Below are 53,476 nucleotides of genomic sequence, written 5' to 3'. Positions count from 1 at the left end.
CTGCTCGAAGAGGTGGGGGGCGAGCCGGTGCCGTTCAGCAGCACGGAAGCCCTCCTCGACCTCCTGCGTTCCGCCGCCGGGCTGGGCATAGAGCATTCCTGAACCTCGCGCGAACCTCCGTGACGACGATGGGTGTCGAGAGGAGGCGCGATGAGCGAGCAGGGGAGCGGTTGGCCGTTCGTCGGGCGAGGGGGGCCGCTCACGATCGTGCGGGCGGCGCTGCGGTCGGGAGCGGGCGTGATGATCGCCGGTGAGGCCGGGGTCGGGAAGAGCAGACTGGCGGCGGAGGCGCTGGCCGGATTACCGGGGTACGCGGTGGTGCGCGCGCTCGGCACGGAGACCGCGTCGATGATCCCGTTCGGGGCGTTCGCGCACGTGCTGACGGGCCCGCCGGCGGGCGGCGAGAACCTGCTGAGCTGGGCCGCCCGCCACCTGCGCGAGCGCGCGCCGCGCGGCGAGCTGCTGATCAGCGTGGACGACGCGCACCGGCTGGACCCGGCCTCGGCGGCGCTGGTGCACTACCTGGCGGACAGCGGCACGGCGCGCGTCCTGGTGACGGTGCGGTCCGGGGAGCCGCAGCCGGCGCCGGTGGCCGCGCTGTGGAAGGACGAGCTGCTCGACAGGATCGAGCTGCCGCCGCTGACGAGGGCCGAGGTCGGGCAGGTGCTCGCGGGCGCGCTCGGCGGTGAGGTGGCCGCGGAGACCGTACGGCACCTCGCGCGGGTCAGCGAGGGGAACGTGCTCTACCTGCGCGAGGTCGTGCAGGCGGGGCGCAACGCGGGCTGCCTGACCGAGCGGGACGGGCAGTGGCGCTGGCGGGGCGAGCTGTCCATGACGACCAGGCTGCGCGAGCTGGTGGGCGACCGGATCGGCCACCTCGACGAGGACGAGCGCGAGGTGCTGGAGCTGGTGGCGTTCGGGGAGCCGCTGGGCACGGAGCTGCTGGTCTCGCTGACCTCGGCCCGGGCGGTCGAGCGGGTCGAGGACCGCGGCCTGGTCGTGGCCGTCAACGAGGGCAGGCGGGAGCAGCTGCGGCTCGGCCACCCTCTCTACGGCGAGGTCGTCCGCGGCGGCTGCGGCACGCTGCGGACGCGGCGGCGGCTGCGGATGCTGGCCGACGCGCTGGAGGCCAGCGGGCTGCGGCGGCGCGAGGACGAGCTGCGCGCGGCCGTGTGGCGGCTGGACTCCGGCTCGGTCGCGGCCCCCGAGATGCTGGTGTCGGCCGCCCGGCTGGCCTGGGGCAGGCAGGATCCCCACCTGGCCGAACGCCTGGCCAAGGCCGCGATCGACGCGGGTGGGGGCGTGGCCGCGGTCGCGGTGCTCGGCGAGGTGCTCATGGTGCTGGGCGACGCGGACGCGGCGCTGGCGGCGCTGCGGCGGGCGGCGCGCGACGCGGTCACCGAGGCCGACCGCGCCCAGCACGCCTTCAGCCTGGGGATCAACCTGGCGTGGGCGGGCGCGGACGCCGAGGCGTGCGAGGTGCTCGACCTGGCCGCCGTGACGCTGACCGAGCCCGTCTGGCTGCAGGAGGCGCACATCTACCGCGCGGTGACGGACTGCTTCGCCGGGCGGCTGACCGGGGCGGCGCGCTCGCTGGCGCGGTCCCGTTCGTACGGGCCGATGTCGCGGCGTGCCGACGCGCACGCGGCGGCCATGGAGGCGTGGGCCGCGGCGTACTCGGGGCGTACCGGGGAGAGCCTCGCCATCGCCGCGCGAACGCTGGAGAGCGTGGACAGCTGGCGAGACGAGGCGCCGCACGCGCTGCCGAGCTTCCTGGACGCGCTCTGCGCCGCCCAGACGTTCGCGGGCCTGCTGGAGGCGGCGGACCGGTCGGCGGAGCAGGGGATGGAGCTGCCGGCCGCCGAGCTGTCGGTGTCGGGGTTCGCGGCCTACCGGGCGATGGTCGGCCGGTTGCGCGGGGACGTCGCGGGGGCGCTGCGCTGGTGCCGGGACGACCTGGCCAGGATGCCCGGGCGGGAGCCCTACCTGGGGCGGGTGCTGGCCGAACAGGCGCACGCGCTGGCGCTGCTGGGCCGTACGGAGCAGGCTCGGGAGGTGCTGGCGGAGGCCGGCGCGACGGCGTCCAGGTGGGCTTTCACCCGGCAGCACGTGCTGCAGGCCGAGGTGTGGGTGGCGGCTTCCGGCGGCGAGCTCGACGAGGCGGTACGGCTGTGCCTCGCGGCGGCCGACCACGCCGAGCGGCACGAGCTGCACGCCGGCCTGATGTTCGCGCTGCACGACCTGGTACGGCTCGGCGCCCCGGACCAGTCCGCCAGGCTGGCCGGTCGGGTGGACGGCCTCCTGGCCGCGCTCCTGGCCAGGCACGCCCGCGCGATCGGCGACCCGGTCGAGCTCCGGGCGGTGGCCGGGGAGTTCGAACGGCTCGGGATGCTCCTGTACGCGGCCGAGGCCACAGCCCAGGAGGCGGCGGCGTACCGGGACGCGGGCCGCGGCACGCTGGCCAAGGGCGCGCAGACCAGGGCGTGGGCGCTGGCCAGGCGCTGCCCGGGCGTGTCGACCCCAGCGCTGGTGGAGCTGGCCACGCCCGAGCTGACGCCGCGCCAGCGGGAGATCCTCCAGCTCGCGGCCGCCGGGCTGACGAACCGGCAGATCGCCGACCGGCTCACGCTGTCCACGCGTACGGCCGCCAATCACCTGCAGGCGGCCTACGAGAAGCTCGGCGTGAACGACCGCACCCAGGTGGGCCGCCTGCTGGCGGCGCTTTAGATCAGTTTCAGCAGGCCGTCGTACAGCGCCCGCCGCTCGTCCTCGGCCAGCACCTGGTACGGCCGCGCGGCCCGCAGGTTGGTCTCCGCCTCGATCCGCGCACGGATGGGCCCGTCCCGCAGGCCGACGATCTCGGCCGCGGACAGGCCCTCCGCCTGCCAGGCCCGGGCGTGGGCGTCGGCGCGGTGGTAGCGGAGGACGGCGAGCCGGTTGAACAGGAGCAGGCCCGGCCCGCTCCCCTCGGGTTCGTAGGGAGGTGCGACGAGTTCGAGCGCGCCGCCCGGCAGCTGCTCGGCCCCGTCGAGCACCCTGCCGGCCAGGTGGGCCAGCCGGGGCAGGTCCTGGCCTGCCCAGCTCCGCCCGGCGGCGGCGCCGTGCGCCTCGTACAGCTTCCGGATGAACGCCAGCCCCGAGGCCGTCGCCCTCAGCACCCCGTCGCCGTCCTCGGCCAGGGTGCCCTCGCTCAGGTGCTCCCGGATCCCGGCCTCTCGCTCGGCCGCGTCGCGGTAGCGGTAGACGGCGCTCAGGCCGGCCCGGGTCAGCGGGCGCAGCGGCAGCACGAACCTGAGGTCGTACAGCAGTCCTGTGCTCACGCCGGTGGTCTCGGCCAGTGCGGTGATCGCTCTGCGGGCGGAGGCGTGCACGTTGACCTGGGCCGCGTCGATGACGGGCGCGATCGCCGCCGCATACTCAGATATTTCCCGAATTTCCGGCATTGTCCGCCATTATGCCCGCGTTCGTCGTGTTGCAGAATGATCGGGTGACGGAGGCTATCCAGGTCGAGCCCATGCCGGCCGCCGTGCGGGCCGCCAGGTTGATCATGATCCTCGACGTGGCCCTCGGCCTGTTGGGGATCGTCATCATGATCGACATCGGGGCCGCCATCTTCAGCCCTGCGTACGTACTGCAGCTTCTGTATGCCGTCTTGACCACCGCGCTCATGGGCTGGCTGGTCTTCCGCTGGTCGTCGCGGAGGAAGGCGGTGCGCTGGGTCGCCGTCGCCCTCGAGGCGGTCCTTGGCGGTGGCAGTTTGATCGTCAGAGCGGCCGACGGCGACCTCACGTGGACCACACTGGCCGGGCTTCTCATCCCGCTGGCGGTGGTCGTCCTGCTGCTGACCCCGGCGGCGGGCCGCTGGTTCGATCGCTGAGGCCGGTGTCGCGCGTTCCGGCGATCAGACGAGTGTGTTCGCTGATCGCCGGTGCACGGCACCACGATCCGGGTCTTAGCCCTTGCTCCAGATCGCCGCGATGGTGCTGCCCTCGGTGTCCAGGACCTCGGGACGGTAGCCCAGCGCCTTCAGCTCGGTGGCCTTGAGCGTGTAGGTCAGCTTGGACAGGTTCAGGTACTCCTTCAGGCCGGTCGCGCTGCCCTTGCTCCACACGGTCGTGTAGAGCTTGCCGGGCTCGACGGCCATGAGGACGGGACGCAGCCCGGCCTTGGTCTTGGCAAGGAGCTCCTGGCCGCGCTGCGTGACCGTCTGGCCGGTGGTCACCTGCACGGCGCCGGTCGCGGCCCCGGCGACCCAGACGGCCGCGTAGAGGGGCTTCTCGACCGTGCCGTAGACGTCCAGCGAGGCGACGCTGAAGCCGGAGGCGGCGAGCTTGGCGTTGGCGGACGCGAAGACGTCCTTGGTCATGCCGAGCTTGGACTGGACCTTCTCGGTCGTCTTCTCGAAGACCGCCGCGAAGATGGCGCTGGGGCCCGTGCCCGTGCCGGTGATCATGGACGGCACGAAGCCACTCTTCGCCTGCTCGGCGATGCGCGTCGGCAGGTCGGTCGCCGACAGGCCCTGCAGGACGCTCACCTTGCGGGTGGTGTCCTTGATCCAGACGGACGTGTACTGCGGGTTGGCGGCGTTGGTCACGCTCAACGCCTCGGGGACGTAACCGGTGCCGAGCAGCTCCTTGACCTTCTTGAGCTGCTCGGTCGGGTTGAGGCTATCGAGGGAGAGCCAGTCCAGCAGCGGCAAGCTCTGGACGCTCTTGGTGGTCTCGGTGGACTGCTGGGCGCTCGCCGGGGTCGCGATGGCCAGCAGGGGAGCGACTGTCGCCGCCACAGCCGCAGTGATGGCGACGGTCCTCGGGGTCCTCATGATCCTCCTCGGGTAAAGGGTGTCCGTTTCTGGACAGTGAGTGACCATAACAAAGGATGAGCGAGAGTTCACCGGATGTGACCACATACGCCGTAATCTGCGTCAGAAAGCTGGGGGCCCAGATGTCAGGATGACTGTCAACCCAGGGATGGCAGGGATCGTTCCAACATCGTGAGAGTCCGGTACGGTTCCAGGCGTGAATGCGGGCATCATCGGGCAAGCCGCCGGCCTGTTCGCCGTGACCAATATCGACGACATCGTCATCCTGGCGCTCTTCTTCGCCCAGGGGGCCGGGCACCTGCGGATCGTCCTCGGGCAGTACATCGGCTTCGCCGGGATCCTCGTGGTCGCCGTCGCGGCCGCCTTCGGGGCCACGTTCCTGCCCGAGTCCGCCGTCCCGTACCTCGGCCTGCTCCCCCTCGCCCTGGGTCTCAAGGCGGCCTGGCAGGTGTGGCGCGACCGCGCCGACGGCGACGGCGGCGACGACGACGACCCGCCCGCGCGGGGCGGCGGGCCGAAGGCGCTGGAGGTCGCCGCGGTCACCTTCGCCAACGGCGGCGACAACATCGGGGTCTACGTCCCCGTCTTCGCCACGTCCGGCACCTCGGGCATGACCGTGTACGTGGTCGTCTTCCTGATCCTGGTCGCCGTCTGGTGCCTGGCAGGGAGGTTCTTCGCCACCCGCCCGCTGATCGCCGGGGCGCTCAGCCGATGGGGGCACATCCTGCTGCCCCTCGTCCTGATCGGGCTCGGCGTGGTCATCCTCGTGGAGGGCGGGGCTTTCGGCCTCTGAGGTCCGCTGAGGTCCGCTGAGGTCCGCTGAAGTCCGCCGAAAGCTGAAGATCGCGTGTCCTGGCAGCCCCGCGGCTACGCTCGCACCATGACAGCTACCTGGGAGCCCACGGCGGCGGGAGTGCTGCGGCTGCCCTCAGGCCGGCTCGTCCGCGGCCGGGGCCTGCGCCGCCCGCTCCCCGAGGGGCCGCTCCCCACGTTCGCTCTTTACCTGCTGGGCCGCCGGCCCCCGGCCGTCGACTGGGAGCACCGGTGGGTGCGCTGGCCCGACTTCTGGCTGCCGTCCGACCGGGGCGCGGCGGCCGGCGCGTTCCGCGAGGCGTGGGCCCGCGCCGAGTCCGAGCGGGTCGAGGTCGCGTGCGGCGGCGGCCGGGGCCGCACCGGCACGGCCCTGGCCTGCCTGGCCGTGCTCGACGGGGTGCCCGGAGACCGGGCCGTCGCCTACGTACGCGAGCACTACGACTCGCACGCCGTCGAGACCCCCTGGCAACGCCGCTACGTCGCCCTATTCGACCGTTCTTAGGATCTGCTCGATCGAGGTGGTGCGGGCGCGCAGTTCGGCCAGGTCGGCGGCCATCCGCTGCTGGGCGTCCATGGTGTTCTCGGCGAGCTGCTCGAACCGGCGCACGAGCTGCCGCAGGTCGTCCGCCTGATGGGCGTCGAGCTTGGCCTTGCGCATCTCGAACATCCCCACGGCGAAAAGGGCGATCAGGAAGCCGACCACGAGCAGCACCCCTAACGAGAAGATCGCCGCGGGCCAAGAATCGATCATCAGGAGTGCTCCTTGGGTCCTGGACCCTTCCCCGGGTCCGGCCTGGTGAGGGTCTTGGCCGCCTCGGCCAGCGCCGACGCGGTCAGGTGCAGGCTGAAGTCCGCGACTTCGTAGTACTTCATGGCCTTGCCGTCGTCGGACAGCTCCAGGGTGCCGACGATCAGCCCGGCCGCCTCGAGCCGTTGCAGGTGCATGTGGAGGAGCGGGCGGCTCACCCCGATCTCGCGGGCCAGGTGGCTGACGTAGTCACGCCCGTCCGCCAGCACTGCCATGATGCGCAGCCGCAGCGGGTTGGCCAGCGCCGCGAAGATCTCGACCAGGTCGTCACCTGTCGGCCCCGGCACTGTCATGGCTTCCCGTCACGTGTAATAATTTCCTTACACACCCTAGCACTCAGGTGGCGGTCCGGGAAAGCTCAGGGCTGGGGGTCCCCGCGCGTTCCTGCGGGGACGGCGACCGGGCGCCGAGGGCCAGTCCCAGGGCCAGGCAGACCAGCGGGATCGCCGGGATCACGTATCGCACGTCGAAGGCCGCCAGGAACGGCGGCGAGCAGACCAGCGCGAGCGCAGTGACCCCGGGCAGCAGCGCGTCCCACCGCCGCCGCACGAGCGCCGTCGCCAGCGCCCCGACCAGGGCCAGCATGAGCAGCGGGAACGGCATGTACCCGAACCGCTGATACGCCCGCAGCCACCCCGCGAACGGCTCCACGACCCGGGTGGCGGCCGGCCCGGCCTCGTACGACTCGGCGATGCCGCGTACCGACTCGCTCAGCGGCCGCTCCGCGGAGGGGAACTTGTACGGCGTCTTCTCGTCCGCGGCCGTGCGCTCCCAGCGCAGCAGCTGCGTGAGGTCGGTCGCGACCGCCGCGGCGTACTCGCCGGGCTGGGCGAGGATGGCCGCTCTGGCGAACTCCCCGGCGAGCTGGTTGCGATTGGCCGTTCCCGGCACCTTGAGCAGGGGGGAGAAGCTCTCCCACAGCCAGTACGGCGGGTACGGGCGCTGCTCCACCGGCATGTTCGGGCAGAGCACGGCCAGCCGCTCCGGAGGCTTGATCACCGAGCAGTCGGCGAAGCTCATGGTCCTGGACCACAGGAAGTTCCCGTCCGCCTCGGTCAGCGCGAACTTCCCCTTCTCCACCTTCGCCCAGGTGGCGTACGCGCCCAGCGGGATCGCACCCGCCACCACCAGCGCCACGAGCGGGCGCCAGCCGTACCGCCGGATCAGCAGGTAGGCGGCCGTGAGGATCAGCAGCGGCAGGCCGACCGTCCTGGTGATCCCGGCCAGGCCGAGCAGCAGGCCGCCGACGGCCGCCGTGGTGGGAGTGACGCGCCAGACCACGAGCAGGATCGCGACCGTGACCAGCACGACGAAGACCGCGTCCGCCATGATCATGTGTTCGAGCAGCACCAGGAACTCGTCGTACAGCAGCGGGGTGACCAGCAGGGCGGCGCCCCAGCCCGGCAGGCCGCGCCGCCTCAGCAGCGCGTACACCGCCACGGCCAGCGCCAGCATCAGCAGGTGCTGCAGGACCGTGACCAGCGTGAGGCTGTGCGCGGGGCGCAGCAGCGCCAGCAGCAGCGAGTATCCGGAGGGCCTGGTGGTGCCGGGGGTCAGCTCCTCGCGCAGGAAGGCGAACGAGTCGCCGTAGAAGAGGATCGACGGAGGGTATCCGAGCACGGCGAGCGCCCGCAGCGCGATCGCGGGCAGCAGGGCGATGACCAGGGCGCGATGTGCCAAGGTGGATCCGCTTCCTCGTGTGTCCGGGCCCCCACAATAGTGGGTGAACCGGGCATCAGCCTGGCCTGATAGGTCAGTTCTGCTCAGGCAGGGGATCGACGAGGATCGCCGGGTCCAGATTTCGCAGGATGCCGGGGCGGTCGGTGAGGATCGGCCACTGGGTGGCCCGCGCGCATAAGATCACGTGGCCCGCGGTGATGTCGCTCGATCCGTCGAGGATCTCGGCGATGTCGGGCACCTTTCCCGCGGTGAGGTCGTCGACCTGGACGGCGGAGCTGCTGATCAGATCGAAGAGTTCGACTTTCGTGGCGAGCGGGACGATCGAATAGACGAGGGTGAGTGCGGTCGTGGGAATGCACAGCCCGCCGCCCCGATAAAGACACAGCGCCGCGATGCTGCGCGAATGATTCGTTTTGGCGACCGCGATGTCGACGAGCGCTCCCACGTCGAGAACGCGCCCAGGAAGCATGGTCAATCCTCTTGATTCCGATGCAGGCCGAGCCTGAGCATCACGTCGTCCGAAATCCGGTCCACCTTGAGGGCGTCGGCCGCTCTGTCGAGGTCGTCGCACTGCAGGTTCCAGCGTTGGATCAAGATGGTCGCGTGCGTCATGTTGCCCACTTCGCGCTCCACCGCGGCGCGAATCACATCGGAAATCATACGGCCATCGGAGCGCGCTTTTTGATGAACCGCATCAAGTGTCGCCTTGTCTAAATTTACGATGATTGATGCTGTTTCCCCGGATTGTGCCCTGGGTTCGGCGGAAAGGCGGGGAGCCGACATAGGCCAGGACGGTGCGGCGGGGGTGTCAGGGGCCTTGTCGTTGTCCGCGGAATTCCGCCGTGATGGAATGGGGATCGCCATGCGCACGACGGTAGTCCCATAACGCCGCCGCCGATAGTCACCCATCGAGATCGGGTGGTCACAGGGCCTCCGGAGGAGTCACATGTACCGCGTCACGGCGAAAGACGGCACGTCCATCGCGTTCGACCGGCTGGGCGTCGGCCCCGCGATCGTCCTGGTCGGCGGCGCAGCGGTCGACCGCTCGGCCAACGCGCAGCTCGCGCACGAGCTGGCGGAGCGGTTCACCGTCTACAACTACGACCGGCGCGGCCGGGGCGAGAGCGAGGACACCCTCCCGTACGAGGTCGACCGCGAGATCGAGGACATCGCCGCGCTCATCGCCGAGGCGGGCGGGGCGGCGCACCTGTTCGGGATCTCGTCGGGCGGCGCGCTCGCGCTCGAAGCCGCCGCCACGGGGCTGCCGATCGCGAGACTGGCCGTGTACGAGGTGCCCTACGACGTGGCGCCGGACGGGCCGCGGCGCTCGCGGGAGTACGCCGACCGGCTCCGCGCGCTGCTGGCCGCGGGCCGCCGCGGCGAGGCGTTCGCGCTGTTCATGGTGACGGCGGGCGCCACCCAGGAGATGGTGGAGCAGGCCCGCGAGTCGCCGATGTGGCCGGGCCTGGAAGCCATCGCGCCCACGCTCGCGTACGACGCCGCCTGCCTGGGCGACGGCCACCCGCCCGCCGACCGCCTGCCCGGCATCGCCTGCCCCACGCTGGTGGCCACGGGCGGGGCCGCCGCCGACTCGTTCGTGGGCGGGGGCGGCGACTTCTTCGCCCGCGCCGCCGACGCGATCGCGGAGCTCGTCCCGGGGGCCGTGCGCGAGACCATCGAGGGCCAGACGCACATGGTGGACCCGAAGGCGCTGGCCCCGGTGCTCACCCGCTTCCTCGGACAGTAGACCCAGCACTACTGCCTGGCCCGCCAACCTGCGGATACCGTCAGAAAGTGCTCAACCGGACCGCGCTGGAGGCGCTCACGCAGCGGCCGCTGCCTTTCCTGGGCTCCGCGTGGCCCTGGCGGTGCGCGGCGTACCTGCTGGCCAGCGCCGTCCCCGGCGTGGCCGTCGGGGCCGCGGCGTTCGCCACGATCCCGCTCGGCGTGGTCGCGGCCCCGGTCGTGCTGGCGCTGTGCCTGCCGCTCGTCGCCTGGTTCGAGCGGCGCAGGCTGCGGCTGGTGGACGGCGTGCCGCTGCCCGAGGTGCCCGGCGGGCGCGGGCGGGAGGCCGGGCTGGCCGTCATCACGGTGCTCGCGCTGTGGTGGATCGACCTGATCATGCTGGGGTTCACGGTGGGCGGGCCGGTGGTCCTGATGCTCTCGCCGGTCGTGCAGCCCGAGGCGGAGCCCGGCGTCGCCGCCGTGGGCTCCGTGGCGGGCGTGCTGCTGCTGCCCGTCGCCGCGTACACGATCACCGCCTGGGGCGGCGCCCGAGGGGCGATGGTACGCGCGGTGCTCGCGCCACAGGGCTCCGAGCTGAACGAGGTGCTGCGGTCACGGGCGCGGCTGGTGGACGCGTTCGAGACGGAGCGCCGCAGGATCGAGCGGGACCTGCACGACGGCGCGCAGCAGCGGCTGGTCTCCCTGTCGATGGCGCTCGGCATGGCCCGGCTGGACCTGCCGGACGACTCGCCCGCGGGCCGGATGGTCGGGCAGGCACACGAGGAGGCCAAGCGGGCGCTCGCCGAGCTGCGCGAGCTGATCAGGGGCGTGCACTCGCAGGTGCTCACCGACCGCGGGCTGGGCGCGGCGGTACGCGACGTGGCCGGGCGCTCGCCCGTGCCCGTGGACGTGGACGTGGAGCTGGCCGGCCGGTTGCCCGCGCCCGTTGAGGTGACCGCGTACTACGTGGTCAGCGAGGCCCTCGCGAACCTGGCCAAGCACAGCCGGGCCACCAGGGGCGCCGTCACCGGGCGGGTCGAGGGCGGCACGCTGGTCGTGGAGGTGCGCGACGACGGCGTGGGCGGGGCCGACCCGGCCGGGGGCACGGGGCTGACCGGGCTGGCCGACCGGCTGGCCGTGGTGGACGGGAGGCTGTCCCTGTCGAGCCCGATCGGTGGTCCGACCCTGATGAGAGCGGAGATACCGTGCGCGTAGTGATCGCCGAGGACGCCGTCCTGCTGCGGGAGGGCCTGGTCGGGCTGCTGGAACGCTTCGGTCACACCGTGGCCGCCGCGGTCGGCGACGCGCCCGCCCTGCTCGCCGCCGTCGCCGAGCACCGCCCCGACGCCGTGGTGACCGACGTGCGCATGCCGCCCGGCTTCGCCGACGAGGGGCTGCGGGCGGCGCTGGAGCTGCGCGAGCGGCATCCGGACCTGGCAGTCCTGGTGCTCAGCCAGTACGTCGAGCAGACCTACGCCGCCGAACTCCTGGAACCGGGCACCGGCGCCGGGATCGGCTACCTGCTGAAGGACCGCATCGGCGACGTGCGCGAGTTCGTCGACGCGCTCGACCGGGTGGCCGCCGGGGGCACGGTCGTGGACCCGGAGGTGGTCCGCCAGCTGCTCAGGCGGCGCCGCGACCCGCTGGCCCGGCTCACCCCGCGCGAGCAGGAGGTGCTCGGCCTGATCGCCGAGGGGCGGACGAACGCGTCGATCGCCAAGGAGCTGTTCGTCACCGAGGCGGCCGTGGCCAAGCACATCGCGAACATCTTCGCCAAGCTCGACCTCCCGCCCGCCGCGGACGGGCACAGAAGGGTGCTTGCGGTGCTCGAATACCTCAAATGACGCGGCTTGAAAGTAGGGTTCGTTGGCATGAACGAGCAATGGCAGGAGGTCGGCGACCGGGTCTACGTCCGGCGCCACAAGTCGTACGACATGAACGTGGGTCTGGTCGTGGGCGACGGGCACTGCCTGGTCCTCGACACGCGCGCCTCACACCGGGAGGCCGGTGACCTGGTCGAGGCGGTCAGGAGGATCACCGCCGGCCCGTGGACGGTCGTCAACAGCCATTCCCACTTCGACCACTACTTCGGCAACGCGATCTTCCGGCCCGCCGAGATCTGGGGCCACGTCAGGTGCGCCGAGGAGATCGAGCAGTACGGCGAGGAGCAGCGCGCCGTAATGATCAAGGGGCGGCCCGAGCAGCGTGAGGAGTTCGAGGAGATCACGATCGTGCCGCCGGACCACACGTTCACGAGCGCGGCCAGCCTCGACATCGGCGGGCGGATCGTGCATCTGCAGCATTTCGGGCTCGGGCACAGCAGCAACGACGTGGTCGTGCACGTGCCGGACGCGGGCGTGGTGTTCGCGGGTGACCTGGTGGAGGAGGGGGCGCCGCCGGCGTTCAGCGACTCGTACCCGCTCGACTGGCCGCTCACCACGGCGGCGATGCTGGACGAGCTGCCCGACCAGGTGATCGTGCCGGGGCACGGCGCGGTCGTGGACCGGGCGTTCGCGCAGGCGCAGCAGGCCGAGCTGGCCCTCGTGGCCGAGCTGGCCAGGCGGGCCCACGTGGAGGGGCTGCGTGACCTGATCAAGCTCTTCCCCTATCCGGAGGACGTGGCCAGGCAGGCGATCGAGCGGACCTTCCTGCAGCTGGATGTCTGAGTTATATTGCAAAGTGCAATATGGAGGGAGGCATCATGGCGCAACGCCACAGTTTGGTCGGCCTGACCGTGCTGGCCCTGCTCACCGTGCGCCCGAGCCACCCGTACGAGCTGCACCGGTTCATCATCGACACGCACAAGGACTACATCACCGGCCTGCCGCGCAGCCTCTACCACGCGGTGGAGCGGCTGGCCAAGGACGAGCTGATCGTCCCCTCGAAGACCGACCGCGAGGGCCGCAGGCCGGAGCGCACGGTCTACGAGATCACCGACGAGGGCCGCAAGGAGCTGGTCACCCGGTTGCGGCAGCTCCTGGAGAAACCCGATCCCGACCGGCGCGCCTTCGTCGCGGCCGTCTCGCTCATCGGCTGCCTGCCGCTCGCCGAGGCGCAGCGGGCGCTGCGCGGGCGCGCGGCCACGATCGAGGGCGTCCTCGCCGGGATGGAGGCCCACCTGCGAGCCATGGCCGACAGCGGCCTGCCCGCGATCCTCATGCTGGAGGTGGAGTGCGAGCAGGCGCTCTACACCGCCGAGCTGGGCTGGATCAGGGGGCTGCTCGACCGGCTCGACAGGGGAGAGCTCGACTGGGAGACCACGGTCGAGATGTGAGAAAGGCCGCCGAGGTGCGCCAACACCCCGGCGGCCGGAAATCCGAACAAGGCGCCTGCCCTGCCCGAACTCGCATTCACAGGATAGGCGCCGCGACACAGGGAGCAGTGCCATGTCCACAGAGATCGTTCGGCTGCTCGCGCGGATCGCGGAGACCTGGAACTCCGGGGACGCCGAGGGTTACGCCGGTCTCTTCACCGAGGACGCCGACTACATCACGTTCTTCGGTCAGCACCTGGAGGGCCGGCAGGCCATCGAGGAGGCCCACCGCGAGCTGTTCAAGCTCCACATCAAGCTCGAAGGGGACGGCGGCGAGCCGCTGATCAAGCCGCTTACCGACGACGTCACGCTGGTGATCACGGGCGGCGGCTCGTCCGTGAACGGCGCGGCCGACCCGGGCCGTCAGTCCGTCATCACGCTGACCGCGCTCCGCACGGCCGAGGGCTGGCGCTTCGCCTCCTTCCAGAACACGCGGGTGAGCGCGCCGTGAGCAGGCGGCTCATCGTCGAGGTCACCGGAGTGATCGAGGCTCCGGTCGAGCGGGTGTGGCCGGAGATCGTACGGGCCATACCGAGGACGGAGCTGGGCGAGCACGTCCTGGCCTACCAGGGCGGCTGGTGGTACCGCGGCGAGTGGTCGGTCACCCCCGACCACGGGGGCACGCGCCTGGTCCACCGCGTCTACAACGTGGCCGGCCATCACTGGGCCGTCGCCCTGGCCAACCGGCTGTTCATCGGGTTCCGCGAACGTACGCGCCGGTCGTTCGCCGAGGGCCTGGCCGACATCGGAACCCGGTTGGGGTGCGCCACCAGGCTCGCCTAGGCTGCCGGTCATGGAATGGGGACCGCTGACCGGGGCGGACGTCCAGGCTCTGGCCGAGCTCTGGGCCGCCATGGAGGCCGAGGACAGGACCGGCGAGGTCCACGACGTCGACGACGTGGCGGAGCAGGTCTCCAGCCACCTCATCGATCTGGACACGGGCACGCTCGCGGCCAGGGACGGCGACCGGATCGTGGCCTTCGGTTACCTCCCCGTCAGGCAGACCGCCGACGACCTGCACATGATGCGCCTGTCGGGCGGCGTGCACCCCGCCTACCGCGGGCAGGGGCTCGGCCGGCACATCATGGACTGGAGCATCCGGACGGCGCCGGGGGTGAGCGAGCGGGCTCACCCCGGCGTCCCTCTGGAGCTCCACGTCGACGTCCCCGACGGCCGGTCCGACCTCGCCGCGCTGGTGGAGGGGGCCGGACTCACGGCCGTACGGTGGTTCGCCCGTATGGAGCGGAGCCTGCCGGGCGACCTGCCCGAGGTGCGGCCGCCGGACGGCATCTCCATCGTCGCCTGGTCGCCCGACCTGGACGAAGGCGCCCGCCTCGTGCGCAACGAGTCGTTCCTCGACCATTGGGGCAGCGTGCGGCACACGTCCGAGAGCTGGCGCGCCATGATGACCGGCTCCAGGAACTTCCGCCCCGAGTCGTCGTTCGTGGCCCTGGCCGGCGGCCGCCCGGTCGGGGTGCTGATCACGCACTTCTTCGAGGCCGCCGCCGCCCGGCGCGGCGAGCGCCAGGCGTGGATCCAGATCATCGGCACGCTGCGGGAGTGGCGCGGCAAGGGCGTGGCGAGCACGCTGATCGGGCACGCCCTTGCCGCGTTCGGAGATCAGGGCTACGAGAGTGCCGGGCTCGGGGTGGACGCCGACAACCCCACGGGGGCCGTGAACGTGTACGCCCGCTCCGGCTTCGAGATCACCAAGCGCAGCACCACCTACGCGTTGCCGATCAAGCCAGCCTGATCTTCCCCTTCGAGACCTTGATCTTCTTGCCGGCGAGCGGCTTCTTGGCGGGGCCGTTCACCACCGCGCCCGTCGAGGCGCTGAACTTGCTGCCGTGGCACGGGCAGTTGATCGTGCCGCGGCTGACGCTCGCCACCGTGCAGCCCTGGTGGGTGCACTTGGCGCTGAAGCACTTGTAGACGCCCTTCCTCGGCTGGGTGATCACGTACTTGCCCTGGACGATCTTCCCGCCCCCTACCGGGATGCTCTTGGTGGTGGCGAGGACGGGCTTGGCCGCCTCCGCTTCCGCCTCTGCCGGGCGCGGCCACAGGAACACGACTCCTGCGCCCGCGGCGCTGCCTCTGGTGATCAATGCGCGGCGTGTGAGCATTGTTGCCTCCTTCAACCACTCACACGTTTGCAGATCTTCAGTGGTTCAGGGGAAATTTGGCGATAAATCCGGAATCTGCGTACATGAGCGTGCCGCCGTGCAGGTGCGCGATGTCCCGCGCGATCGGCAGCCCCAGCCCGGCGCCGCCCGCGTCCCTGGCGCGCGCCTCGTCCAGCCTGGTGAACCGGGCGAACACCGCCTCCCGCTGCTCCGGCGGGATCCCGGGCCCGTCGTCCTGCACCTCCAGCACGGCCTGGTCCTCCTCGGCGCGTACAAGCACCCGCACGGTGGAGGCGGCGTGCCGGACGGCGTTGTCGGCCAGGTTCGTCATCAGACGGTCGAGGTGGGCACGGGAGCCCTTCATCACCACGTCCGGCTCGATGTCCAGCTCCAGGCGGACCTCGGGCCGCCGCCTGGCGCGTACCGACTCCTCGGCGGCCACCTGGCCGAGGTCCAGCTCGGCCGCGCGCAGCGGCTCACCCGCGTCCAGCTTGGCCAGGATGAGCAGGTCGGCGGCCAGGGACTGCAGGCGTTCGACGTCGGCCAGCGCCTCCCTGGTCAGCTCGCTGGGCTCGGCCAGCTCCAGGCGGGCGCGCAGGGTGGCGATGGGGCTGCGCAGCTCGTGCGCCGCGTCCGCGACGAACCGCTTGTGCGTGTCCACGGCCGTCTCCAGGCGGTCGAGGGTGCCGTTCACGGTGGTGGCCAGTGAGGCGATCTCGTCCTTCGAGCCGGGTACGGGCACGCGCTGGTGCAGGTCGCGGGCCGTGATGTCGGCGACCTTGGCCCGGATGGCGGCCACGGGGGCCAGCGCGCGGCCCACCGAGATCCACGTCATCCCGGCCACCACGAGCAGCACGGCGGGCACGCCGGGCAGCAGCGCGCCGTAGAGCGTCTGCAGCGCCTTCTCGGCGCCCTCCAGGGGGACACGCGACCAGAGCATGGCGGGGCCGCCCACGGTGGCCACCTCGACGCCGGCGACGGCGTACTTCTGCGGGGCCGCCCACTCGGTGGTGGAGGTGCTCTTGTCGTCGGTCAGCAGGACGTCGGGGTCGGCGATCGCGGCCGTCTTGCCGTTGCGCAGCTGGACGGTGCCGCTCTTCCCGACGATCACGAGCGGCTCGCCCTTGCCCTGCTTGGCCACGGCGATCGAGCTCTCGTCGAGCGTTTCCGCGGGCGCCGCGACGCCGGGCGAGAGCGGGGTGGCGCGCACGAAGTCCAGCGTCTCCGCGTACGGCGCCGCCGCCACGGCCTTCCTGGTGGCCTCGGCGTCGGCGTTGTTCTCCAGCGTGCCGCGCAGCACCGCCACCAGCGCCAGCGCGGCCAGGCCCAGGGCGAGGGCCACCACCAGGGTCGCGGCGGCGGTCGCCCGCAGCCGCACCGACGAGAGCGCGGCCGACGCCTTGCGCAGTGGGATCATGCCGCCTCCAGCCGGTAGCCCGCGCCGCGGACCGTCATGAGCGTCGTCCGCCCGAAAGGCGTGTCGATCTTGCGGCGCAGGGCGCTGATGTAGACCTCGACGATGTTCGGGTCGCCGTCGTAGGAGAAGTCCCAGGCCTGGGCCAGCAGCTCGCCCTTGGACACGACCTCGCCGGAGCGGCGGGCCAGCGCGTGCAGCACCGCGAACTCCTTGGGCGTCAACCCGATCTCCACCTCGCCCCTGCGGCACTTCAGCGCCGCCGGGTCCACCACCAGGTCGCCCACGGTGATCGACACGGGCCGCTCCCGCCCGCCCCGCCGCACCAGCGCCCGTAACCTGGCCAGCAGCACCACGTACGAGAACGGCTTGGCCAGGTAGTCGTCGGCCCCGTTGTCGAGCGCCTCGGCCTCGTCGTAGATGCCGTCCTTGGCCGTGAGCATCATGATCGGCGTCCAGTCGCCCGCCTCGCGCAGCTTGGCGCAGACGGCGTAGCCGTTCATCCTGGGCAGCATCACGTCCAGGACGATCACGTCGTACGCGTTCTCGGTGGCCATCCACAGGCCGTCACGCCCGTCGTGGGCCACGTCCACGGCGAAGCCCTCGCCCGCCAGGCCGCCCTTCACCAGGTCGGCCAGCCGCTCCTCGTCCTCCACCAGTAGCACTCGCACACAGACCAGGGTGCCTCAGGCCACCTAAAGCCAACCTGAAGATCATTTAGGGCCTCTTCAGGATCACTTCAGGTACGCCGGGCCAGTCTCGGAGGCGTTCGACCGATCTCAGTGAGGAGAACCCATGTTCAAGCGTCGTCTCGCGCTGCTCGGCGCGGTCGCCGTACTCGCCATCACCGGCCTGACCGGCTCCGCCATGGCCGACGAGACCCCGGGCACCGCCGGGGCGAAGGTGACCTGCAAGACGGCCGACGGCAAGACCGTCGAGGTGGCCGAGTTCGCGCGGACGGCCCCGGCGGGCAAGGTCGTCGGTCCTGACGGCAAGGTGCGCGAGTTCAAGCCCAGCGACACGGTGAAGGTCGACGCCCTTCCCGACGGCGAGGCGCCGCCGCTGGATGGGGTCCAGGCCGGGACCGTCACGCAGGAGGGCGAGGGGCTGGCGGTGACGAAGGCCATGCCCGTCCCGGAGGACGGCGAGATGCTGGAGGTGACCAAGGCCGTGCCCCTCCCGGAGGACGGCAAGCTGCCCGACAGCGTGCAGGCCATGCCCGCCCAGCCCGCTCAGCCCGCTCAGCCGGCGAAGCCCGGCGAGAAGCTGGACGCGCCGTCGGTCGGCATCGAGGCGGTGAAGATCATCTGCGAGAAGACCGACTAGGTCATTCCGAGAAGGACGGGTGCGGTCCGAGCGCCCAGTACTCGTAGAGGCCGTGGCCGACAAGCCCGTCGTACTCGAAGCGCCCGACGGCGTCCACCATGCCCCACATTCTGGCGGCGTCGTCGGGCAGCCGGTACGTCACGCCCTGCACGACCGGCCCCTCACCCTGGTACATGCCGTGCTTCCAGTCCGGCTCCAGGCCGTACCCGGTGCCGACCATGAGGTGCACCGGCAGGATCGGGGTGCAGCGCACGTCGAACGGCTTGCCGCCGGGAGGCGAGAAGGTGATCGTGGCCTCCACGACGTCGCGGGTGCCGGGGGCGTAGACCGGGCGGTAGTCCGGTCTGCCGAGGTATTCCTCCTCGCGGCCGTCGGGCCAGACGCGTACGGCCTCCTCCAGCATCCGGCGGCCGCGCTCGTCCTCCTGGATGATGCAGAGGATGGCGTGGTCGTCGAACTGCATGGGCGTGTAGAGCCAGTAGAACGTGCCCGCGTTCTTGGTCTGGATGCCGGGCGGCTCGGGCTCGCCGACCGGTCTGATGCCCCAGGAGCGGTCTCTGGTGCCCTGCCAGCGGTCAGGCGTGACCAGTATGTCCTCCTCGCCGATCCTGATATTTCCGGACCAGCGCCCCGTCTGTGCCAGGCGTACCGAGTCGAACATGACCCGCTCCTGCCACCGCAGGAAGTGCCGCGGCTCCAGCGTCGCCGGGATCGTGCCCTCCCAGAGCAGGTCGAAGGACAGGCCATGCTCGTTCGGCTCCAGGACCACCCTGAGCCGCTTGAGCCCTTCGAGCACCTCGACGCGGAACGGGCCGATCTCGGTGTTCATCCGGTCGGTTCCCAGCTCGCGGGAGGCCCGTACGACGCGGTGCAGGTCTCCGTGGCGTACGCAGGCGAAGGCGTCGGTGACGCCCAGGTTGGGGTACTGGCCGAGGCCGACGATCAGCATGAGCTCGTCGGTGCCGGGGTGGCAGTTGAAGTAGTAGCGGTCGTAGAAGTTGCGGTCGGAGGTGGCGACGTGCCGCATGACCTGCGCGGCCTGGTGGACGGGGTAGTCGTCTAAGGGAGACAGCGCCATGCCGGGTTTGTAGCAAGCGCTTGGTGGTTCGTCAACGGGGGTCCGGAAACGGGAAGCGCGCCCTCGGGATCAACCGAGGACGCGCTCCCCTTCCGGCAGCACCGGATCAGGACATCTTGCGAGATGCCTCATCTGCCTTGTCGGACACACGGCCCGCCATCCGGTCCGCAGACTCAGCGGTCCTGTCGGCCTTCTCACCGGCCCAACGTGACGCATCGGAGGCGGAGTCCTTCATGTGCTCGGTCCACTGCTGGGCGTTGCGGCGGTAGAACATGTAACCGATCGCTCCCACCGCGAGGCCGGTCAGCAGAACGAGCGTCGGCCATCGCCGCGACCGCGTGGGCGTGGGGTCGATCTTCCTGGCCGCCGTGATCAGCATGGAGCTGACCCTGGGAGCGACCTGATCCTCGAACCCGTGCGCCGCGGAGTGAATCCGTGGCGCCGCCCAGTAGCGGGCGTCCTCGAGGCGCTGGGCGGCGGCCATCTTGGCCTGGTCCGCCACGGGCGCCATCAGGTGGCCGGTTCGCACGGCCCGGGCCTTCATTCGGCCCGTCCACGTGGCGGGTACCTCTATGACCACGCGGCGTCTTTTCATTGTCAGGGACACGACAACCTCCCCTGTCGTTGGGGCCCCGAGCCTGACCTTCCCTGGACAAGGCGGCTCAATCATGGCGAGCCGTGGGAGGATGGCTCTGGAGGCCTTACGGCCATAGTCCTCAAAACATCACAGAACTAACCCTGTACATAGAGGGGGCGGCTGTCTCGTGGCTGAGAAGCTGATCGCAAACCTGCAGACCAACCGTGGAAATATCAAGGTGGAGCTCTTCCCCAACAGAGCCCCGAAAACGGTGCGTAACTTCGTCGAGCTCGCAGAAGGCTCGCGAGAGTGGACGCACCCGGGCACCGGGGAGAAGAGCACCGCACGCTACTACGACGGGACGATCTTCCACCGGGTGATCTCCGGATTCATGATCCAGGGCGGCGACCCGCTCGGCCAGGGCACCGGCGGCCCGGGCTACGAGTTCGACGACGAGATCCACCCGGAGCTGTACTTCAACCGCCCGTACCTGCTGGCCATGGCCAACGCGGGCGTCCGCTTCGGCAAGGGGACGAACGGGTCCCAGTTCTTCATCACGGTCGTGCCGACGCCGCACCTGAACGGCAGGCACACGATCTTCGGTGAGGTGATCGAGGGCCAGGACGTCGTGGACGCCATCGCCAAGACCCAGACCGACCGCCGGGACCGTCCGGCGGAGGACGTCGTCATCGAGTCCGTCACCATCGACCGCGTCCCCGCCTGACCCACCACCCACCCCCGCCCCACCCACAAGGCCGTGGGGCGGCCCCACCCATGCCCCCACCGGCCGGCCCTCAGGCCGGCCCGGGGCCACGTCCCGCCGGGCGCTTATCCGTCCGGCCCGGGGCCCATCCCACCGGGCGCTTATCGGGTCGGCTAGGGGCTACATCCCCATCGGGCGCTCATTGGTCCGGCTTGGGGTCGTATCCCCTTCGGACGTTTCTCGGGCGCCTCGGGGCCGTGTCCCCCATCGGGCGCTTATCGGGCGGCTCGGGGTCGCATCCCCTCATCGGGCGCTTATCGGGTGCCTTGGGCCGCATCTCCCCGTCGGGTGCCTTTCGGGCGCCTTGGGGCCGCGTCCCCCCGCCGGGTGCTTATCGGGCGTCTCGGGGCCGTGTCCCCCGGGCGTCTCGGGGTCGCGCCTGCGGCGGCGTCCTCGGGACGGGACGGCCCGGTCGCGCTCCGGCCCGGCCGTCCCCCCCGTAGGAGGCACTCCTCCCGCCCTGGAGCGGCGGACATCGGCACCCCAGCCCAAGCGGGGGCACCACACGTGCACCAGACGCCCACACGGCCGACGTGGCGCCATGAGCGAGCCAGCGCACTGGCCGCCGCACGATGGCGCCGGGCTCCAACGCACCCCACCTCGCCGACGCGGCGCGGTGAGGGGGGTGCGGCATCCGGATGGTGCGGTGGTCCAGCTCCGCACGATGGCGCTGGGCCTTGGGGCCGCCGCGTTCCGTCGCCCAGCCGCCGTCCGCCGCCGTCCGTCCGCCGCCGTCCGTCCGCCGCCGTCCGTCAGTCGCTGGCCGCGTTCCGCTGGTCAGTGGCGGGGGTTCGGGGTGAGGGGCGAGGGGTGGGGACACGCGGGTAGGGCGTGTAAGCCATAGGCTTTCGGTCATGACCAGCCAGCCGCCCAGCCCGCCCCCGCAGCCCGAGCAGCCCGCTGAGGCGGTGCCCACGTGCTACCGGCACCCTGAGAAGGAGACCTGGGTCCGGTGTCAGCGGTGCGAGCGCCCCATCTGCCCCGACTGCATGCGCGACGCCGCCGTGGGCTTCCAGTGCCCTGAGTGCGTGGCCGAGGGCAACAAGGGCATCCGCCAGGCGAAGTCCACCTTCGGCGGCAGCGTGGTGAGCACCCCGATCGTGACGTACGCGATCCTGGCGCTCACCGTCCTGGTCTTCGGCGCCCAGTACCTCACCGACAACGCAGTCGGCGAGGCGCTGGCGATGTGGCCGCCGGCAGTCGCAGAAGGCCAGTATTACCGGCTGATCACTGTCGCCTTCGTGCACAGCACCGGCAGCTTTCTCCACATCCTGTTCAACGGCTGGGCCATCTTCGTGATCGGCCCATATCTCGAACGAGCCTTCGGGCATCTCCGTTTCGCGGCCGTCTACTTGCTCAGCGCGCTGGGCGGTTCGGTGCTCGGCCTCTGGCTCGACCCGCTGCCCACGGCCACGGTCGGCGCCTCGGGAGCCGTCTTCGGGATGTTCGGCGCCATGTTCGTCGTGGGCCGCAAGCTGAAGCTGGACGTGCGAGGCATCACCTTGGTGATCGTGCTCAACCTGGTCATCACATTCGTCATGCCTGCGATCTCCGGTCTCCGCATCAGCTGGACCGGCCATGTCGGCGGCCTGATCGTCGGGACGCTGCTGGCGGCGGCGCTGGCCTACGCTCCCAAGAACAACAGGACCCTGTGGCAGGTGCTGACGATCGTGGGAGCGCTGGCCGTGCTCGCCGTGCTCGTGATGGTCAGGGTGTCGGCCATCATGAGCGCGGTGTGACTTCCCCAGGCTGTGGAAAAGGCTGTGGAAAGAACTAACGCCAGCGGGTGGAAAGCACCACCCCGAAGATGATGAAAACAAACCCGATCAGCAGGTTCCAGTTCTGGAGGTCGCTGAGGAAGGGCGCCCGTGGTGCGACGTAGTAGATCGCGATCCACAGGATGCCGATGATCCACGCCGCGACCATCGTGGGTGCCAGCCAGCGGGGGCTGACCTTGACCTGCTGCGATCTCTGCGGCGGGGTGTAGACCGCCTTCTTGCGAGCCTTGGGCTTGGGCACTGGTAACTCCTGCTGAGGGCCTGGGCTTCCGGATCGTCCACAGGCTCTTCGGTAAGCCTAATTGAAGTGTGGTCCAGGATAGCCGCCACGCGCGGGACATGGCGATCCCCGGTTGCGGCTTCTGACCCGAATACGCTGATCGCATGCGGGCCACGCTGCGGGCCGTGGGAGAGACGAGCATCACCGCGGGCCTGATCATGATGCTGTTCTGCGCGTACCTGCTCTGGGGCACCGGCGCGTACACCCAGAGCCAGCAGCGGCTGCTCCAGCGCCAGTTGGCGACGCGGAAGGCGGTCAAGCCCGAGCCGGGCAGGCCCATGGCGCTGCTGCGCATCCCCAAGCTGGGCCGCGACTACGAGTACGCCGTGGTCGAGGGTGTGGACACCGAGCACCTGAAGAAGGGCCCGGGACATTATCCGGACAGCGCCCTGCCGGGCCAGGTCGGCAACTTCGTGGTGTCGGGGCACCGCACCACGTACGCGGCCCCGTTCAACGAGATCGACGAGCTCGAACGCGACGACGAGATCGTCGTGGAGGCCGGCGGCACCACGTACACGTACCGGGTGACCTCTCAGGACATCGTGAAACCCGATGAGGTCGACGTGTTCGCCCCCGTGCCTGGCAAGCCCGACATTCGCCCTATCCGGGCCTTCATCACGCTGTCCACCTGCCACCCCGAATACTCGGCCGCCGAGCGCCTGATCGTCTACGGGGTGCTCAAGGACGCGACCGAGGACGAGGAGTGACATGTACGTCTGGCTCTGGCGCAAGCTGCCCGGCACCGCGCGGACCAAGCTGCTGACGGCCGCCGTGATGGTCGCCGCCGTGGGGGTCGTACTCTGGTATGTCGTGTTTCCGCTACTCGAGCCCATGGTGACACTCGACGAGGTGAGCGTGAGGAAATGAGCCGCGTGCTGGTCGTGGACAACCACGACAGCTTCGTCCACACCATCGTGCAGTACCTTCGCGGGCTGGGCGCCGACTGCGACGTACGGCCGCGCGACGACGTACGCGTGAGCGACGCCGACGGCTTCGACGGCGTCCTGATCAGCCCGGGCCCGGGCACCCCCGAGGCGGCCGGGGTGAGCGTGCCCCTGGTCCACCACGCGGCCGAGAGCCGCCGGCCGCTGCTCGGCGTCTGCCTCGGCCACCAGGCCATCGCCGTCGCGTACGGCGCCACCGTGTCCCGCGCGCCCGAGCTCGTCCACGGCATGACCAGCCCCGTCACCCACGACGGCAAGGGCGTGTTCGAGACGCTGCCCTCGCCCGTGCGGATGACCCGCTACCACTCGCTCGCCGTGCTGCCCGAGACCGTCCCCGACGTGCTCGACGTGACCGCCCGCACCGGCGACGGCGTCATCATGGGCCTGCGCCACCGTGAGGCGCCCATCGAGGGCATCCAGTTCCACCCCGAGTCCGTGCTGTCGGAGCACGGCCACCGGCTGCTCCAGAATTGGCTGCGAGGAATCTTGTAACAAATGTCCCCCGGCGAGCGACTACCAAGTGAACGTCCCCGCCGTTGCCCCCGAGCGGCGGGGGCGTTCTTGTGTCAGCGACGACATGAAGAAGGGCCGCCCGTTCCCGGGCGGCCCTTCTTCATGTCTCAGTTGCCGTTGCCTCCGAGGCCGTCGTCACCGATCGGGTTGTCGTCGGTCGGCTGGTCGCCGTCGGACGGGAAGTCCGTCTGGTCGTCCGTGGGCGTGTCCGTCGGCACTTCCGTGGTGGGCTGCGGGTTGTTCGTGTCCAGGCCGGGACCTGTGGACACCACGATCGTGATGGTCGTGCCCGGTGCCTGCTTGGCGCCCTCACCCGGGTTCTGCTGGATGACCGTGCCCTCGGGCTGCTCGTTCGCCTGCTCGACGACCCTGGGCTTGAAGCCGGCGGCCTTGATCTGGGCCGAGGCGTCCTTCACGGTGAGCCCGATCACGCTGGGCACCTCGCCGAGCTCCTTGGGCACGTAGAGGGTGACCGCGCCGCCCTTCTCTATCGACTCGCCCGCCTTGGGGTCGGTCTCGATGACCGTGCCCTGCGACTTGCCGGAGATCTTGGTCTTGACCGTGCCGCGCAGGCCCGCGTCCTCCAGCGCCTTCATGGCGTCTTCCTGCGACTGGCCGACGAGGCCGTCGGGCACCTTGACCTTCTCCGGGCCCTTCGAGATGACCAGCTTGACGGTGGAGCCCTTGTCGACCTTGGCGTTCGCATCAGGGTCGGTCTTGATGACGCTGCCCTTGTCGACGTCGTCGCTGTTCTCCTGGACCACCTGGACGGTGAGCCCGAGGTTCTTGAGCTGCTCTTCCGCGTACGCGCGTTCCTGGCTGGTCAGCGACGGGATCGTGACCTGCGTGGCGGCCGGAGTGCCCTTCGACCCGAACACCGAGTAGCCGACCCCGATGAACGCACCGATGATCGCCAGCGGGACGATGATCCACAGCGCGGTCTTGACGGCGTTGTTCCCGCCGCCGCTCGCCCTGCGCCGCCCGCCACGGCCGCCGCCGCCACTGCCACCCTCGTCGTACTCGTAGGGTGGGACCGCGGTGGTGCGCTGGGTGGCCGGGCCCTGTCCCGCCTGGGTCGCGGTCATCATCCGCGTGCCCTGGTTGAAGTTGCCGTTCATGGCCATCGTCTGGGCGTCGGTCGGCATCCCGGACATCGCCCGCTGGATGTCGGCCCGCATCTCGCCCGCGCTCTGGTAGCGGTGGGCGGGGTCCTTGGCCATGGCCTTGAGCACGATCGCGTCGGCCCACGGGGGGATGTCGCGGTCGATCTGCGACGGCGGGATCGGGTCCTCGCGCACGTGCTGGTAGGCGATCGCGACGGGAGAGTCGCCGGTGAACGGGGGCTGCCCGGTCAGCAGCTCGTAGAGCAGGCAACCGGTGGAGTAGATGTCGCTGCGCGCGTCGACCCGCTCGCCCCGCGCCTGCTCGGGAGACAGGTACTGGGCGGTGCCGATCACCTGGGCCGTCTGCGTCATTGTGGCCGCGGAGTCGGCCATCGCGCGTGCGATGCCGAAGTCCATCACCTTGACGTCTCCGGCGCGCGTGATCATCACGTTGGCCGGCTTGATGTCGCGGTGCACGATGCCGCCGCGGTGGCTGTAGTCGAGGGCTCGCAGGATGCCGTCGACCAGCTCGACCGCGCGCTCCGGCAGCAACCGCCGGTCCTGGCGCAGCAGGTCGCGCAGCGTCCGGCCGTCGACGTACTCCATCACGATGTACGGCACGGGGGTGCCTTCGGTACCGTCTTCGCCGGTGTCGTAGACCGCGACGACGGCCGGGTGGTTCAGAGAGGCGGCCGATTGTGCCTCGCGGCGGAAGCGGGCCTGGAAGGTGTGATCGCGCGCCAGGTCGGACCGGAGGGTTTTGATCGCGACTATGCGGTCCAGCCGGATGTCTCGGGCACGATACACCTCGGCCATGCCGCCGCGCCCGACGACACCGTCGAGCTCGTAGCGACCTCCGAGTAGCCGAGGCTGAGTCATTTCCTGCACTGTCCCTTACCGTTCATCTTGGGTACCGGCCTGCTCGGGGGGCCGCCGGTGTCCATCATCGACCCCAAAGCGCATCACGTCTCCTCCTTGGGCGGGTTTGTATCACCCGGGTCCGGCGAGGCGGTGGGTGTCGGAGTTTTGGGTGTAGTGGTGGGCGTTGGGGTCGGTGTGGGCGTAGGGGTACGGGTGGTCGGGGTCGGTTTCGGTGTCGGCTTCTTGGTGGGTGTTGCCGACTTGCTTACCGTAGCTGACCGCGAGGGTATAGGCCTCGGTGACTTCACCGGAACCACGGAAGGCCGCTTGGTACGTCTTTTCGTGGGCGAGGGTGTCGCCCGGTCCGGCGGCGCCACCGCCGACTTGGTCGGCTCGGCCACGTCCGGCGTCGGCTGCGTGGGCTGCCGGTCGGCGAACGTGATGGCGCTGAGCCCCACCGCGGCCGCGCAGCCCGCGGTGGCCACCAGGGCCAGCGTCCTCCTGTGGCGCTTTCCCACGGCCGGCTCCTGCGGAGTGGTGGCCGAGTGGAGGTGGTCCGTCTCCTGCTCGTCCTCCGGAGCCGGCTCGCGTACCCGGAAGCCTCCCGGGTCGGTGAGCATGCTGAGGTCGGCGCCCTGCTCGGCGCTGGCCAGCGACTCGCGCAGCAGGTAGGCCCGGTCGGCCACCTCCAGCGCCGAGGCCGGGCGCCGCGCGGGGTCCTTCGACAGCAGCGACATGACCAGCTCGCGCACCGGCGCGGGCACGTCCACCCCGAGGGGCGGCGGGTGCTCGTTGAGGTGCTGCAGCGCGATCGCCACCTGGCTGTCGCCGCGGAACGGCGTGCGCCCGGCCAGACACTCGTAGGCCACCACGCCCAGCGAGTAGAGGTCGGTCGCGGGAGTGAGCGGGAACCCCTGGGCCTGCTCGGGGCTGACGTACTGGGCCGTGCCCAGCACCGTGCCCGTCTGCGTGACCGGAGCCGCCTCCAGGGCCCGCGCGATGCCGAAGTCCGTGACCTTGATGGTCCCCTCTGAGGTGACCAGCAGGTTTCCCGGCTTGATGTCGCGGTGGATGATCCCGGAGGTGTGCGCGGCGTGCAGCGCCTTGGCCGTCTGGCCCACCACGTCGAGCGTCACCTCGGGCCCGATGGAGCGGTTGCGCGCCAGGATCGCCGACAGCGGCTCGCCGTGCACCAGCTCCATCACGAGATAGGCCAGGTCGCTCTGCTCGCCGTAGTCGAAGATCTGCGCCACTCCCGGGTCGGCCAGGGCCGCGGTGATGCGCGCCTCGTTCCTGAACCGCTCACGGAAGGTGGGGTCGGCATAGATGTGGCTGCGCAGGATCTTCACCGCCACCTCGCGCCCGAGCAACTCGTCACGGGCGCGCCAGACCTCCCCCATACCGCCTGTGGCGATGCGGGAGATCAGGAGATAGCGGTTACGGAGCCGCATGACCCAGCAGGTTACCGTCACTCACTTGTTCAGCACCGCCTCCAGCACGGCCTTTGCGATCGGCGCGGCGGTGTGGCCGCCGGTCGCCTCCGCACCGACGTTGGCAGCACCGGACTCGACGATGACCGCCAGGGCCACCTTCGGATCCTCGGCAGGCGCGAAGGAGATGAACCAGGCATGCGGTGGCTGGCCGTCGGCCGTCTCCGCGGTGCCCGTCTTACCCGCTACTTGGACGCCTGGGACCTGCGCCAGGTTTGCGGTGCCGTTCTGGACGACGCTGACCATCATCTCACGCAGCTTGCCCGCCGTCTCGGAGCTGACGGCTTCCGACAGCTCCTCGGGGTCGGCCTGCTTGATGGTGTCGCCCTTGGCGTCGGTGATCTTGTTGACCAGGTACGGCTTCATCACCTTGCCGTCATTGGCGATGCCCGCGGCGATCATGGCCATCTGCATCGGGGTCATGCGGTTGCTGCGCTGCCCGATCGAGGCCATGGCCAGGGCCGCCTTGTCCTCTTCCGGGCCGAAGTCGCTGGCGGTGACCGACATCGGCACGGCGACCGGCTGGCCCATGCCGAACTTCTCGGTCTGCTCCTTCATCTTGTCGTAGCCCAGCTCCATGCCGATCTTGCCGAACGGCGTGTTGCAGGACTTCTCCAGCGCGTACGTCAGCGTGACCGAGCCGGAGCCGCAGGCCGCGCCGCCGTAGTTGGGCAGGCTGATGTTCGTGTTGGGCAGCGGCAGCCGCTGCGGCGCGTCCACGGTGGACTGCGGCCCGCGCGAGGAGTCGTCCTCCAGGTAGGCCGCCATGGTCACGACCTTGAACGTCGAGCCGGGCGGGTAGGTCTGCGCGATCGTGCGGTTGAGCAGCGGCTGGCCCTTTTCCTTGGCCAGCTCGTCGAAGCGGGGGAAGACCTTGCCCTTGTCGGTGCCGGACAGCTCGGTCGGGTCGTAGGTGGGCAGCGAGACCATCGCCAGGATCCCGCCCGTCTTCGGGTCGAGCGCCACGAGCGCGCCGCGCTTGCCGCTCTGCCGCAGCGCGTCGTAGGCCGCCTTCTGCGCCTTGGGGTTGATCGTGAGATCGACGTTGGCGCCCCTGGTCGGCTCGCCGGTGAACAGGTCGATGCTCCGCCGCAGCAGCAGGTCGGCGCTGGAGCCGTTGAGCAGCTGGTTCTCGGACCTCTCGATGGCGCTCTCGCTCTCCGGCGAGAAGAAGCCGGTGACGTGGGCGTAGAGCCTGGCCTCGGGGTATTGCCTGAGGAACTTGAACCGGGGGTCCTTGGTCTCGACGGACTGCGCGAGCACCTTGCCGCCCGCCGTGATGCGGCCGCGCTCGATGGCGTAGCGCTCGTAGAAGTTGCGGGTGTTGCGGGCGTCGCCGCGCAGGCCCTCCGCCTTCACCGCCTGCAGGTAGTTCACGTTGATCATCAGGAGCGCGAACATGGCCAGGCAGGCCACCGCCACGCGCTTCAGAGGGCTGTTCATCGCTGGAACACCTGCGTCAGTCCTTCGTTCTGGATCGCCTGGGGCGGAGGCCGCCGGGCCGCATCTGACATGCGTACCAATAGCGCGATAAGGATCCAGTTAGCCAGCAACGCCGAGCCACCCTGGGACATGAACGGGGTGACCAGGCCGGTCAGGGGGATGAGATTCGTCACACCGCCGACGATGATGAAGACCTGCCAGGCCAGGATGAACGACAGGCCGCCCGCCAGGAGCTTGGAGAACGGGTCGCGGGCCGCCAGCGAGGTGCGCAGACCGCGCTCGACCAGCAGGGCGTACATCATGAGCAGCGCCATCAGGCCGGTCAGGCCCAGCTCCTCGCCGGTCGCGGCGAAGATGAAGTCGGAGAACGACAGCGGGATCAGCTGGGGGTTGCCCTCGCCGAGCCCCGTGCCCAGGATGCCGCCCGCGCCGAACCCGAACAGGCCCTGCATGATCTGGAAGCTCTTGCTGCACATCGGGTCGCCCGGCGGATCCTTCAGGCAGACGGGGTCGTTGCCGTAGTAGATCGGGTTGCTCGGGTCGAGCCAGGCGTCGAAGCGGGCGCCGACGTGGTCGAAGACCTGCCCGGCGAGGAAGGCGCCGCCGACGAAGAGGAGCACGCCGATCAGCACCCAGGAGGTGCGCTGGGTCGCGATGTAGAGCATCGCGATGAACGTCCCGAACAGCAGCAGCGAGGTGCCCAGGTCCTTCTCGAAGACCAGGACGAGCAGGCTGAGCCCCCAGGTGATGAGGACGGGGCCGAGGTCCCTGGCCCTGGGCAGGTCGATGAAGAGCAGCCGCCGCCCGGCCAGCGCCAGCACGTCGCGCTTGGCCACCAGATAGCCGGCGAAGAAGACGACCAGCGCCAGCTTGGCGAACTCGCCCGGCTGGATGGAGAAGCCGCCGATGCGGATCCAGATCTTGGCGCCCTGCACCTCGCTGAGGCTGCCCGGCAGCAGCGCGGGGATGGCGAGCAGGACCAGGCCGACGGCGCCCGCGGTGTAGGTCATGCGCTGGAGCATGCGGTGGTCACGCAGCACGATCAGGGTGATCGAGAACATGACGACGCCGAGACCCGTCCACATGATCTGGTTGGTGGTGGACGCGCCGCCCATCTTGGCGGCCTCCAACCGGTAGATCATCACCAGGCCGAGACCGTTGATCAGGGTCACCAGCGGCAGGATCAGCGGGTCGGCCCAGGGGGCGAACTTCGCCAGCACGAGGTAGGCGGCCAGCATCAGGCCGCCCAGACCCAGTCCGTACGCCAGCATGCCCGCGGGGACCTTGCCGTCCACCGCCAGGCCCACGTTGGCGTAGGCCACCATGACGATCAGCACCGCCAGAGCGAGCATGACGAGCTGGGCCATGCGGCGCTTGGCCGGCATCGGGACGGGGGAATCTGCGACTTCGCTCATTTACCGTTGCTTCGTCTTGGTCGCGCTCACGGTCGGCGTGGGCGACGAGCTGGCGGTCGTGGCGGGGGTGTCGCTGCTGTCCTTGCCGTCCTCCTGGGCGAACTTCAAAGCGTTGATCTTCGTCATGCCCTCGTCGACATTGGTGACCGGAATGCCGCCCTTGATCAGCGCCTGGTCGGCATCGGACAGCTTGGAGAGCTGCCGGCCTGTGGCCTTGGAGACCTTGAAGAGCTGGAAGGGGCCCAGCTCTCTCTGGACCCCCTGGAACACGACCACCTCGTCGCCCCTAGCACCGACGAAGAACTGGTCCTGGGTCCACTGATATCCGAAATAGCCGCCGACGCCGACGGCGACGACGCCTATGCCGAACACGGTGACCAGCACGGGCCACACGCGACGACGCCTGCGCCGGGGCGCCTCGGCGACCGGCTCATCGAAGTCGTCGTCCGTGAGGACCGGCTGGGGCGCGGTCACCGCGCTGGCTCGCCCCGGTTGGGTCTCCTGGGGGTTGCCGCGCAGCCGGGTCATGCCGGCGGCGCCGACCATGGCGGCCTCGGTGGGCACCTGCTGCCCGTCGGTGATCTCCACCACGTCGGCCAGCACGCAGGTGATGTTGTCGGGCCCGCCACCTCTGTTCGCCAGATCGATGAGCTGGCGCACGACCTCTTCAGGATCGTCGATGTTGGTGAGCGTGGCGTGCAACGTCTCCGCGCTCACCACGCCCGACAGGCCGTCGGAGCACAGCAGGTAGCGGTCGCCGATCTGCGCCTCGCGGAGGGTCAGGTCGGGATCGACCTCACCACTGCCGTCGAGCGCGCGCAGCAGGATCGAGCGCTGCGGATGCGTGGCCGCCTCTTCAGGCGTGATGCGCCCGTCGTCGACGAGCTGCTGCACCAGCGTGTGGTCATGGGTGATCTGGTAGAGCTCCCCGCGCCTGAGCAGGTAGGCGCGCGAGTCGCCGACGTGCACCAGAGCGACCTGGGTGCCGTGCCAGAGCATGGCCGTCAGAGTCGTGCCCATGCCTTTGAGGCTGGGATCCCGCCCCACCATCTCGTGCAGCTTGCGATTGGCGTCGCGTACCGCTGCCTCGATGGCGTTGAGCAGGTCACCCCCCTGTTGGGCCTCTTCCAGAGAGGCCATGGCGGCGATGGCGACTGAGCTCGCCACCTCGCCGTGTGCGTGCCCGCCCATACCGTCTGCGACGGCGAGCAGGCGGCCGCTAGCGTACGCCGAGTCCTCGTTTCCTTCGCGGAGGAGGCCGACGTCCGAGCGGGCGGCGTAGCGGAGTGCGATGGTCATTTGCGCAATTCAATGACTGTCTTGCCGACGCGGATCGGAACACCGAGCGGCACCGGGGTCGGGCGGGTGACTTTCGAGCGGTCGAGATACGTGCCGTTGGTGGACCCAAGATCTTCCACGATCCATTGACCGTCCTGGGGAAAGAGCCGGGCATGCCGGCTGGAAGCGTAGTCGTCGGTGACTACCAGCGTGGCGTCATTGGCCCGGCCAATGGTGATGGGCGTCTCCGTGAGGTTAATGGTGGTGCCCTGCAAGGGGCCACCGGTAACGATGAGCTGGCGTGGCTCGCCCTTTTTGTTCTTGGGCTTCGCCGCCGGTTTGGTGGGTTTCACGCCTTTGCGTGGACCCGCGGGAGCCGTGCGTGAACCGAACAAGTCAGTCCGGATCACGCCGACTGCGGCAATGACGAAGAACCACAGCACCGCCAGGAAGGCGAGCCGGATCAGCAGCAGCGTGAGCTCGGACATGGACCGCTTGTCTACCCCTAATCGCGCCGGAACACCAGAGTCGTGCGCCCCAACGTCACTCGCGTGCCGTTCTGGAGCTCGATCCTGCGTACCGGCTGGCCGTTGACGAAAGTGCCGTTGGTGGACCCGAGATCGACGAGGGCCACCGTCTGGCCCTCGACCCGCAACTCCGCATGGTGTCGCGAGACTCCCGGATCGACCAGACGAAGATCGCAGTCGGTGCCCCTGCCGAGCAAGGTCACCGGAGTGGTGAGCTCGTAGGAACGGTCGCCCTGCGGGTCGTCCTGAGTGGAGACGAGCAGCCTCGGCCGCCCGTTGAAAGCGTTCGGCCTCGACGGAGGCAGGTCGCTCGCCGGCTGGCGAATCTCGTCCTGCTCGACCGTCGCGCCGCGGATGACGCCGGACCTGATGCGGAACAGCCCCACAGCCAGATCGCCGGCGGTCTCGAAGCGGACCCGGACCGGTCCCACAAAGGAGTAGCCCTGTTCCTTGGCGTACTCCCTGGCAAGGTTGGCCAGCTCGTGACTGATGCTGTCGGCGTAGACCTCAAGCCGTTCGCTGTCGGTCGTGGACAGCTCAACCACGAAGTCGTTGGGCACAAGCGTGCGACCTTGAGCGACGATCGCCGCACGCTCATCCATCTCCCGCTGAACCGCGCTGGCGACCTCGACCGGCTGAAGGTCAGATTTGAACGCCCGCGCAAAGGCCCCCTCAACCAAGCCTTCGAGCCTTCGCTCGAAGCGCTGAAGGACTCCCACCGGGTACCTCCCTTCCTCCGTGCATATGATCGCGGCCCCCAGACGCGTCCGGCGCCCGGTTCCCGCTCGTTCCACGTCACGGCGTCCCTGGCGCTCGTCGGCTGTCGCGCCCAGCTCCTCCGCTCCCGTGTCTTATGCGATCGTATCCGGGTTCAGTACCAGTGGCTGTTCCGTGCTAGTGTTCTTTCCGCACCCACAAGGGCGGGTGGCGGAACGGCAGACGCGCACGGTTCAGGTCCGTGTGTCCGAAAGGACGTGAGGGTTCAAATCCCTCCTCGCCCACTCGGTGACTGGGGACTCTTGGTCGCAAGCTTTTGGCTTGCTTCCGTGGGTCCCCTCGTCATTTACTCCGGGGGATAACCCCCGGACCCCCAGCGTTTTCCGGGGGAGGTCCCCCGGGCCCCCCTGTCTGGGAGTGGGCTCCCAGACCCTCCATCGCCGCTGGCGTCTTCTGTCTTCTGTCATGGCAGACCCACACTGGCGAAGTGTTTGATGGATCGCAAGAGGGGGCGTCTCTCTTTTCAAGAACCTGTTGGTAACGGGCGTGCCGTGTTTTGACGGTACGCCCGTTTGGTTGCAACCTGCTTTCGGGTGACTTGTCGGTGTGTTTTACGTCACAGTGACTAGAGTTCTGGTGTCCAGGAGTTCGCCCAGGAGGTCTGTGAGGCTCACCATGCCGATTACGTCGCCAGGTTGAGCTGTCACCAGTGCCAGGTGGGCTCTTGCCTCCTGTAGGGCCGTTACCGCCTCTGGGACCTGGGTTACGCAAGGGAGCTTTGGCAGCGGGCGGCAGAGGGCTTCTGCCTTGCTTGCCGGCTGTAGGAGGGCGTCTCTGGCGTGGAGGGCGCCTCTTACGTTTCCTGGCGTGCCTACCAGGAGTCTGAGGTGGCCGCTCTTTGCCGCTGCTTCCTTGATCTCCTCTGCGTTTGCCTGGGGTGGGACCATGACCGCTTGGCCTATGGGGATCATCAGGCGTTCTATGCCCTCGTCGTCCAGGCGGAGGGCGCGGGTCAGGAGGTCGTGTTCGTCGCGGTCCAGGAGGCCCATGCGGCCTGACTCGCCCACCAGCATGGCCAGCTGGCGGGGGGTTCTCGTGGTGGCCAGCTCGTTCCTGGGCTGGACGCCGAACAGGCGCAGGATGAGGTTGGTCAGGCCGTTCAGGGACGACAGGAGCGGGCGCATCACCCAGGTGAAGGCGCGGAAGGGGACGGTCAGCAGCAGGGCCGAGCGTTCCGGGTGGGTCAGGGCCCACGACTTCGGCGCCATCTCGCCCACCACCATGTGGACGAAGGTCACCAGGGCCAGGGCGATCGTCAGAGCGATGGGCATGCGCAGGCCCTCCGGGACGCCGAGGGCGGCGAAGACCGGCTCCAGGGTGTGCTCGATCGCGGGCTCCGTCACCTGGCCAAGGCCCAGGGTGCACAGCGTGATGCCCAGCTGGGCGCCCGCCAGCATGAGGGAGAGCTGCTTGGTGCCGCCGACCGCCGACCTGGCCGCCAGCCTGATCAGGCGGTTGTTGCGGGAGGCGATCTCCTCCAGGCGGTGGCGCCTGGCGGAGACGAAGGCGAACTCCGCGGCCACGAACAGCGCGTTGAAGACCAGCAGGGCGAGGCTGACGACGAGCATGGTCATCGGGCCGCCTCCGCGTGCTGGACCGGGGCCACGCGGACCCACTCGGGCACTCTGCGGTTGAGAGATATCACTGTCAGCTCTGCCAGGTGTTCCTGCTCGTCCTCTGCGAAGGGGTCGGTGTCCTGTTCGATCGGCACCGTCACCGTGTCGCCCTCGTCGGGCATCCTGCCGAGCTTGGCCAGGACGAGGCCCGCGAGGGTGTCGTAGTCGTCGCTCTCCGGGAGCGCGACGCCCGTGGCGCGCTCGACCTCGTCGAGCCGCAGCCTGCCCGGGACCTCCCAGATGCCGCCCGGGTGCTCGACCACGCCGGCCGGCTCCGGGTCGTTCTCGTCGACCAGCTCGCCGACCAGCTCCTCGGCCAGGTCCTCGACCGTGATCACGCCGGCCAGGCCGCCGTACTCGTCGATGACGCAGGCGATGTCGTCCTTGGCCACGCGCATCCGGTCGAGCACGGCGGGGAGCGGGACCGAGTCCGGGACCAGCAGGGCCGGGCGGGTGATGCTCGCCATCTCGCCCTCCTGCAGGCCCGACGAGAGGAGCTCGCGTACGCCCGTCACGCCGATGACGTCGCCGTCCTCGTTGATGACCGGGTAGCGGGAGTGGCCGCAGCTGCGCATGATCTCGATCAGGTCCGAGATGGGCTGTTCGGAGCGCAGCACGACGACGCGCGGGCGGGGGACCATGATCTCCTCCGCCGTGCGGTCGCCGAACTCCAGGGCCCGTTCCAGCAGGTCGGAGAGTCTCGGAGGGAGTTCGCCCGCCATGGTCGACTCCTCGATGATGCGGGAGAGCTCCTCCGGCGTCGCGCCGTGCTCCACCTCCTCCACCGGCTCGATGCCCACGCGCCTGAGCAGGCCCGTCGCCGCCGAGTCGAACAGCTTGACCACCGGGCCCACCACGGCCAGGTAGACCAGCGTCGAGCTCGCCAGGAACTTGGCCACCGGCTCCGGTCTGGCGATGCCCAGGTTCTTGGGCGCGAGCTCGCCCAGGACCATCTGGACCACGGTCGCCACGAAGACCCCGATGGCGACCGAAAGTCCGGTGATCACGGTGTCGGACAGTCCGGTGTCCGCCAGCCATGGTCGTACGATCGTGGCGATCGCGGGCTCGGCCAGGAAGCCGACCAGCAGTGCGGTAACGGTGATGCCGAGCTGTGCGCCGGAGAGCATGAAGGAGAGGCGGGACGTGACCTGGAGCGCTTTTTCGGCGGCCTGGTCACCCGCCGCCGCCTGCTCGCGGAGCAGGGCGCGGTCGGCGGCCACGAAGGCGAACTCCTGAGCGACGAAGTAGCCGGTCGCCGCCGTGAGGAGGATGAGGGCCAGCAGGCCCAGATAGGCGCTCACCATGGTGAGCTCTCAGAGGAACCCGTGCTGGCGCACGGGCAAAGACTCCACGGGTCCGGAGCGGACACGATCTTCCCTTCGATAGAGGTCGTCCATAACCGTAACGATGCTGGTGGCATCTATGTTTCCGTGGTGACTCTTCCCTGGTTCTGCGTACTTTTCCATGGGAAAACCTTGGCCGAGTGTCTTCACTGGTAAGGGGTTCGACGTAGCGTTTATGACATACCGAAGGGAAGAAGGCGAAGTGTCTGAGGACGACCGTACGCGGGCCATGCGCTCACCAGGCGACGGCCGCCCGCTGCCGCCGAGGCCAGGTGACGGCCTGCGCGCCGGGGGCGCGCCGGCCCACCAGGTCCCGTCCGCGCCCCCTGGGGGGCCGGGCGCGCCCACGCACAAGCTGCCTGTGGCCCCGCAGTACCCCGAGCCGGGGTCAGGCGCCGCCTCTCCCGGCTCCGCCCCGGACGAGCCGCCCCAGGGTCGCTCGCGCGTGTACGGCCGGGCGCGCTCCGGCGGTGGCGGCGCTCCGGTCAAGCCGCTGCGGTCGAGGAGCGGCCCCTCGGACCCGTCGAAGCCCCGCAGGCGGGTGTCCGGCAAGACGATCCTGAAGATCGTCGGCGGGCTCCTGGTCGTGCTGCTGGTGGCGGGCGTGGGCATGCTCTTCTGGATCAACTCCCGGATCGCGGGCATCGACGGCGTGCTCGACGACTATCAGGGCCGTCCCGCCGACACCCCTGGCACCAACTGGCTGCTCGTCGGCTCCGACAGCCGCAAGGGCCTGTCGGCTGCTGAGCGCAAGAAGCTCGCCACGGGCCGGGCGACCGGCGGGAACCGTACGGACTCGATGATGCTGCTGCACATCCCCGAGGGCAGCGACAAGCCGACGCTGGTCAGCCTCCCGCGCGACCTGGCCGTCGACGTCCCGGGCAAGAGGCGCGACAAGCTCAACGCCGCCTACAACGGCGGGCCGCAGCTGCTGGTCCGCACCGTGGAGTCGGTCACGGGCGTGTACATCGACCACTACATGGAGATCGGGTTCGCCGGGTTCGTCGGCATCGTGGACGCCATCGGAGGCGTCGAGATCAACGTACGGGCCGCCGTGGACGACCCGAAGGCCGGGCTCAAGCTGAAGAAGGGCACGCAGGTGCTCAACGGCGCCCAGGCCCTGGGGTACGTACGGACCCGCAAGGGCGGCGCGCTGCCCGACTTCGAGCGGACCAAGCGGCAGCGGCAGTTCCTGGGCGCGGTCGTGAAGAAGGCGGCCAGCCCCGGAGTGCTGATCAACCCGTTCACGTCGATCCCGCTGGCGATGAGCGCCACCGACGCCGTCTCGGTCGACGGCGGCACGGGCGCCTTCGACCTGCTGTCGCTGGGACTGGCGATGGGCGACAGCCCGGTGACGACGGTGGTCCCGTTCGGCGGCACCGAGCGGCTCGCGGACGGCGGCGAAGCGATCAAGTCGGACCGGCCCAAGGCGCTGGCCCTCTTCAACGCCCTGAAGGAGGACAAGCCGGTGCCCAAGGACGTCATCGACACCGGCAACTAGCGCGGCTCACCCGGTAGCGGAGGTCGTCGCGGCGACGGTCGCCGCGGTGATCGTCGTGATCATGACCGCGTTGATAGCGGCGATGGTCTGGGCGACCGCGTCGGCCGTCCAGGCGCCCTCCGCGATCTCCTTGACGCGCTGCCTGCTCGCCTCGGGGAAGGCCTTGCGGTCGAGCTTGGCCGCGTGCGCGATGGCGATCAGGACGGCCGTGCGGGCGTCGGGGTCGGCGCCCGCCAGCGCACTGGTCACCCGGTCCCTGACCGCGGCCTCCACATCGGGGTCGGCCTCGGGCCAGCGCGTCGTGGGGAAGATGCCCAGCACCTTGCCGCGCTGCTCGGTCAGCACGCCCGACTCCGCCAGCCTGGTGAGCAGGCGCCTGCGCAGCTTGGCCGACTGCAGCCGCTGGACCCACCAGGCGGGCTTGCGCTCCTTGCCCTCCTCGGCGATGCGGGCCACGTGGCGTCCAGCTCGGAGTCGCCGAGCGGGGACGGGTCCATGACCGTCACCTTCTTGTCCGACAGCTCCAGCCGGCCGTTGACGGCCAGCTCGGCGAGGAGCGCGCCGGCGAGGGCCGGGTCGAGCTGGGTCCCGGCGACGAGCGGCGTGCCCTTCTCGTCGTCGTGGGCGAGCAGGAGGAGCTCTTCGGCGATCGTCACAGTCATGCTTCGACACTAACCTCCCAGCCATGACTATCTCGGAGAAGTTGCACGCCGTCGGCCGCCCGCTGCTCCGGGCTCAGCTCGAGCATCCGACCGTGGCCGGCATCGCGCGTGGCGACCTGCCCGAGGCGGTGTTCAGGTCGTGGCTGGAGCAGGACTACCTGTTCCTGCTCGACTACGTACGGGTGTTCGCGCGGCTGGCCTGGCAGTCGCCCGACGGGCATCTGGGTGATCTGGTGGACCTGGCGCACACCACGTACCACGACGAGTTGAGCCTGCACAGGTCGTTGTCGGCGGAGTTCGGCGCCGATCTGGAGGGGGCGGTGAAGGGGCCGGCGTGCGCGGCGTACACGGCGTTCCTGCTGGAGTCGGCGGCGTCGTACGGGGAGGGGCTGGCGGCGCTTTATCCGTGTATGTGGGGATATTCGAGTCTCGGACAGATATTGGCGGAAATTTCCCCTGCTGAGTCGAGATATCGGGCGTGGGTGGACACGTACGCGGATCCGGCCTTCGCGGCGCTCACCGCGCGGATCGCGCAGATGATCGACGAGGCCGCGCCGGACCCGGCGCGGGCCGAGGAGCTGTTCGCCGAGGGGATGGCGCACGAGCTGGCCTTCTGGAGCGTGCCGTAGCCGTCCACAGGCTGTGGACGGCCGGACGCGCACGTACCCTGGGGACATGCCGGAACTTCCCGAAGTGGAGTCGCTCACCCATTTCCTGCGCGAACGGGCCGTGGGCCGCACGGTCCTGGGGATCGACGTGGTGGCCATCCAGGCGCTCAAGACGTTCGACCCGCCGGTGACCGCGCTCGGCGGGCTGACCATCACCGGGGTGTCGAGGCACGGCAAGTTCCTCGACCTCGACTGCGACGGCCTCCACCTGGTCATCCACCTGGCCCGGGCGGGGTGGCTGCGCTGGCGCGACGACCTGTCGGGCGCGAAGCCCGTACGTCCCGGCAAGGGCCCGCTCGCGGTACGGGTCCGGCTGGCGCCCGACGAGGAGGGCCTGGCGCCCGGGTTCGAGCTGACGGAGGCCGGGACGCAGAAGCGCCTGGCCGTCTACGTCACCAAGAACCCGGACGACGTCCCCGGCGTCGCCGCACTCGGCCCCGACCCCCTCGACGAGTCCTTCACCGTCGACGCGCTCAAGCGCATCGTGGGCGGCAACCGCACCCAGATCAAGGGGCTGCTGCGCGACCAGAAGATCATCGCCGGCATCGGGAACGCGTACTCGGACGAGGTGCTGCACGCGGCCAGGATGTCCCCCTTCAAGATCGCGGCCACGCTGACGGACGCGCAGATCGCCGACCTGCACGAGGCCATCATCGCCACCCTGGGGGAGGCGGTGGAGCGGGCGCACGGGCTGGCGGCCAAGGACCTCAAGGCGGAGAAGAAGTCGGGACTGCGGGTCCACAACCGGGCCGGGCAGCCGTGCGACGTCTGCGGCGACACGATCCGCGAGGTGTCCTTCGCGGACTCCTCGCTGCAGTACTGCCCCACCTGCCAGACCGGCGGCAAGCCCCTCGCCGACCGCCGGCTGTCCCGCCTTCTCAAGTGAGCTCGACGGAAGAAGGCACTGTGGAACCGCTCGACGACTACGACGTGCGCCAGTGGGACACGCGCGAGGACTGCGAGGTGCGCCAGATCCTCGACCGCATCGCCGACAAGTGGTCGCTGCTCGTGATCGCCCTGCTCGACTGCCAGAGCCTGCGCTTCACCCAGCTCCGCCGCGAGATCGACGGCGTCAGCCAGCGCATGCTCAGCGTGACCCTGCGCCAGCTGGAGCGCGACGGCCTGGTCAGCCGCACGGTCCACCCCGTCGTGCCGCCCAGGGTGGACTACGCGCTCACGCCGCTCGGCCGTACGCTGCACGAGACCATCAAGTCGCTGGTCACCTGGACGGAGACGCACCAGGAGGAGATCGCCGCGGCGCGTGCGGCCTACGACGCCAGGCGCGAGATGATGGAGTCATGACCGTTCCTGAGATCGAGGCCAGTGCCGTTCCGGCAGACGCTTACCTGCTCGACGTCCGTGAGCAGGACGAATGGGTCGCGGGGCACGCCCCGGAGGCCGTGCACATCCCCATGACCCAGATACAGGGGCGGGTCGACGAGGTGCCCGGCGACCGCACGGTCTACGTCGTCTGCCGGGTGGGCGGCCGGTCCCTTCAGGTCGCGGCCTGGCTCAACCAGCTCGGGCGCGACGCCGTCAACGTCGGCGGTGGCATGCAGTCGTGGGAGTTCGCGAGCCGCCCGATGGTCAGCGAGACCGGGCAGCAGCCGTTCGTGGCGTAAAAAGGCCCCACTGTGGCGGTTTCGCCGTCGCTGAGGCATGATGAGGGCGCCAACTGCAGATTGTCGCGGGAGCTCGGGGTGCGCCGGGCTGAGAGGGCAGCCATAGATCCGCTGCCGACCGCCTGAACCTGTCCGGGTAATGCCGGCGTAGGGAGTGTGCGATGACGCATGTCGTCGACGAAGTTCCGCTGACTCTTGAAGGCAGGCCGCCGAAGACCCTGGGCGTGCTCGATCAGGGCGCGCTCTGGGCGAACCTCGGAGTCAGCCTCCTGGGCTTCTCCAGCGCGCTGCTCCTGCTCAAACCCCTGCCCGACGCTCCGCTCAGCCTCACCGCCGCTCTCCTGGCGACTGTGGTCGGCAGCCTGATCGGCACCGCCATGATGGGCCTGTCCGCCGTTCCGGGCACCCAGACGGGGCAGCCCGCGATGGTGCTGCTGCGGGGCCTGTTCGGGGCGCGGATCTCGTACGTCCCCACGGTGCTGAACATCGTCCAGATGCTCGGCTGGGCCGCGTTCGAGCTGTGGGTGATCGCCAAGGCGGCCAGCGCGATCTTCGGCGCCGTCCCGTACCAGGTGTGGGTGATCGCGGCGGGGGCGCTGACCACCGCGCTCACGATCTGGCCGCTCGGGTCCGTCAGGCTGCTGCGGCGGTACGTCACCATCGGCGTGATCGTGTCGATGGTGTGGTTCGCCTGGTTCTTCCTCACCAGGGCGCCCGCGCACACCGGCGGGTCCTGGACGGCGTTCGCCCCGGCCGTGGACTACGTGATCGCGCTGTCGGTGTCGTGGGTGCCGATGGCGGCCGACTTCGCCCGGCACTCCAGGTCGAGCAGGGCCGCGTTCACCGGCGTGGTCGGCGGCTACACGCTGGCTCAGGTGGCCTGCCTCGGCCTGGGCGTGTTCGCGGTGGCCCTGGCGGGGGCGGACAAGGTGGCGGCCGACGGGACCTCGGTGTTCGGGCCGTTCGTGGCGGTGCCGCTGGGCGCGCTGTTCTTCGCGATCCTGGTGCTGCGGGAGACCGACCAGTCGTTCGCCAACGTCTACTCCACCACGGTCTCGCTGCAGAACCTGATGCCGCGGGTGGACCGGCGCGTCTTCTCCGTCGCCATCGGCGTGCTGAGCGTCGCGATCGCCCTGGTCGTGGACGTCAACTCGTACGGGGCGTTCCTGGGGGTGATCGGGGCGGTGTTCGTGCCGATGTTCGCGGTGCTGGCCGTGGACTACTTCGTGCTCGGCGGCTCGCGGAGCTGGAACACCGCGGAGAACGCGCCCTCGCGCTGGTCGAGGCTGGTGCCGTGGGCCCTCGGCTTCGTGGCGTACTGGCTGACGACCTCCACGCCCACGCTCAAGCCATGGGACGGCTTCTGGCAGCAGGTCCGCGACGCCATCGGCTTCACCCGGCAGCCGTGGATGAACGGGGCGCTCGGCGCGGCCGTCGTCGCCGTGCTGGTCACCCTGCTGATCAGCTGGTCGACGCGCGCCTTTCGACGTTGAGCAGGTGCTGCTTGGCGGCCGCGCCGCCCGCGTAGTCGCCGAGCGCGCCGTCCTCACGCACCACCCGGTGGCACGGCACGATCACGCACACGGGGTTGGAGGCCAGCGCGTTGCCGATCGCCCGCAGCGCGCGCGGCCTGCCGATGCTCGCGCCGATCTCCTCCAGCGTCGTGGTGGTGCCGTACCGGACCGCCATCGTCTTCTGCAGCACCGTGCGGGCGAAGGACGTCGCCAGCGCCAGGTCGACGGGCGTGGTGAACGCGCGCAGACGGCCGGAGAAGTAGGCGTCCAGCTCCCTGCGCACCGGGTCGAGCCGGCGCGGATCCGGCCCGATGAACCTGCCCACGTGTCTCGTGAGCAGCTCGTACACGGCGTTTTCCGGCTCGAAGCTGCACGCCGCGATGCCCTTGCCGGTGACCGCGAGCATCAGCCTGCCGACGGCCCCGTCATAGGGGCCGAAGGCGATGTCAGGAGGCGCATCACCTCGATAGGTGCTGGAGGTCACGCGCAACAGGGCATCGAGATCGTTGCTCGACATGCCGCCAGCCTCCCGCCGCCGAGAATCACCGTGACCGCAGCGTATCGGACGGATCGCCCGACGCACTCACCACGCCACGTGCACTATGGAGGAGTGGGGGACGAATGGGCCGGTAGTGACGACGAAATAGCTCGCGCTGCCCTCGCCGGTTCGCCCAACGCCGTCGTGGTCGTCGACCGTGATCAGAGCGTACTGGTCTGGAACGAGGCGGCCGAACGGCTGTTCGGGTGGACGGCGGAGGAGATGCTCGGGCGCCGGGCGCCGATCGTGCCGGGCGAGCTGACCGCCGAGCACAACGCCGTGCTCGAACGCGTGCGCACCGGCGGCCAGGTCTCGGTCCGCACCAAGCGCCTACGCGACGACGGGACCGTGCTCGACGTGCGCGTCGACATCAGCGCGCTGCGCCTGGGCAGCTCCGTGGCCGGGTACGTCTGCGTGCACCACCTCGCGCGGGCCGACCAGGTGGCGAAGGACCGCATGGCGCGCCGGGCCAGGCTGGTGCGCCGGCTCACCGACGTGGTCGGCGACATCAACTCCGAGCTGGAGCTGTCGGCCGTGCTCGACCGGATCTCGGCCAGCCTCACGGAGCTCACCGGGGCGGACGCGGGCGGGTTCGTGCTGATCGAGGGTGAACGGTTACGGCTGGTCAGCACGTACCAGCTGCCGGAGGCCATCAGGGGCACCACCACGGACCTGCGCACGAGCCTCGTCGACAAGCTCTTACGCACCGGCAAGACCGTCATGCTGGAGTCGAACGGGCTCGAGGACCTGGTCTGGGCCCGGCTGAAGGGGCTGCACACGATCGCACTGGGCCTTGCCGCGGTCGGAGGGCGCCCGTACGGGGCCCTGTACGCGCTGTTCGCCCAGAGCACACCCGGACACCTCGAACTGGAGCTGCTGGAGCTCCTGGCCGGCCACGCGGGCATCGCCGTCGGCAACGCGGTGGCCTACCAGGAGGCGGTGCGGCAGCGGGCGCACGAGCAGGCCGTCTTCGACGCCAGCGCCGACGGCATCGCCGTGCTCGACGGATCGGGGCGGGTCGTCCGGTGGAACCCGGCCGCCGCCGAGCTCACCGCGTTCCCGGCCGACGCCGTCATCGGCGGGCCGCCGCCGTTCCCGCTGCCCAAGCCGGGCGAGAAGGTCACGTTCCAGATGGAGACCGGGCGGTGGCTGGACGTGGTGAGCGCGCAGATCGAGGAGACCGGCGAGGTGGTCATCGACTTCCGCGACGTGACCACGGCCAAGGAGCTCGAGGAGGCCAAGGACCTGTTCCTGGCCACGACCAGCCACGAGCTGCGTACGCCGATCACGATCGTGCGCGGGTTCGCCAGCACGCTCGACCGGCGCTGGGACAAGATGAGCGACCCCGAACGCCGCTCGGCCGTGCACACGATCTCCGAGCGGGCCAGGTCGCTGGGCGAGCTCATGGACCACCTGCTGCTCGGGGCCAGGGCGGGGGCCGACGAGCTCAAGGTGCGGATCGAGGACTTCGACCTGGCCGAGCGGATCGACGCGGCCACGCTCGGGCTGCCCGCGCTGTCGGACAAGCACCGGGTCGAGGTGGTCATCCAGGACGGGCTGCCGAACGTGCTGGGGGACGCCCTGGCCACGGACATCGTGCTGGGGCAGCTGCTGGAGAACGCGTTCAAGTACTCGCCCAAGGGCGGGCTGATCAGCGTGGAGGCCTGGGCCGAGGCCGACAACGTCGTCGTGGTCGTGGACGATGAAGGGGTCGGTATCGCCCCTACTGACCGAGAGAGGATCTTTGAGAGGTTCGTCCAGGTGGACAGCGGCGACCGGAGACGGTTTGGTGGAGTGGGGCTCGGTCTCTACATAGTCCGCAGCCTCGCCAGGGCCCAAGGCGGAGACGTGAGCGCGCACCCGAGACCCGGAGGCGGCACACGGATGCGTCTCGAACTGCGAGCGTCGGGGGCCTAGTTTCACTATCGGATCCGACACACCGAGGCGGTAACGAGGTGGTCACAGTTGAGCTGATCTATCGTCCAATGTGTACAAGCTGTGATCGAGATGCGGTTTCTGGGATCGAGTAACGGGGCATTTCGGTCGTACCGGGGAGTGTTCCCGCGGGGGGCACAGGGAACGGGGAGGTGGGTGTGTCAAGCGTGGTGCTGCTGCCGTACGCGCCGTCCAGCGTCGCCGTCGCCCGCCAGCGCCTGAGCACTGAGCTGCAGGACAGCGGGGTTTTTTCGACGGCGATCGATGACGCGGTGCTCGTGGTGAGCGAGCTGCTGAGCAACGCGCTGAGGCACGCGCATCCCCTTCCGTCGGGGATGGTGAGAGTGGCGTGGCTTCGGAGTGACGATCACATCGAAGTGGCGGTGAGCGACGGGGGTGCGGCGACCGAGCCGCGCGCGGGCCGCCCGACCCTGTCGTCGCTCGGGGGCCGGGGGCTCGGCATCGTGGAGTACGTGGCGGAGAGCTGGGGGGTCCGGCACGACGGTGACACGACCACGGTGTGGGCCATCCTGCCCGCTCCTTGCGGGTCGATGAACGGGCAGGTCACAGCCCTCAGAGAGGCCGGCTAGCCAGCACCGCCCGCTCGGTCGTGGCCCATGCCATGGACACGAGCAGGTAGAGCCCGGCCGCGAGCGGGAGCACCAGCGTGGCGAGCACGGAGCCGTACGGCATCCATGGCAGGAGTCGCTTCAGCCAGTCCGGCTGGTCCTCGGTCACCTTGATGTTCCTGGCGGAGAACCATGCCACCACCGCAACCAACGCGATGACCAATACAAAGACCAAAACCGGCGCACTGACCAGACCGAAATTGGCCACCGCCCCGGCGACCTGCTGACCCAGCGGAGCGCCGAAAAGGGTATGTCCGGCCAGCGCGGTCGGATGCGTGGCCACCCGGTACATCAGCCACATGAACGGAAACTGCCCCAGCATCGGCAAGAACCCGGCGAATGGCGAAGTGCCTTCCTTGGCGAACAGCGCCGAGGTCTCCTTGGCCAGCCGCTCGGGGTTGCGCGCGTGGCGCTTCTGGAGCTCGCGCAGCTTGGGGGCGAGCCGCTGGCGGAGCTTCATGGTCCGGGACTGGCGGACGTTCAGGGGCAGCAGCAGGAGCCGTACGGCCAGAGTGAACAGCACGATGCCCAGCGCGGCACTGCCCCCGGACATGCTGATGACGAACGTGACAAGAGAATCGATCATGAGCCCTACTTGGAGTGAGATGAGGGAAAAGGGCTCACTCGTACGAGGAGCCCCGCTTGACGATGAAGCGGGGCGTGCCTAAGGGGCTCGTGGACGCGAGCGACCGGCCGCGTCAGGGTCGCGCTGCCGCTGGAAGGCGGTACGGCGCGCGTAACTCAGCGGAAAGCTCGGCGGCCCTCCACTGAGGATGGGCAGAAACGTGGCTGCCCACGTGGCCAGCAGCAGGATCGCCAGCATGGTGATCCCGACCAGCCACGGGTCGAACAGGAAGAACGTCAATGCGATCGGGAGGACTTGCCCACCACGGTGACCGCGACGAAGACGAGCAGAGCGATCACCCCGATGATCAAAGCGATCTTGACCAGGCCTACCAGCATCGGCAGCAGGAAATTGAACAGCACGAAGAGACCCAGCAGGGTCCCCAGCACAAGCATCACGACTCTACCCATGCAGCAACCGTACGTCCTCCGGACATGATCCGCGAGGCTTACGAAGCAATGACGTCCCTGACACTTACGTGTTCCCCGGCCGTACCGTGAAGTCGTGAACACGCGCATCCTGGTGGTCGATGATGATCCGACCGTTTCCGAGGTCGTCGCGCGCTATCTGGAGCGCGACGGTCACGAGGTCGAATGCGTCGGCGACGGGGCGGAGGCGCTGCGCAGGGCGCTGGCCCATCCGCCCGACCTCATGGTGCTGGACCTGATGCTGCCCAAGCTCGACGGGCTGCAGGTGTGCAGGAAGCTCAGGGAGCGCTGGCCCGTACCGGTGATCATGCTGACCGCGCTCGGCGAGGAGATCGACCGGGTGGTCGGGCTGGAGACGGGGGCCGACGACTATGTGACCAAGCCGTTCAGCCCGCGTGAGCTCGCGCTGCGCGTGCAGTCGGTGCTGCGGCGGGCGCGGGGTGCGTCCGTCACCGGCGGCACCGGGGTGCTGCGCGACGGGGATCTGGTGGTGGACGTGGGGGCGCACGAGGTTCGGCTGCGGGGGGACGAGGTGATGCTGACGGCGCGGGAGTTCGATCTGCTGGCGCACCTCATGCGCAACCCGCGGCAGGCCTTCAGCCGCTCCGCGCTGCTGAACCAGGTGTGGGGGTGGTCGTTCGGCGACTCCTCCACCGTGACCGTGCACGTCAGGCGGCTGCGGGAGAAGATCGAGCCGGATCCGACCGAGCCGCGGAGGATCGTCACGGTGTGGGGGGTCGGATACCGGTATGAGCCGATGGAGGGCGGTTCCTGATGCCGCAGCCCGGTGACCTGCCCATGGTCGTGGCGGTGGCGGCCGGGCTCGGGCTCGTGGTCGCGCTGCTGGGCATCGGGGTGATGTGGCGGCTGCGCACCAGGTCCATCGGGGTGATGATGGCCGTGGTCGTGGTGGTCGCCGTGGCGGCCACGCTGGTCGGGGTCGTGGCGATCATCATGAAGATGATCATCGAGGGTCCCGTCAAGGACTTCGTGCTGAGCGTGGTGGCCGTGGGCGGGCTGGTGGGGCTCGGGGTGGCGTTCGTGCTGGCCAGGCGGGTGGTCGCGGAGAGCCGGCGGCTGGTGGCCGCCGTACGCGACGTGCCGTTCACCGCGCCCCGGGGGCTGCCGGCCGAGCTCCAGACCATCGCGAACACCCTGGAGGAGGCGTACGCGCGGGAAAGGGCCCTCGAAGGGGCGCGGCGGGAGCTCGTCGCGTGGGTGAGCCACGATCTCCGTACGCCGCTGGCCGGGATGCGGGCCATGGTCGAGGCGCTGGAGGACGGGGTGGTGTCCGACCCGCTCACGGTCGCGCGCTACCACGCCCAGATCAAGCTGGAGGTGGAACGGCTCTCGGGGATGGTGGACGACCTGTTCGAGCTGTCGCGGATCCACGCGGGGGCGCTGCGGCTGTCGCGTTCGCGCATCGGGCTGGCCGACCTCGTGGCCGACACCGTCGCCGGGGCCGAGCCGCTGGCCAGGGCCAAGGGGGTGGTCCTGACGGCCGAGGCGTCGGCGTCCCTGCCGGTGGAGGCCGACGCGGGGGCGTTGGGGCGGGCCCTGCGGAACCTCGTGATCAACGCCATCCGGCACACGCCGTCGGACCGGACCGTGGTGCTGCGGGCCGGGGTGGATGAGGAGGGGATGGCTTGTCTGTCGGTTGCGGACTGCTGCGGGGGGATTCCTGAGGAGGACCTGCCCCGGGTGTTCGAGGTTGCCTTCCGGGGGGAGGCCGCTCGTACCCCTACGGCCGACGGCGGGGCGGGGCTGGGGCTCGCCATCGCGCAAGGGATCGTGGAGGCGCACGACGGGGTGATCGGGGTGGTCAACGACGGGCCGGGGTGCCGGTTCGAGATCCGGCTCCCCCTGGTCGCCGGCTGACCGGCCCGCTCGTTCCTGACCGGGCTCCTCGGCTGCCTCCTGCTGTACGGCGGCTCGTGCGCCCCCCACCAGCCTCGTGACGCGTGGCGCTGGGGCGCTCCTGGTATCGGCCTCCCGGCGCGGCCCTCAGACGTTCTCCGGGAGCTCCGGCTCGGCCGGATCTCTCGAGGCGCCGAACGACTCCGACATCGCTCGAAATGTCGGGCAGGGCCAGCGCCACATGCAGCTCCGGCACCGCAGGATCGGATGGGCGGCGTCGCTGGTGATGCCTCCCGCGTCCCTCGGCTGGTGAAGCTCGAGCAACCTCAGCCCGAGCTCCAAGAACCTGAGCAGATCAGCCCGGGCACCGCCCAGGAAGTCAAGGTCCTCGATCGCGAGCCGGGTGCGGATGGGGACGTAGCCTTCGCGGTTCACCAGGCTGCGGAGGCGCTCTGCTTCGTCATGCCACGAGGTGGCCTTCTCCGTGCGGATGAGGATGTTCTCCAGGCGCTCTCGGAGCCCTTGACGCTGAGGGTCTTCAGGTTTTTCTGCTTTCATCGTCGCGGGACCCGTCTGTCGTGCCCCTGCCCCTCCTTCGCCGTGAAGTCGTGCCGTGTCCGGTGTCACGCTGTCAAGCTTCGCGTACTCTCCGTTTCCATGGAGCCCAAACGGAGGACAAAAACCTGTGGTTGCCCTATCGGCGTGACAACGTGACCGGAAGCCTCCGCGCCGCTAGCCTGCCCATGTGGAGCTCAAGGTCTCGACTCGATCACATGCCGGGTGCGCACTGGTTGCCATCACCGGGGAAATCGACCTCTATACGGCGCCTCACCTGCAGTCCGAGTTCACTCGGCTGCTGCAGGAAGGGCCCAGCCGAGTGGTCATCGACATGTCCGCCGTGGATTTCTGCGACTCCACGGGGATGAACGTCCTGCTGTCTGCGCTCAAGCGGATGAAGGAGCAGGGAGGGGCGCTCGACGTGGCCGCCCCACGTCCTGCGGTCCGCAAGATCCTGCAGGTCACCGGGCTCGACTCGGTGTTCACCGTGTACGACGAGGTGCCGCAGGAGTTCCTCATAACCGAGGGCTCATGACGGGATCCGTGCTCGGATCCGAGGACGTACAGAGCGGGGTCGCCTCGACCCTGTCCGCAGGGGCGGCGCGCTGGACAGCGGCGCCGCTGCTCGCGCATGCAGCACACCGGGCACCTGCGGCGCGCTCTGAGAACGTGTCGCGCCGGACTCGGGCAATGCGACCTGGGGACATGCCGCGCAGGACCTCAGCAGCGCGTCCTGCGGGCGCGTCGCCGTCGCGCGGGACATTAGCACCGCGACCTGCCGAGACGTCCTGCGCTACAGCAGCACATGGGACATGCAGGACGGCTGTGCCTCAGCCTGCGCAGGGGACGTCACTCGTGGCAGCACTCCCGCCTCTGCATGAGGCCCTGCCTGAGGTCGTGCATGCGCTCCGGCACGAGGCCCTGCACGCGGCCTCGCAAACAGCCGCCCTGCACGAGATGGTGACGGTGGCGGTGAATGCCACCATGCGCGGCACGTTGCAACCGCCTCACAACGTGCCGTGCTGCCGCTGCCGTACCGACCGTGGCTGGAACGTCGGCTACGGTGGCAATAACGGCCCGAGTCGGGTCGCGAGTCACGGCCCGGGTCGAGTCGCCGGCTACGGCCCGGACGTCGTTCCCGGCCCCGGCGCTCGGCTGAGGAGAAACGGAAGCGTCGTGTGCGGAGGTGGCGCTCGGTGAGCAGCAGCGGCGACACAGCGGTCATCATCCCGGCCGCCAACGAAGCCGACCGCATCGCGGCCACCGTCACGGCTGCCGCGGCCCTGCCAGGCGTGGACCTGGTCGTGGTCGTGGACGACGGCTCGCGGGACCAGACCGGCAGGGTGGCTCGCGCGGCCGGCGCCAGGGTGGTGCGCCACAGCCGCAACAGGGGCAAGGCCGCCGCGATGGAGACCGGCGCAGAGGCCGTCCGTCTCCTCGACGAGAATGCCACCCCCCGCCACCTGCTCTTCCTCGACGCCGACCTGGGCGAGACGGCTCACGCCGCCGCACCCCTCATCGAGCCCGTACGCGCGGGCAAGGCCGACATGACCATCGCAGTCTTCACGACCAGGGTGAAGCTGGGCGGCCACGGCCTGGTCGTACGCCTGTCGAAGGAAGGCATCCGCCGCGCCACCGGCTTCGAAGCCGCCCAGCCGCTCAACGGCCAGCGCTGCCTCACCAGAGCCGCTTTCGAGGCGGCCCGTCCGCTGGCGCACGGGTTCGGGGTGGAGACGGCGCTGACGATCGACCTGCTCCACAAGGGGTACCGGATCGTGGAGGTCGAGGTCGACATGGCCCACCGTGCCACGGGGACGGACTGGCGAGCCCAGCTCCATCGAGCGATCCAACTCCGGGACGTGGCCCTTGCGCTAGCCACGCGAGAGCCGCTAATCGCCCAAAACCTCAACAAAGTCCGCCCCAATCGCTGACCATCTCCACACCTGGGGACGACCACAAAGCCGTTTTCCCTCCTCGGACCAGGACGGCGGCCTTCCCCTCCACAGGGCCCCACAGCCTGATCCCGGTTATCCACAGGAAGGTCCCGTCCGGCCGAAGCCCCCTCGCGAGTGTGCTGGAATTTGCCGGTGACTTCGGAGAAGCGGCACGAAAAGGCACGGGGCCGGCTCGCAGGGCTGGCCACGGCGGCGATCGGCGCCTCGATCCTGCTGACGATCACCATAGGCCTCCTCGGCCCATCCCCGATGGTGCCCGCGCTGACCGGCCCCAGCTGGCAGCCGCCGTACTCTCTCGACGTCCACCCCAACCCTTACCTGGTGATCGCCTTCGCCGCCGCCGCGATCACCCTGGGCGGCCTCGGCCTCCTGACCGCCCTCACCCTGACCCGCCCCCCAAACCTCCCCCACCCACCCACACCCACTCCGCCTACAGCCGCCCCAGACACCCCAGCCACACCCACTCCACCTACAGCCGCCCCAGACACCCCAGCTACACCCACAGCCACCCCACCGCCCACCAGCCCGGACCACACCACTTCCCCACAGCCAACTCCGACGCAACCCGATGAGCCGCAGCCACCTGCGCCGGGAGCAGCCGGTCCTCTGACCGACATGACGGGGACCGACGTGCCGCAACCCCCTGCGCCGGGGACAGCCGGGCCCGGGACCGACGCGACGGGGACAAATGCCCCGCGTGGGGCACTGTCGGGCAAGTTTTGGAGGCTGCCGAACGCCCGCCTCCTCGTCCTGATCGGCTGCGCAGCCGCCGCAATCCTGGCGTTCCTACCACCATCCGGCTCCGGCGACCACCTCAACTACGCCGCCTACGGCCGCATGGTGACACTGGGCCTCAGCCCGTACACCCATGGCGCGGTGGACCTGCCAGGCGACCCCATCGCGGACGCGGTCGAGGAGCCCTGGCGCGAAGAGCCGAGCGTGTACGGCCCGGTGGCCACGGCCGTACAAGCGGTGGCGAGCTGGATCGGCGGCGACTCCCTCCGCCTGACGATATTCGTGCTGGCCCTGTTCAACGCCGCCGCGTTCATAGCGACGGGCCTGCTCATCGACCGCTTCACCAGAGACGACCCGACCAGACGCCTGCGCGCCGCCCTCCTGTGGACGGCCAACCCCCTCCTGCTCTACCAGCTGGTGGCAGGAATGCACGTGGACACCCTCGCCATCGCCTGCATGGTCGCCGCCCTCCTGGCCAGAAGCCGCCCCACCGGATCCGGGGCCCTGCTCGGGCTGGGAGTGGCGATCAAGGTCAATGCCGGCCTCGTGGCCCTCGGCCCCGCCTGGGAGCTACGACGCCGCCCCGCTCGCCTGGCCCTCATGGCGGCCTGCGCACTCGCCGTAGTGGTCATCGGGTACGCGATCGTCGGCCCGGAAGCGATCGCCCCGATGACGCGCACCAGCAAGTCGATCTCCCACGCCTCGTTCTGGAAGCTCGTCCAGGGCTGGCTTCAGTCCATCGTGGGCACAGGCAGCGCCTACCGAGGAGAGATCCAGATCGGCTCACTCCTGGTGCTCGCACTCCTCGCCTGGTCCCTGCTCCGCCTGGCCTCCCGCTCCCGCCAACCCGGCCTCCCCCCAGCACCCACCCCGAGCAACGAGGCAACCCCCCTCCCATCGAGCGGACCTGGCCACCACACGACCTCCACAACGAGCTACCGGGCAGCCAGCGAGCCAAGCAGCGCCACATCGAGCGCAGTGACCCACCTACCGGCAGGTGGACCAGGCAATGCCACCTCGAGCGGAGCGAGCCACCACCCGACGAGCCGGGTGAGTGACGCCCCATGGAGCGGACCGAGTAACGACGCAGGAAGTGGACCGAGTACCGACCCAGGAAGTGGACCGAGTAGCGACCCAGGAACTGGGACAAGTAACGACCCAGGGAGTGGGACGAGCAACGACGCGAAAGGTGGGACGAGTAACGGCGCAGGTCGCTGGTCGAACCGCTGGGCAGCGCCGCACGGCAACGGCGGGCTTGAAGCACCGGTCGTGGCGGCCGGGCTGATGGTCGCCTACGTATTCGCCACGCCGTACATCCTGCCCTGGTACGACGGACTGGCCCTCGGATTGCTGGCACTGGTGGCGGCCTCCGCAGTGGACAGGTTCGTGGTCGCCCATCTGCTGGTCCTGTCGTTGGCATACCTCCCGGCCAGAGTGAACGGGCAGCCAGAGGATCTCGATTGGCTCAGGGAGGTGGTCCGGCCTCAACTCGCGTGGGTGCTGCTGGCCCTGACGGTGGCATTGGCCCTTTGGGCGTGGCGAACTGCCAGACGCGAGCGCCTCCCATCGGCGTCGGCTCGGGCGCGGCGCGTGGCAGGGTGAACGCTGATCGTTGGCGTCGGCCGGGTGGGGCTTGGGTGCTGGTGGTTGGTGCCTGCTGGACGCCGTTGCCTACCGGCTGACCCTCGTTGCTGGCGTGTGTCGGGTGGGCGGATCGTAAGGCTGGCGCTGGTGCTGGTAGCCGCCGTGATGATCGGCAGACGGGCCCAGGGGCACCCGGTCCGGAGTCGGACGCCACCGCCCCCTGCTCACCGGGAGCGATGGGCAGGGGCATCGGGCCGTCCAGGCCGGACCGGACACCTGCGTGAGTGAGGGCCCCGCATCCCGGGCCCCGCATCCTGGGCCACGGGCCACGTACGCGATTTGTGCTGCCTGGGCGCGGTGCGTATGTGGGCGACCAGAACGCTCAGCACCGTTCGGAGCGTTCGGCTGAGCGTGTGCCACTCATGCTCACTCCATAGGGACGGTGGTGAGCTGGAGGGCACGGACGCAGGCGGCCAGGGTCAGCGGAACGGCCACCGTGAGGGCCATGGCGGGGATGGCGATGCCGGAGTCGTTCATGAGGAAGCCGACGAAGGCGCACGTGAGGGCGCCGAACAGGCCGGCTCGGAGGGTGGGGGCCACGCGGTAGGCCTGGCCGAGGGCGGAGGCGCCCCATCGCGAGGGCCGGTCGAGTATCAGGAACAAGAAGGCCAGCGCGACCAGGGAGAGGAGGGTCAGTGACCAGTTCCCGACGGTTACGCCGATCATGGCGCTGAACTTGCGCCCGACGACGGTCCACGCCTGGCCGTCGATGACCTGCTGGACGAAGTTGCCCAGGTGGGTGCGCTGGGAGTCGGGGCGCAGCCAGTCGAACACCGAGAGGGCGCCCACGAACGC

60 protein-coding genes, 1 tRNA gene, 1 pseudogene and 1 riboswitch (2 of these 63 only partly in view) are annotated in these 53,476 nt (G+C 69.9%); of the genes and pseudogenes, 33 read left to right on the top strand and 29 right to left on the bottom strand.

What is annotated here, in order from left to right; translation table 11 throughout:
• Together ABZX61_RS43610 and ABZX61_RS43605 are read left to right on the top strand one after the other, a co-directional pair.
• On the top strand, positions 1–102 hold the 3' portion of the coding sequence (locus ABZX61_RS43610) for a hypothetical protein (RefSeq protein ID WP_355203257.1). It extends 60 nt beyond the left edge of the window; 102 of the gene's 162 nt are visible here — the last part of the coding sequence; its start codon lies beyond the left edge, outside the window; its stop codon occupies positions 100–102.
• A gap of 48 nt (positions 103–150) precedes the next feature.
• Positions 151–2,727 carry a LuxR C-terminal-related transcriptional regulator gene (locus ABZX61_RS43605; RefSeq protein ID WP_355203254.1) on the top strand — a complete coding sequence of 859 codons (2,577 nt, stop codon included), beginning with the start codon at positions 151–153 and terminating at the stop codon, positions 2,725–2,727.
• Here ABZX61_RS43605 and ABZX61_RS43600 read toward each other — a convergent pair.
• A complete protein-coding gene (locus ABZX61_RS43600; RefSeq protein ID WP_355203251.1) occupies positions 2,724–3,443 on the bottom strand; it encodes a hypothetical protein in 720 nt (239 codons plus the stop codon). The two genes, ABZX61_RS43605 and ABZX61_RS43600, sit on opposite strands and share 4 nt — an antisense overlap.
• A gap of 11 nt (positions 3,444–3,454) precedes the next feature.
• Here ABZX61_RS43600 and ABZX61_RS43595 point away from each other — a divergent pair, with 11 nt between their 5' ends.
• A complete protein-coding gene (locus ABZX61_RS43595) occupies positions 3,455–3,877 on the top strand; it encodes a hypothetical protein (protein ID WP_355203248.1) in 423 nt (140 codons plus the stop codon).
• 75 nt (positions 3,878–3,952) lie between these two features.
• On the opposite strand, the gene ABZX61_RS43590 is transcribed toward ABZX61_RS43595, so the two are convergent.
• Entirely contained in the window at positions 3,953–4,822 is an 870-nt protein-coding gene (locus ABZX61_RS43590; RefSeq protein WP_355203246.1) for a hypothetical protein, read from the bottom strand.
• Between the two features lie 196 nt (positions 4,823–5,018).
• Between ABZX61_RS43590 and ABZX61_RS43585 the strand changes: the two genes are divergently transcribed.
• Entirely contained in the window at positions 5,019–5,615 is a 597-nt protein-coding gene (locus ABZX61_RS43585) for a cadmium resistance transporter (protein WP_355203243.1), read from the top strand.
• 87 nt (positions 5,616–5,702) lie between these two features.
• Positions 5,703–6,137 (top strand): protein phosphatase, encoded by a 435-nt coding sequence (locus ABZX61_RS43580; RefSeq protein ID WP_355203240.1) that lies wholly within the window; start codon positions 5,703–5,705, stop codon positions 6,135–6,137.
• Here the strand turns inward: ABZX61_RS43580 and ABZX61_RS43575 are convergent.
• From ABZX61_RS43575 to ABZX61_RS43555, 5 genes are all read right to left on the bottom strand, one after another.
• Positions 6,120–6,386: a hypothetical protein gene (locus ABZX61_RS43575; protein WP_350732337.1), complete on the bottom strand. Its 267-nt coding sequence runs from the start codon at positions 6,384–6,386 to the stop codon at positions 6,120–6,122. The genes ABZX61_RS43580 and ABZX61_RS43575 overlap by 18 nt on opposite strands.
• A complete protein-coding gene (locus tag ABZX61_RS43570) occupies positions 6,386–6,736 on the bottom strand; it encodes a winged helix-turn-helix domain-containing protein (protein ID WP_350732339.1) in 351 nt (116 codons plus the stop codon). Before ABZX61_RS43570 ends, ABZX61_RS43575 begins: the two co-directional genes overlap by 1 nt.
• Positions 6,737–6,779: 43 nt before the next feature.
• The gene (locus tag ABZX61_RS43565; RefSeq protein ID WP_355203236.1) at positions 6,780–8,123 is read right to left on the bottom strand and encodes a hypothetical protein; all 1,344 of its coding nucleotides are present in this window, start codon (positions 8,121–8,123) and stop codon (positions 6,780–6,782) included.
• A gap of 73 nt (positions 8,124–8,196) precedes the next feature.
• Entirely contained in the window at positions 8,197–8,568 is a 372-nt protein-coding gene (locus ABZX61_RS43560; RefSeq protein ID WP_355203233.1) for a hypothetical protein, read from the bottom strand.
• Between the two features lie 26 nt (positions 8,569–8,594).
• Positions 8,595–8,987, bottom strand: coding sequence for a hypothetical protein (locus tag ABZX61_RS43555; protein WP_355203230.1), 393 nt, complete (start codon positions 8,985–8,987; stop codon positions 8,595–8,597).
• Between the two features lie 82 nt (positions 8,988–9,069).
• On the opposite strand from ABZX61_RS43555, the gene ABZX61_RS43550 reads away from it, so the two are divergent.
• From ABZX61_RS43550 to ABZX61_RS43515, 8 genes are all read left to right on the top strand, one after another.
• Positions 9,070–9,870 (top strand): alpha/beta hydrolase, encoded by an 801-nt coding sequence (locus ABZX61_RS43550; protein WP_355203227.1) that lies wholly within the window; start codon positions 9,070–9,072, stop codon positions 9,868–9,870.
• Positions 9,871–9,917: 47 nt separating this feature from the next.
• A complete protein-coding gene (locus ABZX61_RS43545) occupies positions 9,918–11,063 on the top strand; it encodes a histidine kinase (protein WP_355203224.1) in 1,146 nt (381 codons plus the stop codon).
• Positions 11,054–11,692 (top strand): response regulator transcription factor, encoded by a 639-nt coding sequence (locus tag ABZX61_RS43540; protein ID WP_355203221.1) that lies wholly within the window; start codon positions 11,054–11,056, stop codon positions 11,690–11,692. The genes ABZX61_RS43545 and ABZX61_RS43540 overlap by 10 nt, the downstream gene beginning before the upstream one ends.
• Before the next feature lie 27 nt (positions 11,693–11,719).
• On the top strand, positions 11,720–12,514 hold the full coding sequence (locus ABZX61_RS43535; protein ID WP_355203218.1) for an MBL fold metallo-hydrolase: 795 nt from the start codon (positions 11,720–11,722) through the stop codon (positions 12,512–12,514).
• Between the two features lie 35 nt (positions 12,515–12,549).
• Entirely contained in the window at positions 12,550–13,122 is a 573-nt protein-coding gene (locus ABZX61_RS43530) for a PadR family transcriptional regulator (protein WP_355203215.1), read from the top strand.
• 112 nt (positions 13,123–13,234) lie between these two features.
• Positions 13,235–13,612, top strand: a complete 378-nt coding sequence (locus ABZX61_RS43525) for an SgcJ/EcaC family oxidoreductase (RefSeq protein ID WP_355203212.1) — start codon at positions 13,235–13,237, stop codon at positions 13,610–13,612.
• Entirely contained in the window at positions 13,609–13,944 is a 336-nt protein-coding gene (locus tag ABZX61_RS43520) for a hypothetical protein (RefSeq protein WP_355203209.1), read from the top strand. Before ABZX61_RS43525 ends, ABZX61_RS43520 begins: the two co-directional genes overlap by 4 nt.
• Before the next feature lie 10 nt (positions 13,945–13,954).
• Entirely contained in the window at positions 13,955–14,914 is a 960-nt protein-coding gene (locus ABZX61_RS43515; RefSeq protein WP_355203206.1) for a GNAT family N-acetyltransferase, read from the top strand.
• Here ABZX61_RS43515 and ABZX61_RS43510 read toward each other — a convergent pair.
• Genes ABZX61_RS43510 through ABZX61_RS43500 form a run of 3 tightly spaced genes read right to left on the bottom strand, consistent with a single transcriptional unit; the run spans position 14,901 to position 17,369 of the window.
• Positions 14,901–15,284, bottom strand: a complete 384-nt coding sequence (locus tag ABZX61_RS43510; protein ID WP_185069693.1) for a Rieske (2Fe-2S) protein — start codon at positions 15,282–15,284, stop codon at positions 14,901–14,903. The two genes, ABZX61_RS43515 and ABZX61_RS43510, sit on opposite strands and share 14 nt — an antisense overlap.
• A 37-nt stretch (positions 15,285–15,321) precedes the next feature.
• Positions 15,322–16,701, bottom strand: a complete 1,380-nt coding sequence (locus tag ABZX61_RS43505) for an ATP-binding protein (protein ID WP_355203203.1) — start codon at positions 16,699–16,701, stop codon at positions 15,322–15,324.
• Positions 16,698–17,369, bottom strand: a complete 672-nt coding sequence (locus tag ABZX61_RS43500) for a response regulator transcription factor (RefSeq protein ID WP_350732360.1) — start codon at positions 17,367–17,369, stop codon at positions 16,698–16,700. The genes ABZX61_RS43505 and ABZX61_RS43500 overlap by 4 nt, the downstream gene beginning before the upstream one ends.
• A 124-nt stretch (positions 17,370–17,493) precedes the next feature.
• On the opposite strand from ABZX61_RS43500, the gene ABZX61_RS43495 reads away from it, so the two are divergent.
• Positions 17,494–18,024: a hypothetical protein gene (locus ABZX61_RS43495; protein ID WP_355203200.1), complete on the top strand. Its 531-nt coding sequence runs from the start codon at positions 17,494–17,496 to the stop codon at positions 18,022–18,024.
• Between the two features lies 1 nt (position 18,025).
• Here ABZX61_RS43495 and ABZX61_RS43490 read toward each other — a convergent pair whose 3' ends face one another.
• Both ABZX61_RS43490 and ABZX61_RS43485 read right to left on the bottom strand, forming a co-directional pair.
• Positions 18,026–19,102, bottom strand: a complete 1,077-nt coding sequence (locus tag ABZX61_RS43490) for a hypothetical protein (RefSeq protein WP_355203198.1) — start codon at positions 19,100–19,102, stop codon at positions 18,026–18,028.
• A gap of 106 nt (positions 19,103–19,208) precedes the next feature.
• On the bottom strand, positions 19,209–19,646 hold the full coding sequence (locus ABZX61_RS43485; protein WP_355203195.1) for a YtxH domain-containing protein: 438 nt from the start codon (positions 19,644–19,646) through the stop codon (positions 19,209–19,211).
• A gap of 220 nt (positions 19,647–19,866) precedes the next feature.
• On the opposite strand from ABZX61_RS43485, the gene ABZX61_RS43480 reads away from it, so the two are divergent.
• Positions 19,867–20,403, top strand: coding sequence for a peptidylprolyl isomerase (locus ABZX61_RS43480; RefSeq protein WP_355203192.1), 537 nt, complete (start codon positions 19,867–19,869; stop codon positions 20,401–20,403).
• A gap of 893 nt (positions 20,404–21,296) precedes the next feature.
• Entirely contained in the window at positions 21,297–22,181 is an 885-nt protein-coding gene (locus tag ABZX61_RS43475) for a rhomboid family intramembrane serine protease (protein WP_355203189.1), read from the top strand.
• Between the two features lie 34 nt (positions 22,182–22,215).
• Here ABZX61_RS43475 and ABZX61_RS43470 read toward each other — a convergent pair whose 3' ends face one another.
• Complete coding sequence (locus tag ABZX61_RS43470; protein ID WP_350732371.1) at positions 22,216–22,461, bottom strand: cell division protein CrgA; 246 nt, start codon at positions 22,459–22,461, stop codon at positions 22,216–22,218.
• A gap of 143 nt (positions 22,462–22,604) precedes the next feature.
• Here ABZX61_RS43470 and ABZX61_RS43465 point away from each other — a divergent pair, with 143 nt between their 5' ends.
• The 3 genes from ABZX61_RS43465 to ABZX61_RS43455 are packed head-to-tail and all read left to right on the top strand — an operon-like array spanning position 22,605 to position 23,936.
• Entirely contained in the window at positions 22,605–23,207 is a 603-nt protein-coding gene (locus ABZX61_RS43465) for a class E sortase (protein ID WP_355203187.1), read from the top strand.
• Position 23,208: 1 nt separating this feature from the next.
• The gene (locus tag ABZX61_RS43460) at positions 23,209–23,367 is read left to right on the top strand and encodes a hypothetical protein (protein ID WP_355203184.1); all 159 of its coding nucleotides are present in this window, start codon (positions 23,209–23,211) and stop codon (positions 23,365–23,367) included.
• On the top strand, positions 23,364–23,936 hold the full coding sequence (locus tag ABZX61_RS43455) for a gamma-glutamyl-gamma-aminobutyrate hydrolase family protein (protein WP_355203182.1): 573 nt from the start codon (positions 23,364–23,366) through the stop codon (positions 23,934–23,936). Before ABZX61_RS43460 ends, ABZX61_RS43455 begins: the two co-directional genes overlap by 4 nt.
• A 128-nt stretch (positions 23,937–24,064) precedes the next feature.
• On the opposite strand, the gene pknB is transcribed toward ABZX61_RS43455, so the two are convergent.
• The 7 genes from pknB to ABZX61_RS43420 all read right to left on the bottom strand — a co-directional run bounded on the left by pknB (position 24,065) and on the right by ABZX61_RS43420 (position 32,793).
• The gene (gene pknB, locus ABZX61_RS43450; RefSeq protein WP_355203180.1) at positions 24,065–25,939 is read right to left on the bottom strand and encodes a Stk1 family PASTA domain-containing Ser/Thr kinase; all 1,875 of its coding nucleotides are present in this window, start codon (positions 25,937–25,939) and stop codon (positions 24,065–24,067) included.
• 83 nt (positions 25,940–26,022) lie between these two features.
• The gene (locus ABZX61_RS43445) at positions 26,023–27,372 is read right to left on the bottom strand and encodes a serine/threonine-protein kinase (RefSeq protein ID WP_355203177.1); all 1,350 of its coding nucleotides are present in this window, start codon (positions 27,370–27,372) and stop codon (positions 26,023–26,025) included.
• Positions 27,373–27,393: 21 nt separating this feature from the next.
• Positions 27,394–28,854 (bottom strand): penicillin-binding protein 2, encoded by a 1,461-nt coding sequence (locus tag ABZX61_RS43440; RefSeq protein ID WP_355203174.1) that lies wholly within the window; start codon positions 28,852–28,854, stop codon positions 27,394–27,396.
• The gene (locus ABZX61_RS43435; RefSeq protein WP_355203171.1) at positions 28,851–30,269 is read right to left on the bottom strand and encodes an FtsW/RodA/SpoVE family cell cycle protein; all 1,419 of its coding nucleotides are present in this window, start codon (positions 30,267–30,269) and stop codon (positions 28,851–28,853) included. Before ABZX61_RS43435 ends, ABZX61_RS43440 begins: the two co-directional genes overlap by 4 nt.
• Positions 30,270–31,568: a Stp1/IreP family PP2C-type Ser/Thr phosphatase gene (locus ABZX61_RS43430; RefSeq protein ID WP_355203168.1), complete on the bottom strand. Its 1,299-nt coding sequence runs from the start codon at positions 31,566–31,568 to the stop codon at positions 30,270–30,272.
• Positions 31,565–32,035 carry an FHA domain-containing protein gene (locus ABZX61_RS43425; RefSeq protein ID WP_350732387.1) on the bottom strand — a complete coding sequence of 157 codons (471 nt, stop codon included), beginning with the start codon at positions 32,033–32,035 and terminating at the stop codon, positions 31,565–31,567. Before ABZX61_RS43425 ends, ABZX61_RS43430 begins: the two co-directional genes overlap by 4 nt.
• Positions 32,036–32,052: 17 nt before the next feature.
• Positions 32,053–32,793, bottom strand: a complete 741-nt coding sequence (locus ABZX61_RS43420; protein ID WP_091081864.1) for a DUF3662 and FHA domain-containing protein — start codon at positions 32,791–32,793, stop codon at positions 32,053–32,055.
• A gap of 199 nt (positions 32,794–32,992) precedes the next feature.
• Between ABZX61_RS43420 and ABZX61_RS43415 the strand changes: the two genes are divergently transcribed.
• Positions 32,993–33,075 (top strand) — tRNA-Leu (locus tag ABZX61_RS43415).
• Positions 33,076–33,402: 327 nt separating this feature from the next.
• Here the strand turns inward: ABZX61_RS43415 and ABZX61_RS43410 are convergent.
• Together ABZX61_RS43410 and ABZX61_RS43405 are read right to left on the bottom strand one after the other, a co-directional pair.
• Complete coding sequence (locus ABZX61_RS43410; RefSeq protein WP_355203166.1) at positions 33,403–34,425, bottom strand: hemolysin family protein; 1,023 nt, start codon at positions 34,423–34,425, stop codon at positions 33,403–33,405.
• Positions 34,422–35,771, bottom strand: a complete 1,350-nt coding sequence (locus ABZX61_RS43405; protein ID WP_355203163.1) for a hemolysin family protein — start codon at positions 35,769–35,771, stop codon at positions 34,422–34,424. The genes ABZX61_RS43410 and ABZX61_RS43405 overlap by 4 nt, the downstream gene beginning before the upstream one ends.
• Positions 35,772–36,012: 241 nt before the next feature.
• Between ABZX61_RS43405 and ABZX61_RS43400 the strand changes: the two genes are divergently transcribed.
• Positions 36,013–37,311, top strand: a complete 1,299-nt coding sequence (locus ABZX61_RS43400) for an LCP family protein (RefSeq protein ID WP_355203160.1) — start codon at positions 36,013–36,015, stop codon at positions 37,309–37,311.
• A 6-nt stretch (positions 37,312–37,317) separates the two neighbouring features.
• On the opposite strand, the pseudogene ABZX61_RS43395 reads toward ABZX61_RS43400, so the two are convergent.
• Positions 37,318–37,973: pseudogene (locus tag ABZX61_RS43395) on the bottom strand (GPP34 family phosphoprotein).
• 23 nt (positions 37,974–37,996) lie between these two features.
• On the opposite strand from ABZX61_RS43395, the gene ABZX61_RS43390 reads away from it, so the two are divergent.
• From ABZX61_RS43390 to ABZX61_RS43370, 5 genes are all read left to right on the top strand, one after another.
• Positions 37,997–38,602 (top strand): TenA family protein, encoded by a 606-nt coding sequence (locus tag ABZX61_RS43390; RefSeq protein WP_355203158.1) that lies wholly within the window; start codon positions 37,997–37,999, stop codon positions 38,600–38,602.
• A gap of 46 nt (positions 38,603–38,648) precedes the next feature.
• The gene (locus ABZX61_RS43385; protein WP_355203155.1) at positions 38,649–39,527 is read left to right on the top strand and encodes a DNA-formamidopyrimidine glycosylase family protein; all 879 of its coding nucleotides are present in this window, start codon (positions 38,649–38,651) and stop codon (positions 39,525–39,527) included.
• 20 nt (positions 39,528–39,547) lie between these two features.
• Positions 39,548–39,943 (top strand): helix-turn-helix domain-containing protein, encoded by a 396-nt coding sequence (locus tag ABZX61_RS43380; protein WP_350732399.1) that lies wholly within the window; start codon positions 39,548–39,550, stop codon positions 39,941–39,943.
• Positions 39,940–40,263 carry a rhodanese-like domain-containing protein gene (locus ABZX61_RS43375; RefSeq protein ID WP_350732401.1) on the top strand — a complete coding sequence of 108 codons (324 nt, stop codon included), beginning with the start codon at positions 39,940–39,942 and terminating at the stop codon, positions 40,261–40,263. Before ABZX61_RS43380 ends, ABZX61_RS43375 begins: the two co-directional genes overlap by 4 nt.
• Positions 40,264–40,318: 55 nt before the next feature.
• A riboswitch (TPP riboswitch) is annotated at positions 40,319–40,434 on the top strand.
• Complete coding sequence (locus tag ABZX61_RS43370) at positions 40,425–41,756, top strand: cytosine permease (protein WP_355203151.1); 1,332 nt, start codon at positions 40,425–40,427, stop codon at positions 41,754–41,756. (Overlaps the previous riboswitch by 10 nt.)
• On the opposite strand, the gene ABZX61_RS43365 is transcribed toward ABZX61_RS43370, so the two are convergent.
• A complete protein-coding gene (locus ABZX61_RS43365) occupies positions 41,725–42,294 on the bottom strand; it encodes a methylated-DNA--[protein]-cysteine S-methyltransferase (protein WP_355203148.1) in 570 nt (189 codons plus the stop codon). The two genes, ABZX61_RS43370 and ABZX61_RS43365, sit on opposite strands and share 32 nt — an antisense overlap.
• A 93-nt stretch (positions 42,295–42,387) precedes the next feature.
• On the opposite strand from ABZX61_RS43365, the gene ABZX61_RS43360 reads away from it, so the two are divergent.
• On the top strand, positions 42,388–44,232 hold the full coding sequence (locus tag ABZX61_RS43360; protein WP_355203145.1) for a PAS domain-containing sensor histidine kinase: 1,845 nt from the start codon (positions 42,388–42,390) through the stop codon (positions 44,230–44,232).
• A gap of 176 nt (positions 44,233–44,408) precedes the next feature.
• The gene (locus ABZX61_RS43355; RefSeq protein ID WP_355203142.1) at positions 44,409–44,840 is read left to right on the top strand and encodes an ATP-binding protein; all 432 of its coding nucleotides are present in this window, start codon (positions 44,409–44,411) and stop codon (positions 44,838–44,840) included.
• On the opposite strand, the gene yidC is transcribed toward ABZX61_RS43355, so the two are convergent.
• From yidC to ABZX61_RS43340, 3 genes are all read right to left on the bottom strand, one after another.
• Positions 44,824–45,465, bottom strand: a complete 642-nt coding sequence (yidC, locus tag ABZX61_RS43350; protein WP_355203140.1) for a membrane protein insertase YidC — start codon at positions 45,463–45,465, stop codon at positions 44,824–44,826. The two genes, ABZX61_RS43355 and yidC, sit on opposite strands and share 17 nt — an antisense overlap.
• A gap of 78 nt (positions 45,466–45,543) precedes the next feature.
• Positions 45,544–45,702 carry a DUF6412 domain-containing protein gene (locus ABZX61_RS43345; protein WP_355203292.1) on the bottom strand — a complete coding sequence of 53 codons (159 nt, stop codon included), beginning with the start codon at positions 45,700–45,702 and terminating at the stop codon, positions 45,544–45,546.
• Between the two features lie 38 nt (positions 45,703–45,740).
• A complete protein-coding gene (locus tag ABZX61_RS43340) occupies positions 45,741–45,914 on the bottom strand; it encodes a hypothetical protein (protein WP_185079462.1) in 174 nt (57 codons plus the stop codon).
• A 94-nt stretch (positions 45,915–46,008) separates the two neighbouring features.
• Between ABZX61_RS43340 and ABZX61_RS43335 the strand changes: the two genes are divergently transcribed.
• Positions 46,009–46,707: a response regulator transcription factor gene (locus ABZX61_RS43335; protein ID WP_350732414.1), complete on the top strand. Its 699-nt coding sequence runs from the start codon at positions 46,009–46,011 to the stop codon at positions 46,705–46,707.
• Positions 46,707–47,810 carry a HAMP domain-containing sensor histidine kinase gene (locus tag ABZX61_RS43330; RefSeq protein WP_355203135.1) on the top strand — a complete coding sequence of 368 codons (1,104 nt, stop codon included), beginning with the start codon at positions 46,707–46,709 and terminating at the stop codon, positions 47,808–47,810. The genes ABZX61_RS43335 and ABZX61_RS43330 overlap by 1 nt, the downstream gene beginning before the upstream one ends.
• 126 nt (positions 47,811–47,936) lie before the next feature.
• Here ABZX61_RS43330 and ABZX61_RS43325 read toward each other — a convergent pair whose 3' ends face one another.
• Positions 47,937–48,347, bottom strand: coding sequence for a hypothetical protein (locus tag ABZX61_RS43325; RefSeq protein WP_355203132.1), 411 nt, complete (start codon positions 48,345–48,347; stop codon positions 47,937–47,939).
• Positions 48,348–48,534: 187 nt separating this feature from the next.
• On the opposite strand from ABZX61_RS43325, the gene ABZX61_RS43320 reads away from it, so the two are divergent.
• The 3 genes from ABZX61_RS43320 (at position 48,535) to mptB (ending at position 52,639) form a co-directional block, all read left to right on the top strand.
• The gene (locus ABZX61_RS43320) at positions 48,535–48,882 is read left to right on the top strand and encodes an STAS domain-containing protein (RefSeq protein WP_185069723.1); all 348 of its coding nucleotides are present in this window, start codon (positions 48,535–48,537) and stop codon (positions 48,880–48,882) included.
• Between the two features lie 661 nt (positions 48,883–49,543).
• Positions 49,544–50,278: a glycosyltransferase gene (locus ABZX61_RS43315; RefSeq protein WP_355203129.1), complete on the top strand. Its 735-nt coding sequence runs from the start codon at positions 49,544–49,546 to the stop codon at positions 50,276–50,278.
• A gap of 639 nt (positions 50,279–50,917) precedes the next feature.
• On the top strand, positions 50,918–52,639 hold the full coding sequence (gene mptB, locus ABZX61_RS43310; protein ID WP_355203126.1) for a polyprenol phosphomannose-dependent alpha 1,6 mannosyltransferase MptB: 1,722 nt from the start codon (positions 50,918–50,920) through the stop codon (positions 52,637–52,639).
• A 408-nt stretch (positions 52,640–53,047) separates the two neighbouring features.
• Here mptB and ABZX61_RS43305 read toward each other — a convergent pair whose 3' ends face one another.
• Positions 53,048–53,476: the end of a hypothetical protein gene (locus ABZX61_RS43305; protein WP_355203123.1), read on the bottom strand. It continues 2,379 nt past the right edge of the window; the window shows 429 of its 2,808 coding nt (coding positions 2,380–2,808); its start codon lies beyond the right edge, outside the window; the stop codon is at positions 53,048–53,050.

It is taken from the genome of Nonomuraea sp. NPDC003709 (assembly GCF_040610775.1).
GTDB lineage: Bacteria > Actinomycetota > Actinomycetes > Streptosporangiales > Streptosporangiaceae > Nonomuraea > Nonomuraea angiospora_A.
This window is presented reverse-complemented; position numbering and strand designations above follow the sequence as displayed.

Excerpts from the sequence above, each read along its gene's own strand:
- ABZX61_RS43605 (WP_355203254.1), top strand. The coding sequence starts at position 151 with ATGAGCGAGCAGGGGAGCGGTTGGCCGTTCGTCGGGCGAGGGGGGCCG.
- ABZX61_RS43600 (WP_355203251.1), bottom strand. The coding sequence starts at position 3,443 with ATGCCGGAAATTCGGGAAATATCTGAGTATGCGGCGGCGATCGCGCCC.
- ABZX61_RS43595 (WP_355203248.1), top strand. The coding sequence starts at position 3,455 with ATGCCCGCGTTCGTCGTGTTGCAGAATGATCGGGTGACGGAGGCTATC.
- ABZX61_RS43590 (WP_355203246.1), bottom strand. The coding sequence starts at position 4,822 with ATGAGGACCCCGAGGACCGTCGCCATCACTGCGGCTGTGGCGGCGACA.
- ABZX61_RS43580 (WP_355203240.1), top strand. The coding sequence starts at position 5,703 with ATGACAGCTACCTGGGAGCCCACGGCGGCGGGAGTGCTGCGGCTGCCC.
- ABZX61_RS43575 (WP_350732337.1), bottom strand. The coding sequence starts at position 6,386 with ATGATCGATTCTTGGCCCGCGGCGATCTTCTCGTTAGGGGTGCTGCTC.
- ABZX61_RS43570 (WP_350732339.1), bottom strand. The coding sequence starts at position 6,736 with ATGACAGTGCCGGGGCCGACAGGTGACGACCTGGTCGAGATCTTCGCG.
- ABZX61_RS43555 (WP_355203230.1), bottom strand. The coding sequence starts at position 8,987 with ATGGCGATCCCCATTCCATCACGGCGGAATTCCGCGGACAACGACAAG.
- ABZX61_RS43550 (WP_355203227.1), top strand. The coding sequence starts at position 9,070 with ATGTACCGCGTCACGGCGAAAGACGGCACGTCCATCGCGTTCGACCGG.
- ABZX61_RS43535 (WP_355203218.1), top strand. The coding sequence starts at position 11,720 with ATGAACGAGCAATGGCAGGAGGTCGGCGACCGGGTCTACGTCCGGCGC.
- ABZX61_RS43530 (WP_355203215.1), top strand. The coding sequence starts at position 12,550 with ATGGCGCAACGCCACAGTTTGGTCGGCCTGACCGTGCTGGCCCTGCTC.
- ABZX61_RS43525 (WP_355203212.1), top strand. The coding sequence starts at position 13,235 with ATGTCCACAGAGATCGTTCGGCTGCTCGCGCGGATCGCGGAGACCTGG.
- ABZX61_RS43515 (WP_355203206.1), top strand. The coding sequence starts at position 13,955 with ATGGAATGGGGACCGCTGACCGGGGCGGACGTCCAGGCTCTGGCCGAG.
- ABZX61_RS43510 (WP_185069693.1), bottom strand. The coding sequence starts at position 15,284 with ATGCTCACACGCCGCGCATTGATCACCAGAGGCAGCGCCGCGGGCGCA.
- ABZX61_RS43505 (WP_355203203.1), bottom strand. The coding sequence starts at position 16,701 with ATGATCCCACTGCGCAAGGCGTCGGCCGCGCTCTCGTCGGTGCGGCTG.
- ABZX61_RS43495 (WP_355203200.1), top strand. The coding sequence starts at position 17,494 with ATGTTCAAGCGTCGTCTCGCGCTGCTCGGCGCGGTCGCCGTACTCGCC.
- ABZX61_RS43490 (WP_355203198.1), bottom strand. The coding sequence starts at position 19,102 with ATGGCGCTGTCTCCCTTAGACGACTACCCCGTCCACCAGGCCGCGCAG.
- ABZX61_RS43485 (WP_355203195.1), bottom strand. The coding sequence starts at position 19,646 with ATGAAGGCCCGGGCCGTGCGAACCGGCCACCTGATGGCGCCCGTGGCG.
- ABZX61_RS43475 (WP_355203189.1), top strand. The coding sequence starts at position 21,297 with ATGACCAGCCAGCCGCCCAGCCCGCCCCCGCAGCCCGAGCAGCCCGCT.
- ABZX61_RS43465 (WP_355203187.1), top strand. The coding sequence starts at position 22,605 with ATGCGGGCCACGCTGCGGGCCGTGGGAGAGACGAGCATCACCGCGGGC.
- ABZX61_RS43460 (WP_355203184.1), top strand. The coding sequence starts at position 23,209 with ATGTACGTCTGGCTCTGGCGCAAGCTGCCCGGCACCGCGCGGACCAAG.
- ABZX61_RS43455 (WP_355203182.1), top strand. The coding sequence starts at position 23,364 with ATGAGCCGCGTGCTGGTCGTGGACAACCACGACAGCTTCGTCCACACC.
- pknB (WP_355203180.1), bottom strand. The coding sequence starts at position 25,939 with ATGACTCAGCCTCGGCTACTCGGAGGTCGCTACGAGCTCGACGGTGTC.
- ABZX61_RS43445 (WP_355203177.1), bottom strand. The coding sequence starts at position 27,372 with ATGCGGCTCCGTAACCGCTATCTCCTGATCTCCCGCATCGCCACAGGC.
- ABZX61_RS43440 (WP_355203174.1), bottom strand. The coding sequence starts at position 28,854 with ATGAACAGCCCTCTGAAGCGCGTGGCGGTGGCCTGCCTGGCCATGTTC.
- ABZX61_RS43435 (WP_355203171.1), bottom strand. The coding sequence starts at position 30,269 with ATGAGCGAAGTCGCAGATTCCCCCGTCCCGATGCCGGCCAAGCGCCGC.
- ABZX61_RS43430 (WP_355203168.1), bottom strand. The coding sequence starts at position 31,568 with ATGACCATCGCACTCCGCTACGCCGCCCGCTCGGACGTCGGCCTCCTC.
- ABZX61_RS43425 (WP_350732387.1), bottom strand. The coding sequence starts at position 32,035 with ATGTCCGAGCTCACGCTGCTGCTGATCCGGCTCGCCTTCCTGGCGGTG.
- ABZX61_RS43410 (WP_355203166.1), bottom strand. The coding sequence starts at position 34,425 with ATGACCATGCTCGTCGTCAGCCTCGCCCTGCTGGTCTTCAACGCGCTG.
- ABZX61_RS43405 (WP_355203163.1), bottom strand. The coding sequence starts at position 35,771 with ATGGTGAGCGCCTATCTGGGCCTGCTGGCCCTCATCCTCCTCACGGCG.
- ABZX61_RS43390 (WP_355203158.1), top strand. The coding sequence starts at position 37,997 with ATGACTATCTCGGAGAAGTTGCACGCCGTCGGCCGCCCGCTGCTCCGG.
- ABZX61_RS43385 (WP_355203155.1), top strand. The coding sequence starts at position 38,649 with ATGCCGGAACTTCCCGAAGTGGAGTCGCTCACCCATTTCCTGCGCGAA.
- ABZX61_RS43375 (WP_350732401.1), top strand. The coding sequence starts at position 39,940 with ATGACCGTTCCTGAGATCGAGGCCAGTGCCGTTCCGGCAGACGCTTAC.
- ABZX61_RS43370 (WP_355203151.1), top strand. The coding sequence starts at position 40,425 with ATGACGCATGTCGTCGACGAAGTTCCGCTGACTCTTGAAGGCAGGCCG.
- ABZX61_RS43365 (WP_355203148.1), bottom strand. The coding sequence starts at position 42,294 with ATGTCGAGCAACGATCTCGATGCCCTGTTGCGCGTGACCTCCAGCACC.
- yidC (WP_355203140.1), bottom strand. The coding sequence starts at position 45,465 with ATGATCGATTCTCTTGTCACGTTCGTCATCAGCATGTCCGGGGGCAGT.
- ABZX61_RS43345 (WP_355203292.1), bottom strand. The coding sequence starts at position 45,702 with ATGCTGGCGATCCTGCTGCTGGCCACGTGGGCAGCCACGTTTCTGCCC.
- ABZX61_RS43340 (WP_185079462.1), bottom strand. The coding sequence starts at position 45,914 with ATGGGTAGAGTCGTGATGCTTGTGCTGGGGACCCTGCTGGGTCTCTTC.
- ABZX61_RS43330 (WP_355203135.1), top strand. The coding sequence starts at position 46,707 with ATGCCGCAGCCCGGTGACCTGCCCATGGTCGTGGCGGTGGCGGCCGGG.
- ABZX61_RS43325 (WP_355203132.1), bottom strand. The coding sequence starts at position 48,347 with ATGAAAGCAGAAAAACCTGAAGACCCTCAGCGTCAAGGGCTCCGAGAG.
- mptB (WP_355203126.1), top strand. The coding sequence starts at position 50,918 with ATGACGGGGACCGACGTGCCGCAACCCCCTGCGCCGGGGACAGCCGGG.